Genomic DNA, 43,281 nt, shown 5'->3' on the forward strand with positions numbered 1-43,281 from the left:
GCCCTGAGAGGGTTTGGCCCGTCCCGGCTGTAAGCGCTCGGTTCGAAGCGGCGCAGCCGCGAGTGTCGAGCGCTGACAGCAGGGACCAAGGGGGCCAAACCCCGCGCCGCCGCAGGCGGCGCAAAATATTACTGCGGCGGATCGCAGACCTTCCAGCCGGTTTCGGTTTCCTGTAGGTCGAAGGTGCGGGTGGTTTCCTCGGGGTCGGCGTCGGTTCGGACGCTGACCTGGGCGAGGGCCGTGCGGTCGGTGATCTGGATCGCGTCGACGCCGGAGACTTCCGGGATACTGCCGTCGTTCACCGCCTGCCGGTGCACGCCGGCGAACTGTTCCTCGGACAGGCTCTGGTAGTAGTCGTGCAGGGCACCGCAGGTGGCTTCCCGGAGTGCGGGCAGGTCGCCGCTTTCCAGCGCGCCCGTGTAATTGCCGATGGCCGTGCGGATCCGGCCCTGCGGCGAATCGTCCTCGCCGCCGGCGCCCACCAGGATCGCGATCAACGCGATCACCAGCGCCACCGCCACCCCGCCGGCGATGAGCCATTTCTTGTTGTCCTTGGCCGGTGTCGCGGGGGCGGGGGCCGGTTCGACCCGTTGCGGTTGGGCTATCTGCTGCGGCGCGGAGTACCCGGGCGCGGGCGCGACCCGGTGTTCGGCGACGGTCGGTTTGAGGTCGGCCGGGGAGGGTGCGCCGCCCGGCCGCTGCGGACCGCCCGGCGGGCGCCCCGGCCCCCCCCCCCCCGCCCCCCCCGGGCACGGGCCAAACCCTCTCAGGGCCTCGTAAGACTCGGCACCGCCGTGGTCGCGTTCGGGTTTCGGGGTAACGCGAACCACCGAGGGCCTCGTGAGACTCGGCGCCGCCGTGGTCGCGTTCGGGTTTCGGCGTAACGCGAACTACCGAGGGCCTCGTGAGACTCGGCGCCGCCGTGGTCGCGTTGGGTTCCGGGGGTTATGTGGGCCATTCGGGGTCTCGTGAGACTCGGCGCTGCCGTGGTCGCGTTCGGTTTCGGGGTTGGCGAACATGGGTCTTTCACTTTTCCCGGTTGCGCGTGAGGATAGGAGTACCCCCAGCACTCGAGGATGTTCGTGATGAAAACCCGTTCCACCCTGGCTCGTTTGGTCGTTGCCGGTTGCGCGCTGACCGTGCTCGCTGCCGCGCCGGCCGCCGCCGATACCCAGACCTCGCCGAATACGAGTCAGGATTCGCATCCGCTGCCCGCCGATCGCGCGCAACCGGAGGCCGACGAAGACGAGCACCCCTACTACATCAGCTGCGCTCATGCGCGGCGCGAAACCGATACCCCGCTGTTCGGGGGACAGCCGGGGTATTCGTGGCAGCTCGACGAAGACCGTGATGGCCTGGCCTGCGAAGTGGGCGAGGGCTGAGGCGGTTACGGAGTAGGTCGCGCAGTGCCGGTGCCGCGGTGGATAGTTCACCGTACTCAGCGGTAATGCGGGCTTTACAGTAGACATATGGCGCGAAATTGGCCGATGGTCGAGCGGGCGAACGAGTTCGACACGATTCGCGCGACGCTCACCGGCCCCGATCATGTCGGCGCTGTTCTCATCGGTGAGCCCGGTGTCGGGAAGACCACGCTGGCCCGGCGGGCCGCGACCGCGGGCGGCGGGACCATCCGGTGGGTCGCGGGTACCGAATCGGCGCGCAGTATTCCGCTGGGCGTTTTCGCGCATATGGTCGGCGTGTACACCGCGCACGATCCGGTGACGTTCATGGCCGCGGCCCGGGAGGCGCTACTGGCCGACGGGCCCGCCATCATCGGGGTCGACGACGCGCATCTGCTCGATCAGCTCTCCGCGACCCTGCTGTTGCAGCTGGCGATCGACAAGGCGGCCCGGATCGTCGCCACCGTCCGCGACGGGGTCCCGGTGCCCGACGCGGTGACGACGCTGTGGAAAGACGGGCATCTGCTGCGGATCCATCTGCCGCCGTTCACCCAGCAGCAGAGTGTGGACCTGGTGGAATCGGTGCTCGGCGGGCAGTTGGAGGGGTTCACCGCCAACTTGATGTGGGAATCCTCCGGCGGTAACGCGCTTTTCCTGCGGCATCTGGTCGAGGGTGCGCTGGAGGTGGGGTCGCTGCGGCAGGTGAACGGGGTGTGGCAGCTGCGGGGGCGGGCGGCGGTCACCTCGGAATTGGCGGCACTGCTGGAGGATCGGGTCGAGCAGCTCCCCGAATCGGTGTTGCGGGTGCTGGAACTGCTCACTTTCTGTGAACCCGTCCATCTGGAGGTGATGGCCGAACTCGCCGGGGAGGAGGCGGTGGAGGCGGCCGAGAACGGCGGTGTGATCCGGGTGGTGGAGGCTGGGCCGGATCTCGTTGTCCGGTACAACCATCCGCTGTTCGGTGAGGTCATTCGCCGCCGCCTCGGTATCGCGAGTTCGCGCCGGTTACGCGGGCGGCTGTATTCCGCGCTCAAACAACGACGGATCAATTCGGCCGCCGACCGGATCCGGCTTGCCGAACTGGCCCTGGACAGCGATAAATCCGCCGATCTGGAACTGTTCGAATCCGCCGCCGAGGACGCGATCGGGCTGGCGAATCTGCCGCTGGGGGAGCGGTTCGCGCGGGCGGCGGTGGAACGCCGCGGCGGGGTGGAGTCGGCGGATCTGCTGGCCCGTGCCCTGCTGTGGCAGGGGCACCGGATCGAGGCGGAACGAACACTGGCCAGTTTCGACCCCGACGAACTCAACGAGGTGCAGCTGGCCCGCTGGGGGAGCACGCGGGTCTCGAATCTGCTGTGGGCCTCCGGTGACGCCGACCGCGCCGACGAGGTACTCGCGCTGGTCCGCGCGCGGATCGCACATCCGAAGATCGGCCTGATCACCACCGGGCTCGCCGCGGCCTGTGCGGTGAGCGAGAACCGCCTCGGTGACGCGCTGCGGGAAGCCGAACAGGTGATGCGGGTCGCGGACGCACCGCCGTGGGCGGTGTGGTGGGCGGCGTTCGGCGGTGGGCTCGCGGCGGCGCTACGGGGTCGCGCGGCGGATGCCCGGCATTACGCCGACCGGGGTCGCGCGGTGGAACCGCATATCGACGGCCTCAACCGGTTCATGTCTACGCATGCCGAGGTGCTGGCGCTGGTACTCACCGGCGATCTGGACGCGGCCGCGCATCGCGCCACCGAGTACTTCGGGTATTCCGCGCCGGGGCAGTACCTCGCGTGGGGGATGTCGAAGATTCTGCAGGGCACCGTGGATGTGGCACGGGGCCGGTTCCCGGCCGGTATCGACAATTTGGAGCAGGCACTGGCCGCGCTCACCGCCGAGGGCGCCGCCGCCTGGATGTTCCCGGCCCGGATCCGGCTGGCCGAGGCGTATGCGGCGCTGGGCCGGCCGGTCGAGGCCGCGGAATCGATCGCCGAAGCCGATGCGCGGGGCGGGCGGCACAGCGCGGTCTACGAACCGCAGCTGGAAATCGCCCGGGCGTGCCTGGCGGCGGCGGAGGGCGCGGTGAGCATCGCGGTGGAACGGGCGATCCGCGCCGCCGATGCCGCCGCGCGCGCGGAGCAGCACGCCGTGGAGGCGCTGGCCCTGCATACCGCGGCCCGGTTCGGCGCGGGGTCGGTGGTCCAGCGGCTGGCGGATCTGGCGCACCGGGTGGACGGCCCGCTGGTGCGCGCGCAGGCCCGGCACGCGGTGGCGCTGGCCGGGCAGGACGGGGCCGGGCTGGACGCGGCGGCGGCGGATTTCGAGGCTCTGGGTGCGCAGTTGTCGGCCGCCGACGCCGCGGCGCAGGCCGCGACCGCGCACGACCGGGCCGGGGATCGCCGCCGGCTGCTGGAATCGGCGGCGCACGCCAACCGGCTGGCGGCGGCCTGCGGGGGCGCCGCGACTCCGGCCCTGCGGGATGCGGCCCAGCCGCTACCGTTGACCAGCCGGGAACGTGAGATCGCGAATCTGGTGGCGGCCGGTCTGAGCAACCGGCAGATCGCCGACCGGCTCACCGTCTCGGTGCGGACCGTGGAGGGCCACCTGTACCGAGCCTGTACGAAACTGGACGTCACCGACCGGGAATCGCTGGCCGCGCTGCTGCGGGGTGATTCGGCGGGCTGAATCGCCGGGTGCCCCGCGATGGCGCTCCTGTGTCATCGTGCGGCCGGCGAACGCTGCGGCGGTGGTCGGGGCCGATTCCGATCCGCACCGGCATCGGTTACGCTGGCCGCTCGTCGGACAGCCGGTAGGTGGAGGTGCGCATGGCTACGAGGTACGCGGTCCGGTGTGCGGCCATGTTGTCGTTGTGCGCGGCGACGGCGCTGGTCTACGGTTGCGCCCAGGACACCGGCGGTCACGCCACCACGACGACCTCGGCGGCCGCGCCGGTCACCGCCGAATCCCCGCAGCAGCGCAACTTGCGCATCCGCGACGAACTCGTGCGAATGGGCTGCGACACCAACTCCTGTATCCAGACCTATTTCGCCTGCGCGGACGGCCTGCTCTCGGGCGAGCCGTGCGATTTCTATCAGCAGCATCCACTGAACTAGCGTTCAAGCAGTCCAGTTGCCCAACTGGACCCCTTGCCCGGCGGGAAGGTGCAAACCCCTGCGCGAAAGCTGGCAAGTGTCGGTCTCCGACCGGTCCGGCTTCGGCGGGAGGTTATCGAGGCGCTCGCACAGTTTCGGTCGGTACCGGCCGCAACGTAGGTGGCGAGGCTGCGGGCGCTGGAATGTTTCGGGGCTGCAAACCCACGCGCGGAACGCCGGTGGCGCCCCTCAGCTCGTGTGGGTGCGGAGCCGGTCCGGTTCCCCGTGCGACCATGCGGCGTCCAGATCGCGGTAACCGCGTTCGAGGTCGTAGCGGCTGAGGGAATCGTCGGTGATCGAGCCTAGGGGCCGGTACCGTTCGAGCAGTTCGGGTAGGCGTGATTCGGTGACGAGGTACTGGTAGGCGAGGAAGCTGAATGTGCCCACTCCCACGAGCGCAGCAAGAAGTGTCATGGTTCCAGAATGGCGCTACTGGACTTGCCGATAAAGAGCCAATCAGTCGATACTGGCCTTTATGTCGACGAGAGTGCTCGGCGCCGCGGGCCTGGCCCGTGATCTGGGGCAGTGGCGCGGCCCGGACCAGGCACCTGCCGAGGGCGGTGCCCGCCGTTCCGGCCGCCCCGCCTACCTGGCGCTGGCGGAGGGGATCCGGCTGCTCATCCACGACGGCCGCGCGCCGCTCGGAATCGCGCTGCCCAGCGAACGCGATCTGGCCGCCACCCTGGGCGTCAGCCGCACCACCGTGACCTCCACCTACGCGCTGCTGCGCGAACACGGCTACCTCATCACCCGGCAGGGGTCGCGTTCCACGGTCGCGCTGCCGCCGGCCGTCGCGCACGACGGCGGCCGTGCCGCCCGCGGGATCCTGGCCACCATGTCCGTCGGTGCCCAGCCCGCCGTGGACCTGACCTACGCCGCGATGACCGCCCCGCCGGAGATGCAAGAGGCCTATGCCGTTGCGCTCCAAGGTATTCCGTCGTATCTGAGCACCCACGGGATGGATCCGGTCGGAATCCTGCCGCTGCGCGAGGCGCTCGCCCGCCGCTACACCGAACGCGGCCTGCCGACCGGTGCGGATCAGATCCTGGTGACCCTCGGCGCCCAGCACGGCCTGCGCCTGCTGCTGAATGTGCTGGCCCCCGCGGCGGCCCGGGTGCTCATCGACCATCCCACCTACCCCAACGCGATCGAGGCGATCCGCGATGTCGGGGCCCGCCCGGTGCCCGTCCCGTTGCGGCTGGAGGATCCGGCCGCCGCCTGGGATCTGGACGGTCTGCGCAGCGCGGCCCGCCAGACCGCCGCGACCCTGGCGTATCTGGTACCCGACCACAACAATCCGACCGGTTTCCTGATGGACGAGGCGGCCCGCGCCGACTTGGCGTCGATCGCCCGCGAGACCCGGATGACGCTGATCATCGACGAATCCATGGCGGATCTGTCGCTCACCGATACCGCCCCGGTCGCGCCGGTCGCCGCGTTCGCGAAGGGTTCCGAGGTGATCACCATCGGCTCGGCGTCCAAATCTTTCTGGGGCGGTCTGCGTGTCGGCTGGATCCGGACCTCCGAATCGCTGATCACCCGGCTGCTGGCCACCCGCGCCACCGTCGATCTGGGCACGCCGGTGATGGATCAGCTGGCGGCGGTCCACCTGCTCGAACAGGCCGAACCCATTCTGGCGCGCCGCCGCAAACTGCTGCGCGATCAGCGGGAGGCGCTGCTGACAGCGCTGGCCGAGGAGCTTCCGGACTGGTATGTGCTGCCCGGAGTGGGCGGTATGTCGGTCTGGGCGCAGCTGCCCGATCCGGTCTCGACGGCGCTGGCGGCCACGGCACCCAATCATGGCGTACTGCTCGCCGCCGGGCCGCGTTTCGGCGTGCAGGGTGCGTTCGAGCGTTTCCTGCGCCTGCCCTACACGAATCCCGAACCCGAGCTCCGCCGGGCGGTTACCGCGATCGCCGCGGCCTACGACGGTCTCGGTCCGCGCGCCGGCGAATCGTTACAGCCGCTGACCTGCTACTGAGCCCTGCCCAGTACCTCCCCGCGTCGGAGTCGGCAACGGCCGGAGCGGGCTCGCAGCGGCCGGCCACAAACCGCGTGCGCGTGATGTCGGCTGCCCGGCTACCCGCGTGGGTGCCGGCTGCCTGGCCGCGTGCGTGTGGTGCCGGGTGCCCGGCGACGTGCGTGTGGTGGTGGCTGTGCGGCCGCGCGCGCCGGGGGCTGCCGCCGGGCGGGTGCGTGTGATGTCGGCTGCCCGGCCGCGTGCGCCGGGTGGTTCAGGACATCCCCGCGACCGCTACCGCCGCGCGGGCGATGGCGAGTTCCTCGTTGGTCGGCACCACCAGCACCTGCACCCGCGACCCTTCCGCGGAGATCCGCCGGGCACCACGGTCTTTCGCGGTATTGAGCCCGGAGTCCACGGCGATCCCGAAATCCTCGAGCCCGGCCAGCGCGTCGGCACGGACGTCGGGGTTGTTCTCACCCACTCCCGCCGTGAAGGTGATCGCATCGACTCCGCCCAATTCGACCAGGTAGGCGCCGAGATAATGCCGCAGCCGGTGTACGTAGACATCGTAGGCGTTGCGTGCGGCGGTATCTCCGGCGTCGATACGGCGGCGGAGTTCCCGGAAATCGTTGACGCCGGCCATCCCACGCAGCCCGGAACCCCGGTTGAGCAACCGGTCGATACCGTCGACGTCCAGATGTGCCGTCCGCATGAGGTGCAGGATGATCCCGGGGTCGAGATTGCCGCTGCGGGTGCCCATGACCAGGCCTTCCAGCGGGGTCAGGCCCATACTGGTATCCACCGGCCGCCCGCCCCGCAGCGCGGCGACGGAGGCGCCGTTGCCCAGGTGAAAGATGATCTGATTCAGCGAGTCCGCGGGCCGGCCGAGGAATTCGGTGACGCGGCCGGAGACGTATTCGTGTGAGGTCCCGTGGAAGCCGTAGCGGCGGATACCGTGCGTTTCGGCGACCTGACTGTCGATCGCATAGGTTTTCGCGGCCGGCGGTAGCCCGTGGAAGAACGCGGTATCGAACACCGCGACCTGCGGAACCTCCGGCAGCAGGGTGCGCACCGCCTCGATCCCGCGAATATTGGGCGGGTTGTGCAGCGGGGCGAGGGTGGAGAGTTCGGTGATGGTGCGCAGCACCTGATCGTCGATCAGGGTGGGCCGGTAGAAGACCTCGCCGCCGTGGACAACCCGGTGGCCGACGGCGGTGATACCCGCCTGGGCGAGGTCATGGCCGGTCTCGGCGAATTTGTCGAAGGCCAGGCGTAATCCGGCCGTGTGATCGGGGATCTTCCGCTTGTCGGTGACGGTCTGCTCGCCCGCGGTGTGTTCTATCGCGCCGCCGTCGTCCTCACCGATCCGCTCCACCAGACCGGAGGCGATGATGGTGCCCGATTCCGGTTCCAGCAGTTGATATTTGATCGAGGAGGACCCGGAGTTGACCACCAGTACGCGTATCGGTTGCACCGCCATCTCCTGTTCGCCGGGACGCGTCACTGCTGCTGTGCCTGAATGGCGGTGATGGCCACGGTGTTCACGATATCGGTGACCAGTGCGCCCCGGGACAGGTCGTTCACCGGTTTGCGCAGGCCTTGCAGTACGGGCCCGATCGCGACCGCGCCCGCGCTGCGCTGCACCGCCTTGTAGGTGTTGTTGCCGGTATTGAGGTCGGGGAAGATGAACACCGTCGCCCGGCCGGCGACTTCCGAATTCGGCAGTTTGGCGTCGGCGACCGTGGGCTCGATAGCGGCGTCGTATTGGATGGGACCCTCTACCAGCAGTTCCGGGGCGCGTTCCCGGACCAGGCCGGTCGCCACCCGTACCTTGTCCACATCCGCGCCGCTGCCGGATTCGCCGGTGGAGTAGGACAGCATCGCCACCCGGGGTTCGATACCGAACCGAGCGGCGGTCGCCGCCGAGGAGACGGCGATATCGGCCAGCTGTTCGGAACTCGGATCGGGGACGACCGCGCAGTCGCCGTAGGCGAGCACCCGGTCGGCCAGGCACATCAGGAACACACTCGAGACCGTGGAAACACCCGGCACCGTCTTGATGATCTCGAACGACGGCCGGATCGTGTGCGCGGTGGTGTGCGCGGCACCGGAGACCATCCCGTCGGCGAGGCCGCGATGCACCATCATGGTCCCGAAATACGAGATATCGGTGACGGTCTCCCGGGCCCGCTCGACCGTCATACCTTTGTGTTTGCGCAGTTCGGCGTATTCGCGGGCGAAATCGTCGAGATGCTCGGAGGTCCGCGGATCGAGCACCTGGGCGTCGGCGATATCGACCCCGAGCTCGGCGGCGCGGGCCCGGATCGCGGTCTCGTCGCCCAGGATGATCAGCTCGGCGACCTTGCGCTGCAGCACCCGTCCGGCCGCGCGCAGCACCCGGTCGTCGTCGCCCTCGGGCAGCACAATCGTCTTGCGGTCGGCGCGGGCGCGTTCGATCAGCTGGTATTCGAACATCTGCGGGGTCACCACGCTGGTGAGCGGAACCTCCAGCCGGCGCAGGAACTCCGCGGCGTCCACATGGGTTTCCATCAATGCGAGTGCGGTATCGACCTTGCGCGGGTTGTCGGCCGACATCCGGCCGCGGGTGCGATGCGCGACACCGGCGGTGTCATAGGTGCCCAGACCGGTGGTCAGGATGGGTAATCGCGGTTTCAGCCCCGTGATCAGGCGGGCGATCGCCGGATGCGGCAGCAGGCCCCCGTTCATCACGATCCCGGCCAGCGACGGGAAGCTCTCCGCCTCGTGCGCGTTCACCACGCTGAGCAGCACATCGGAACGATCACCGGGGGCGATCACCACGGCGCCGTCGAACAGGCGCTCGAGAATATGTTCGGCGGTCATCCCGCCCACCATCACGCCGAGCGCTTCGCGGTGCAGGAGTTCCGGGTCGCCACTGTAGATCTCGCCGTCCAGCGCGCCGCACAACTCCGCCATGGTCGGGGCGATCAGCAGCGGAACCTCGGGAAGGCTCCAGCAGGGTACGCCGAATCCGGTGAGCCGTTCCCGCACCTGGTCGAGCTGCTCGGGGGCGCACCGGTTGGCGATGATCGCGCTGAGTTGCGCGTGTTCACCGGACAACTCGGCCGTGCACAGCTCCACCAGCTGCTCGACCTCGTCCGGCGACCGCTGCGCACCCCGCACCACCAACAGCACCGGCGCGCCCAGGTTCACCGCGATGCGCGCGTTGAACCGGAGTTCGCTGGGACTGGCCACATCCGTGTAGTCGCTGCCCACGATCACCACGGCGTCACAGGCCGCCGCCACCTCGTGGTACCGCATCACGATCTCGGAGATGGCGGCGTCGGGGTCGGCATGCACCTGCTCGTAGCTCACGCCCACCGCCTGCTGGTATTCGATATCGGCGGTGCTGTGCTCGAGCAGGAGTTCGAGAATGTAATCGGGTTCGGTCGCCGACCGGGTGATCGGCCGGAACACCCCGACGCGCGCGGTGCTCGCGCACAACATCTGCAGCACACCGAGCGCTACGGTCGATTTCCCGGTATCACCCTCCGGCGACGCGATGTACACACTGGACGCAGCAACCTCGGCCATGAGGAGAGCCTAACGGTGCCGGCGGCTACCCGGCGGGAGTAGGCCGCGGGCCCGCCGGGTACCGGGCCGGCCGCGGCAGTACAGGCAACCGGCCTCGGTCACCGAAAACCACTGGGCGCCGCCCCGATCGTGATGCCAGGATGCGGCATGCGCTCCGATGTCACGCTGCGGCGGCTCGACGAGGGTCTGCTTCGAGACTTGCTGGATGTGGCCGTCGTCGATGCGGACCCCGAGGAGGTGATGCCCCCGGTGGCCGGGCCGCCCGGGTGGACCGGCGTGCGCCGGACAGCGTTTCTGCGGTTCCACCGGTCGAGGTCGCTGTCGGCCGAGCCGGTGGAGAACACCTACGCGATCGTTGTCGGGGACGCTGTGGTGGGGGCCGCGCGGCTGGGTCCTCTGGAAGACCCGGCACATGCGGTCGAAGCGGGAGTGTGGATCGGACGTTCACACCGCGGTGGCGGCGTCGGCAGTGCGGTGCTGCGCCACCTACTGGCGCTCGCCCGCGCGGACGGATTCGCTTCCGTGTTCGTGAGTACGACCGCCGACAACACTGCCGTCCACCGAATGCTCGGGGCCATGCGGGTCGACCTCGTCCGCGAAGGCGACTCTGTCACGGCATGGATCGACCTCCTGGCCGACGACCCGCGCTGACGCGGGCGTCTCCATCTGGCGGCCGTCGTGGACAGCCGCGGCCGGACGACGAGCTACGCGTTCATCGGCCGGCCGCGAAGGCCGTTCGTGTGCTACGCCAATTTGCGCAGGCGCGGTGCCAGGTCGCGCTGGAAGAGGTCGAGGAAACGCCGCTGATCGTGGCCGGGGGCGTGGAACACCAGGTGGTTCAGCCCCGCGTCCACATACGGTTTGACCAGCTCGACCGCCTCGTCCGGGTCGCTGGCGACGATCCAGCGTTTGGCGATCTGCTCGATCGGCAGCGCGTCGGCCGCCTCCTCCATCTCGATCGGGTCGGTGATGCTGTGCTTCTGCTCGGCCGTGAGCGACAGCGGCGCCCAGAATCGCGTGTTCTCCAGCGCCAGCTCGGGGTCGGTGTCGTAGGAGATCTTGATCTCGATCATCCGGTCGATGGTGCTCACCTCGCGGTCCACCTTCGCCGCGCCCTCGGCCACCGCCGGCATCAGTTTCTCGGTGTAGAGGTCCATCCCCTTGCCGGAGGTGCAGATGAAACCGTCACCCGCGCGGCCCGCATACCGGGCCACCACCGGGCCACCGGCGGCGATGTACACCGGGATGCCGCCCTCGGGGACGTCGTAGATCGAGGCGCCCACCGTCTTGTAGTAGGTGCCGTCGAAATCCGTGCGCGCACCCGTCCACAGCGCCCGCATGAGATCCACCGATTCGCGCAACCGGGCGAACCGCTCCTTGAATTCCGGCCATTCCCCGGCGTACCCGGTGGCGATCTCGTTCAGCGCCTCACCGGTGCCGACACCCAGCATCACCCGCCCCGGATACAGGCAGCCCATCGTCGCGAAGGCCTGCGCGATCACCGCCGGGTTGTAGCGGAAGGTCGGGGTGAGCACCGAGGTGCCGAGCATGATCCGCTCGGTCCGCTCACCCGCGGCCGCCATCCAGGCCAGGGAGAACGGCGCGTGGCCGCCCTTGTGCCGCCACGGCTGGAAATGATCGCTGACCGTCGCGCTGTCGAGGCCGTGTTCCTCGGCCAGCACCGCCAGCTCCACCAGCTCGCGGGGTCCGAATTGTTCCGCCGACGCCTTGTACCCGAGCTTGAGCTCACCCATATGCGCCACTCCTGTCGCGTTGTGGCCGGACCGTCTCCAGCCCCGTTTCGACCATAACCACCGCCACCGGCGGCTGCTTCCGGTGGTCCGGATCACCGGAGCCGCGCCGCGGTTTCCGGGCGCGGCATACCCACCCCGGGCGGGGCGAAGCGCAGAATTGTCGGGTGAGCCCCGATGATCCGATCCTGTCCTACCTCACCGATATGGACGGCGTACTGGTCCATGAGGACCATCTGGTGCCCGGCGCCGACGAGTTCCTCGCCGAACTGCGCGCCGAGCAGATCCCGTTCCTCGTCCTGACCAACAACTCCATCCGCACCCCGCGCGATCTCCAGGCGAGATTGCGCCAGACCGGTCTCGATATCCCGGAAAACGCTATCTGGACCTCCGCGCTGGCCACGGCCCACTTCCTGAACGAGCAGCGCCCCGGCGGTACGGCCTACGTGGTCGGCGAATCGGGTCTCACCACCGCGCTGCACGAAATCGGCTACGTCCTCACCGACGTGGATCCCGACTACGTGGTGCTCGGCGAAACCCGCACCTACTCGTTCGAGGCGATCACCACCGCGATCCGTCTGGTCGAACGCGGCGCCCGCTTCATCGCCACCAACCCCGACCCCACCGGCCCGTCCCGCGACGGGGTGCTGCCCGCCACCGGTTCGGTGGCGGCGCTGATCACCCGCGCCACCGGCCGCGACCCCTATTACATCGGTAAACCGAACCCACTGATGATGCGGTCGGCGCTGCGCCGGATCGACGCGCATTCGCAGACCAGTGTGATGATCGGCGACCGGATGGATACCGATGTGATCTCCGGGATGGAAGCCGGGATGCGCACGATCCTGGTGACCTCGGGTATCTCCACCCGGCATTCGGTGGAGAACTACCCGTACCGGCCCACCATGATGTTGAACTCGGTCGCCGAACTCGTGGGGCGGGTGCGGACGCCGTTCACCGAACCCACCGCCCAACCTGGGTGAAGCCGGTACCCAACCAGTGCATGCGGGCCATCGCGCGAGGGTGGGGAGCTGGGCTCGGCGCCACCCGGCTGGGTACCCCAGGGACGGGGTAGGCCGAGATCAGCGGCTGGTGGTCAGCGTAAGGCGTGGTCGAGGTCGCCGAGCAGGTCTTCGATGTCTTCCAGACCTACCGAGATCCGCACAACCCCGTCCGACAGCCCGATACTTGCCCGGCCTTCCGGGCCCATCGCGCGGTGGGTGGTGGTGGCGGGGTGGGTGATCAAGGTCTTGGCGTCGCCGAGGTTGTTGGAGATATCGATGATGCGCAGGCCGTTGAGGACCTCGAAGGCCCGTTTCTTGGCGGCGTCCGCCGCGGCTTTCAATTCGAAGGTCACCACCGTGCCGCCGCCGCTCATCTGTTCGGTGGCCAGCTGGTACTGCGGGTGGGATTCCAGGAAGGGGTAGCGCACCCAGCTCACCGCGGGATGTTCGTCGAGGTATTTCGCGATCCGCAGGGCCGAATCCGCCGACTGCCGGACCCGCAGCGGCATGGTTTCCAGGCCCTTGAGCAGCGTCCACGCGTTGAACGGGCTCAGCGCCGGGCCGGTGTGCCGCATCAGCGTCTTGACCGGGCCCTCGATGTACTCCTCGGAGCCGAGGATCGCGCCGCCCAGCACCCGGCCCTGGCCGTCGATGTGTTTGGTGCCCGAGTACACGATCACGTCCGCGCCGAGTTCGAAACCGCGCTGTAGCAGCGGGGTGGCGAAAACGTTGTCCAGCACCACTTTCGCGCCCGCGGCGTGCGCGAGTTCGCAGACTTTGCGCACGTCGACCAGGGTCTGCATCGGGTTGGCGGGGGTTTCGAAGAACACCGCGGCGGTGGGTTCGGACAGCGCCGCCTCCCACTGCTCGAGGTCTTCACCGTCGACGAAAACCGTCTCCACACCCCAGCGCGGCAGGATTTCGTTGCACACCACGAAACACGATCCGAACAGGCTGCGCGCCGCGACCAGCCGGTCGCCGGCTTTCAGCAGGGCGCCGAGCGCCACGAAAACCGCCGACATACCGCTGGCGGTCGCGAAACAGGCCTCGGCGCCGTCGAGCAGGCGCATCCGTTCCTGGAACATCGACACGGTCGGGTTGCCGTAGCGCGAATACACGAAATGCGGGACCTCGCCGGTGAACGCTGCCTCGGCCGCTTCGGCGCTGGCGTAGACGAACCCCGAGTTCAGGTACAGCGCCTCGGAGGTCTCCTCGAAGCCCGACCGGCTCAGGCCGCCGCGCACGCCCAGCGTGGCCGGGCCGACCCCGTCGGGCAGCGCGCGTTCGAACGCGCCGCCGCTGATCACGACTGCCGCCAGGGCAGTCCGTGGGCGCGCCAGCCGGCGCCGCCGCGATGCCCGAACTCGTCGAGCGGCCCCTCGAAACCTTCGGCGATGTTGTAGGAGGGCGCGATCCCGGCCGCGGTCGCGGCGTCGGCGGCATGTGCCGACCGCTGACCCGACCGGCACAGGAACAGCACCGGGGCGCCGGCGGGGCGATCGCCCAGCGCGGTGCGCAACTGGTCCAGGAACTCGGTGTTGCGCGCACCGGTCGAATCGACCCATTCGACCAGCAGTGTCGGTTTGGCGACCGAGCTGGTGTCGGGAACGCCGACGAACTTCCATTCGGCCTCGGTGCGCACGTCCACCAGGACGGCGTCGGGATTGTCGGCCAGCAGTTCCCACGCCTGCTGTGGACCGATATCACCTGCGTAACTCAACTGAACCTCCTGCGAATCCGCACTTGCCGCATCCGTTCGATGCGTGCCAGGTCGTCACCCGGAGCACCCCACCGCGGAGGAGGGTTGCCGACCAGCGAGCCGGGGCTTGGCGCTGGCACTCATGACCTAAGGGATGAGATTGCCCGGCCCGCCCCGGCCCTGTCAAACCCCAGTTGACGCCCGGCGGAAATCATTCGACCGGCCGATTGCACACCTTCCACTCACCGTCGGTGTGGAACAGCCACCAGGTCGAGGTCTCCTCGGTGTCCTCGACCCGGCTGGTCACTTCGATGGTCGCGGTTTCGCCGTTGACCTGCACCGGGCCGAATTTCGTGATTTCGATGTCTTTTCCGGTCTCGCCGGGTTGCAGGCGTGGGGCCAGCGGGGAGCGGGCGGGAACGAATCCCGGGCAGACCGCTTCCCGGGGCGGTTCGGGGCCGTAGCGGCTGCTCACTTGGGCGAAGTCGCGGACCGCACCCGCGATCCGGTCGGATTCTGTGACATTTTTCTCAACGGGTGCCAGCAGGCCGGTGAGCAGGATGCCCCCGAGGAGGAGGGCCGCGATCACCGCGGCCACGGTGAACGGCGTGATCGTGCGCCGTGCCGGGGTGTCGTCCGGGTCGGGGGCCGCCGGGTCGTCAGCGGGTCCGGAATCGCTCATACCCATGATCATCCCTGGTCCCCGCGGCGGCGGTGTGCCCACACCCCGATAGAATCGCAGGAGACCGCGGGTGGACGGCACCGTAGTCGCCGCGGGGACGTGGGAAGACGTAGCGCGAACCGGTTGCCGAAACGGCGCGATGACGGCGCATACAAGCCACGCGTCAACTTAGCCTAAGCTAAGTACAACGCCAGTGATTCTTTCGACCGATAAGGGTGCGCGTAACAGATGACCGAGCAGAAGGAAGCGAATCGCCCGCTTCGGATCGCGATCGTGGGAGCTGGTCCGGCGGGTATCTACGCCGCTGATGCGTTGATGAAATCGGACGCCGAGGTCTCGATCGACCTGTTCGAGCGGATGCCGGCCCCCTTCGGGCTCATCCGCTACGGCGTCGCGCCCGACCACCCGCGCATCAAGGGAATCATCACGGCCCTGCACAAGGTGCTGGACAAGGAGCAGGTCCGGCTGCTGGGCAACATCGACTACGGCACCGATATCACCCTGGCGGATCTGCGGCGTTTCTACGACGCGGTGATCTTCTCCACCGGCGCCAACGCCGACCGTGCGCTGCCGATCCCGGGTATCGACCTGGACGGCTCCTACGGTGCCGCCGATTTCGTGTCCTGGTACGACGGGCATCCGGATGTGCCGCGCACCTGGCCGCTGGACGCGGAGAAGGTCGCGGTGCTCGGTGTCGGCAACGTCGCCCTCGACGTGGCGCGGGTACTGGCCAAAACCGGTGACGAACTGCTGCCCACCGAAATCCCGCCGAACGTCTACGCCGGCCTGAAGGAGAACAAGGCCGTCGAGGTGCACGTCTTCGGCCGCCGCGGCCCGGCGCAGGCCAAGTTCACCCCGCTGGAGCTGCGCGAACTCGATCATTCGCCGACGATCGAGGTGATCGTCGATCCCGAGGACATCGACTACGACGAAGGTTCGGAGGCCGCGCGGCGGCATTCCAAGCAGGTCGATATGGTCGCCAACACCCTCGAACAGTGGGCCATCCGGGATCAGGGCAACCGCCCGCACAAGCTGTTCCTGCACTTCTTCGAATCGCCCGCGGAAATTCTGGGCGAGGACGGGAAGGTCGTGGGGTTGCGCACCGAACGCACCCAGCTCGATGGCACCGGCAATGTGAAGGGCACCGGGAACTTCCGGGACTGGGAGGTGCAGGCGGTCTACCGGGCGGTCGGCTACCTGTCGCAGAACATCTCCGAACTGCCGTTCGACGACCAGGCCGGGGTGATCCCGAACGAGGCCGGTCGAGTGCTGGTCGACGAGGACGCCGACGGTGCCGCGCGCTATATGCCGGGGACGTATGTGACCGGCTGGATCAAGCGTGGCCCGGTGGGGCTGATCGGCCACACCAAGGGCGATGCGAACGAAACGGTCGCTTGCCTGCTCGACGACAGCAAGCATTTCGGTGCCGCGGAGAACCCGGAGCCGGCAGCGGTGACCGAGTTCCTGGAGAGCCGCGGTATCCCGTTCACCACGTGGGCCGGCTGGTACCGCCTCGACGCGCATGAGCGTTCGCTGGGCGAACCGGAGGGCCGCGAGCGGGTGAAGGTCGTGGAGCGCGAGGATATGCTGCGCGCCAGCGAACCGCACAAGGTGTAGGTCCGAGCCCGCTCCGGGGTTCCCGGAGCGGGCGCCACCACGACATATCAGGCATTCTGTATTCGTGTTCGATGCCCATGTGCACATCATCGATCCGCGGTTTCCGCTGATCGAGAACGAGGGCTACCTACCGGAGCCGTATACCATCGCCGATTACCGGCGCCGGATGGCCCGGTTCGACGTCTCCGGCGGTGCGGTGGTGAGCGCGTCCTTCCAGGGGAACGACCAGAGTTACCTGCGGGCCGCGCTGGCCGAACTCGGCCCGGGCTGGGTCGGGGTCACCCGTCTCGATCTGGACGCCACCGACGAGGAGATTCTGGACCTGCACGAGGCCGGGGTGCGGGCGGTGCGGTTCAACCTGAAACGCGCGGCCGCCGATATCACCGGAATGACGCGCCAGGCACTGCGCGCCCACGAACTGGTGGGCTGGCATGTGGAAATCTATGTCGACGGCCAGATGCTGGCCTCGCTGCAACCGGTGATCCTTAAGCTGCCGAAGGTCTCGATCGACCACCTGGGAATGTCCGAGGAAGGTCTTTCCTACCTGCTCGACCTGGTCGATCGCGGCGCCCGGGTGAAGGCGACCGGCTTCGGGCGGGTCGAGATGGACGTTGCCACCGCGCTACGCCGGATCCACGCGGTCAGCCCCGAAGCACTGATGTTCGGTAGCGATCTTCCCGGCACCCGCGCCGGTCGCCCGTTCCGGGAATCCGATGTGGAGCTGATCAGCGATGTGGTCGGCACCGATATGCACGCCGTCCTCGAAGACAACGCCCGCGCGTTCTACGGTCTGCCGCCCATCGACCGCACCCCCGAAGATCCCACCCCCACACTGCCTCTGTTCATTCCACCCCAGCGCGATATCGACCGCCCCGCCACCGACGGCACCACCCGCCCGCTTCCCATACTCGGTCCCCGGCCGCGGTGGACACCGGGTTCGGGCTGACAGCCGCCGTGCGCGCCAAGTCCCCTGGGCACCGTGTCGGCATCCTCTCAACGGGCCACATCCGAGGTTCGGGGCCCGTCTCGTTCTGGAGCTACAGAGCGGAGGAGCGGCGGAGTGAAGAACGAGACCGAGGGGCCCCGAACCACGCGCTGCCGGAGGCGGCGCCTAAATTACAGCGCCTATTACCCAGACTCCGGTGGCGAGCAGGGCGCCGAGCAACTCCACCAGTATGGAGAGCCCTACCCCCTTGATCGCGTGCTTACTCGACACCCAGGCCTGCCGATTGTCGGGTAGCCGCGCCATCTCCGAGAGGTACACCCCCGCAACGAAACCCACGAACAGCCCGACCACCGGAATCACGAAGAATCCGACGATCCCCGCGAGCCCACCGAGTAGCAGGGTCCGGTTGGGGATCCCCGCCTCCTTCAAATTCCGGCCGGGCCAGGTGTATTTCACGACCCCGGAGATCACCAGCAGCAGCGTGCTGATCCCCAGCACCACCCACGCCGTCGCCCCGCCGGTGAGGAATGCCCACACCGCGATCGCCGCGAAGATCAGGATCACCCCCGGGAGAATCGGCACCACGATGCCGACCAAGCCGACCACGATCACCAGGCCGACGATGATTTCGCCCCATACGCTCACGAAACCACGGTAGCCCGGATCCGGCCGGTACGCCGGACCGCCGGCGGCGGACACCGGTGGCCGATAAGGTCGTACGGGCCCGGAATCGATCGGACTCGGAAAACAGGTAACCGGGAGGAGGTCGAGGTAATGCAGCTCACGACACTGCGCAGGTATCCGGTGAAATCCATGCTCGGCGAGGACGTACCGGAACTGGTGGTCGACGAGAGCGGTGCCGCCGGGGACCGGGCGATGGCGGTGATCGATACGGCCACCGGCCGGGTCGCCACCGCCAAACAGCCACGGTTGTGGCGTCGGCTGCTGGAATGCTCGGCTACCGGAGACCCGGGACGGATACACATCACGTTGCCGGACGGGCGCACCGCCGAGGCCGCTTCGCCCGACGCCGACCGGCTACTGAACGAGCTCCTCGAACGGGATGTCCACTTGGCCGGTATGCGTCCCGACGGCGCGGAAATGGAACGCCCCGACCCCGAGGATGTGCTCACCCACGGGGTCGATACCGCCCTGGACTACGCGACCCTGCCCGTCGGCGCCGGCACCCCCGGCGGTTCGTTCGTCGACTTCGCGCCGCTTCACCTGATCACCACCGCCACACTGGACCATCTCGATATCGAGGCCCTGAGATACCGGCCGAACCTGATCGTCTCCACGCCCCCGGGATTTGCGCCGTACGCGGAAAACGACTGGGTCGGAAAGGAATTGACCATAGGTTCGGTGCGGTTGTCACCGATCACCCCCACTCCTCGCTGTGCCGTGCCGACCCTGGCGCACGGGGACCTGCCACGGGCGCCGCAGGCGGTCCGCCGCCCGATGGCCGAGAACCGGGTCGATGTCGATATCCCGGGGCTCGGCGCGCTGCCGTGTGTCGGGTTGTACCTGTCGGTGGTGCGGGGCGGCACCCTCCGCGCCGGAGACAACTTGGTGATCGGCTAGACCGGTTCGCCGGGTACCGGCCGGGCGGCGGTGATTTCGCCGCGCCGGTGCCGAACTGCCTTGTCGGCGGTGCGTGCACCGGCTGCGCACGGGGAACCTATTCCGGCCCGGCGATGCCGAGCACGCGTGCGGTGAGGTCCAGCACGCCGGCGCGGTGGCGCTGGGTACCGACGAAATCGGTGAGGTCCGGGCGCATGCTCGAGAATAGGGCGAGGGTCAGGAATTCCGCGTCGGCATCGGGGTCGAGCTGGGCGATGAGTTCGGTGAGCTGATTGCGCCAGGGCGCCCAGGTATCGGAATTGCACCCATCTGGCATTGCGCGGGTAAGGGGTTGTAGTTCGACGGTGGTGAGGTCGAAAACCGCGGCGATATAGGTGAGTATTCGCTCGGCGACCGGCACGGTCGTATCCGTCGCCTGTGCGTGCGCGGTAGCCCAGGCTCGGGCGGTTTTGTCGTCGAACAGCGCACGGATCAGCCCTTCGCGGTCGGTGAACCGCCGGAACAGCGTGCCCTTGCCGACGCCGGCGGCCGCTGCGATCTCGTCCATGGAGACGTTACCGAGTTTGTCGTCGCAGATCAGGCGTCCGGCCACGGCGAGGATCGCGGCGCGGTTGCGTTCGGCGTCGGCGCGCATCCGGAGCCTCCTGTTGACAAAAGCGGACTGATGGTCCGTATGATAGCGAACGTTAAACGGACCGATAGTCCGGAACGAGAGGTGGAGTTGTGCGTGCCGTTCGCTATCACGAATACGGACCCCCGGAAGTACTGAAGATCGAAGACGTCGACGACCCGATTCCGGGGGCGGGCGAACTGCTTGTCCGGACAGTGGCCACCGGCGTCAACTACTTCGAAGTCCAGGTGCGAGCCGGGGTCCACCCCGATCCGCTCGGGCGTCCGCTGCCCCATACGCCGGGAATCGAGGTGGCCGGCGAGGTGATCGCGGCCGGGCCGGATGTCGCGCCGAGCCGGATCGGTGAGCGCATCGTCGCGACCGTGGGCGCCGGAAGCTACGCCGAACTGGTGGTCGTACCCGCCGCAGACGCCCGGCCGCTGGACGAACGCCTCGACGAGCATCAGGCGCTGGCCCTGCTCGGCCAGGGCGCGACGGCCATGGGCCTCGCCGAAACCGCCGGACTCGGCCCCTCCGATACCGTGCTGGTCGAGGCCGCCGGCGGTGGTATCGGCACCCTGCTGGTGCAGCTGGCCAAACGCGCGGGCGCCCGGGTGATCGCCGGGGCGAGCGGGGATGCCAAACGTGCCTTGGCCGCCGAACTGGGCGCCGACACAACTGTGGACTACTCGCGACCCGGCTGGACCGAAGAAGCCGGCCCGGTATCGGTCGTCTTCGAAACCGTCGGCGGACAGACCGCCCGTGAGGCCTACGGCCTGCTCACCGAGCCCGGCGCGCGGATGGTGGTGTTCGGGACCGCGAGCGGTGCGCCGGTCGAGATCGGCTCGGATCTGCTGCTCCGGGTCGGTGCCGCGCTGATTCCGTTCAGCCTGGGTTACCGGCCGCAGCGGTGGCCCGAATACATCGAGCGCGCCGTCGAATTGACGGTGCGTGGTGAACTCTCGCCGGTGGTGGGAACCGTTCTCCCGCTGGCCGAAGCGGCCGCGGCACATCGCGCATTCGAGGAGCGCACCGCGCTGGGGAAAACCATCCTCGTCGTCTGACCGCGGAACGGCGCACCTGGCCGCCGGCGGTTGAGTTGCGCGCCGGGGCGCTCGGCGGTCCGAACCGGCCGAACGCCCCGGTGAACTCAGTACCGGATATGCCGCCACGCGCAGGTACTGATCACGCACATCGTCGCGAAACCGATCCAGAAGGGCCCGGCCGGACCGAACCAGTGCGCGAGGAACCCGCCGAGCAGGGTTCCGGCGGCGACGCCGGTGACGTCGAGCAGGTTGTGCACGCTGACTATCCGGCCCTGTAATCGCTCCGGAACCTCCCGCTGCCGCACCGTGGCGACCACCACACCCCAGATCGCCGCGTGCACACTGAAAGCGGCGAGCGTCGCCCCGGCAACCCAGGCGTTGGTGGTGAGCGCGAGGACGAGGTGGGTAGCCGTCTCCGCGATCAGGCCCGCCCGCAACAGCAGGGTGAGGCCGAGGCGGCGCTCGAGTCGCGCCGCGAGGGCCGAGCCGGCCAGCGCCCCGGCGGCGTGGGCGGTGAGCAGCAGACCGAACCCGACCTCGGCCAGCCCGAGACGGTCCCGCGCGTAGAGCACGAAGGTCGCGAACGCGGCGCAGAACGGGATCTGCATGACTCCCATGGTCAGGATCAGGGCGCGCAGTCTCCGGTGGCGCCACAACCATTCGACGCCTTCCCGGATATCGCGCCACAGTCCGGTGGACTCCGCCGGCGGGGGCGGCGAATGGGGTCGCATGGTGGCCGCGATCATTGCCGCCAGTACGAACGTCGCCGCGTTGGCGCCGAAAGGTACCGCCGCCGAGAGCGCGAACAGCCAGCCGCCCACCGGTTTGGCGAGCCACATATTGATCACCGAGAACGTGAATCCCAGCCGGGCATTGGCCGCGGGCAGCAGGTCGGCCGGGACGACAGCGGGTAGCCGTCCCGCGACCGCCGTATCGGCGAGCGTTTCGCCGATACCCATCAGGAAAAGAGTGCAGTAGAGCAGCACCAGCGACACGGTGCCGGTGGCGATGGCGATCGCCAGACCACCCACCAGTACCGCCCGCAGCACATCGACGACCACGATCAGGCGCCGCCGGTCGAGCCGGTCGGAAACCGCACCGCTCAGCAGCGCGAACAACAGCCAGGGCAACTGCTGAGCCAGGCCGGCGGCGGCGATCGCGACCGGATCCGAAGTCAGCGAGGCGACGAGCAGCGGGCCGGCGACGGCAGCGAAACCGTCGCCGAGATTCGAGACCGCACTGGCGGTCCACAGTTTGTGAAAATCCGCGCCGAGACGCGCGGATACGGAGGCACGCAAGGGGAAAGCTCCTTGTGAAGGGCCGGAAGTAGGGTCCGTGAGCCGCTTCGGAGCGTGGTGTCAGTACCGACCTACGCCGAAGCGAGGACCTGGGCCATACACATGGAGAACCTCCCTGCTTTTCGGCAAAGAGTAGATCCGGCCGATTGTGCTCGGCTACTTGTTTTCGCCCAGGGCACCGGTGGTCAGGTCGGCGAGATGTCCGGGTCGACCCGGCGAAGCGCCGATGCCAGCCATTCTGTGCGCCGATGTTCTTCGGGCATCTCGGCCAACCCTGCCTCGGCCTCGCGCACAGCTTCGGCCGGGTGACCGAGTCGAGCCAGCACACCCGCGCGCTGTACGGCTGCGAACCCCGGACTCCACCAGTACATGGAATCCGGTGGGTCGGCATTCGGAGAGTCAGGTAGCAAGGCGCGAGTGGCTTTCCGTTCCTCGTTCATTTCGGCCAACATCTCGGCACGGCGCATTCGCCCGTAAGCGTCGATGACAGGGTGAGCGCCGCGCACGGACAGCGCGGCATCGTACAGATTGAGAACTGCGCCGAAATTGCCTGTGCTGGTGGTTACGTAGCCGAGAAATCCGAGGCTGTGCGCGAGTCTGTCCGGGTCACCTGCCGCCCGCGCAATTTTCACAGCAGTGCCCAATGTGCGCCGTGCCGTGGCATCTGCTCCGACTGCATGCTCGAGCCAGCCTCGGTATTGGACGATTTCACTCGCGAGTGCGGTAGGGCTGTGCGACACCATATCCGCGAGCCCTCGCACGGTAGGCAGCACGGTGAGCGCCCCGGTCGCGTCCTCGACTCGTCTCAGAGAGCCCAGGACTCCGGAAACCTCTTGTAGTGCGGCGGCATTCACCGTAGCTGGAGCTTTGGCCACGCTGGTGATGCGTCCGAGATCTGCGCCCAGTACGCGTTCATATGCGGCGACCACGCCGGGGGGCACCGCTCGTTTGCCCGACTCTATGAGGCTGAGGTAGCTGGCGCTGTAGTGCGTCCGGCGGCCGAGTTCGCGCAGCGATATGCCGGACGATTGCCGCGCTGCTCGCAGGATCGCGCCTGCTCCTGGCTCCATCTCCCCTCCATGGCCGCAAACACCTGTCAACACTCGCTGTCTGTCCAGGGTATGCCGCATACCCATAGCGTCAATCCCAGCGCCGCCGGTACTCGTCTCATACGATTTCGCCGAGCCGTCCGGCGGTCTATGAACCAACCCAACGACCGTGAGGTGTCTCGATGGGCCTGAATCTGCCGCCGCTCCCCATCCGTTTGTCGGTGAACCGTACAAAGGTTGCAGCGCAGGGTAATTCACACATCAGCAGACAGAACGACTGTGCACTACTGGAGCGGATCGCCGCCGCACTCCGCGCCTTACCCAGCACCGGCGCCCCAGCCCAAGGCTGCACCGGCTTGCCGACCGAGTGCTGTCTGCATGGGAAACAGGCCGACAAGAGTGCTGGGCAGCCGGGCAGAGCGCCGTCATGAACCGTTCGGTCGCGTTCGGCTGGATCAACGTCGATATCAGCCGAGCGCCGGAAACTGATCGTGCACAGATACGCTGCCTCGCCCGGCATCTCGGGTACCGCCTCGTTTGGCCTCGTGAACTGTCGGTGCTTCCGGTGGCCGATCAGGTGCGTAACGCCGGCGCCGATTTGGTGATTCTGCCGGCGCCCGACCATCTGAGCCCGGTCGAGCTCAACGCAGTGATGGACGTGGCCGACGTGGAGACAGTATTCCCACGGCTCAGCTTCGCGCGCTGGGCGTTCCGGCAGTCGGCTCCATGAGCCCCCTTGTGGTCGCAGGATTCACGGTTGCGATCGGATTACCGTTACTCGTCATCGTGGCAGCGATCTGGTGGCCGCGGTGAGCGGTCGGTGTCGCTCGGTTCTGCCTCAGGTGAGTACTTCGGCGGCTCTGTCGAAAGCCTCGATCAGCCAGGCCGGCTCGCCGTTGCGCCGGGCCTGTAGTGCTTCCCGCACTGCTCCGGCCTGGGTCCAGCGGCGGGCTCGGTCGCGGTCGATTTCCGCAGCTTCACAGTAGATGTCGAGGTAGCGGAGCAGCGTGGGTCCGGGATGGGTGGTTGTGAGCAGAGGGCCGAAGCGTGGGCTGAGAAGTACGTACACCGCGTCGTAGGCCGGGTCGCCGACGTGGACTTTCGGGTCGATGGCGAGCCACGATTCGCGGTCGGCAGCCAGGATATTCGTGTCGTGCAGATCGCCGTGGAGCAGTGTCTCGACGGGTGCGGCGCCGAGTTCGCGCAGTGTCGCCGTTGCCGCGGCCACGACGGTTTTCGGCAGCGGATCCGCGAGTTCGGCCATGGCACTGGTTATTTCCTGTTCCCACGCGCCGGCACTGTCGGATAGCCGGGGAAGCCCGGCAGGGGCGGGCACCGCCAGTCGGTGGGCGAGCCGGCCTTGGATGGTGAGCGCCTCCTCCGGATCGGCGATACCGGCGAGTGTCCGGCTCCGCGCCTGCTCCAGCAGCATCGCGAAACTGCTGTCGGCATGCTCGTACAGCCGGACTGCGCCCGCACCGTTCCAGGCGGCCAATGCGGCCGGCTCGTGCGGGCTTCCGTAATCGGGGAACGACACCTTGATTACCGCCGGTGGATGATCGCGGCACCGTACCGGCAGCGCAATGCCGACCCGGCCGTGCCGCGCCGGGCCTGCCGGGTCGCAGTGCCAGCGTTGTAGTAGTTCGTCGACCAGGGCGGGCAGCGAAGCGAGCCAGGCCCGGCCCCGTTCGCCGGCGCCGAGTCCGTGGGCGAACGCGGCGGGTATTTCGAACACAGTGGACTTCCCTCCGGTACGAGCGCGGTGCCGATATTCCCGCGAGTGCGGGTTCAGGCCGGGGTGGTGAGTTTGTCGATATCGGCCAGTACGCGTTCGTGCCAGTCGATTTCGCCCTGGATGCGTATGCGGGCGTGTTCGACGATCAGGTCGTCGGCGGTGTTCTGGTCGGGCCAGCTGCGGTCGAGTTGGTGTTCGATCCGGGAACCGCGGGCGCGCAGGGCCGCGATCCGGTCTTCGAGGTAGCCGCGCAGCAGTTCGCGATCGAGGTCGGTGCTGACGGCCAGCGCCAGATCGACCGGGTCCGGGCGGAGGTCGACCTCGGTGAACGCCTCGTCGCGCAAGGCGCGTAACTCCCGGTGGCCCTCGTCGGTGATCTCGTAGATCGTGCGCGCCGGCAGGGCGCCCTGCTGTTCGGTGCGCAGTGGGCGGATGAGGCCCTCGTCGGCCATGCGGTGCAGGGCGCCGTAGAGCGAGCCGGGCTTGACCCGCGACCAGAGGTCGGCGCGATCCAGGCGCGCGTCGCGGCGCAGTTGATGGCCGTGCATCGGGCCTCGGCGGGAAAGTGCGGCGAGGACGAACAACCGGGTTTCGTTCACCGCTCCAGTCTGTCACGACTACTCGTATTTGAGTACTCTCCTTCGGCATGACTATCCGACCGATTCTGATCGCCGGCGATCCACGCCTGGTCACGCCCGCAACACCGGTGGCCGTGTTCGACGACGAACTGGCCGCCTTCGTCGAGGATCTCTTCGAAACCCTCGCGGCGGCGAACGGCGCCGGCCTGGCCGCGAACCAAGTGGGCGATCCGCGCGCGGTTTTCGTCTACGACCTCGTCGACGACGGCACGCGACACCGCGGCCATGTGGTGAACCCGGTGCTCGAGACGTCCGGGATTCCCGAAACCATGCCCGACCCGGACGACCTGGAAGGCTGCCTCTCGGTACCCGGTGAGTGGTTTCCGACGGGGCGCGCGTACCGCGCCCGGGTGACCGGTGCCGACCGACGCGGTGAGCAGGTCACCGTCGCCGGTACGGGGTATCTGGCCCGCTGCCTACAGCATGAAACCGATCACCTGGCCGGGCGGCTCTACCTGGACCGATTACTCGGCCGGAACCGCCGCGCGGCCCGCCGGATGATCAAGGCGCGGCAGTGGACCGAGCCGGGGCGCAGCTGGCTTCCGGGCACCGATCCCGGGATGGACGAATTCTGACTCGCGGAGATGCCCGGCGATCACCCATCGCTACCGACGTCGCCGGGTGGCCGATTCGTCGATGTGTGCGGGATGGCTGCGATGGATCGAATCAGTCGTGGGTTCCCGGTCGGAGGACGCGGTCGAGGAGATGGTCGACGAGGGTGAGCGCGGAGTCCGCGGTGTAGTGGCCCTGGATCATGCCCTGGGTGATTCCGCCGGCTGCTACCAGGATGAGTTCGGCGTCCAGTTCGGGGGCGGCGCGGGACTGTTCGATTCGTGCGAGTTGATGGGCCAGCAGGGTGACCAGGGCGCGGGGTGCCGCCAGGGTTTCTTCGGTGGTGATGCCCCGGCCGGTGATCGCGGCGGCGGCGAAGGCGCCGAGGACTATGGCTTCTTCCCGGCGCCGGTCGTCGAGTGGGAGTAGTTCGGTGAGTACGGCTTTCACGGCTGCGCGGGGTTCGGCCTGCTCGCCGAGTTCGGACCAGCGCGCAGCGAAGCGGGTGCCGGCATCGTCCATGACCGAGCGGTGGGTGGCGAGCAGGAATTCCTGTTTGGTCCCGAAGTAGTACTGCACCAGCCGCACCGAGAAGCCGGCTTCGGCGGCCACGGTCTGGAAGGTCACGGCTTCGAGGCCGCCGGCCACGATGACGCGGCGCGTCGCGTCGGTGATCTGCCTGTGTCGCACTTCGTGGTCGACCAATCGTGGCACGGGCCCGCCTCTCCTCTCGAACATCCGGATTTTGATGGTATAGGCATACCCTTTAGATGATATGCTCGTATCATCAAAACGGGGAAAGGGTCATCATGCCGAAGCTCGGACGTTTCACCAGCGCGGAAGCGCAGGCCGCCTATCTGCGTCACTACGACGCCGTGGCCGCTCAGTGGCCGGTGCCGGCGGTCGACTCCGATATAGAGACATCGTTCGGGATCACCCGGGTGCGTAGGTCCGGGGGCGGGGACGGTGCGCCGATCGTGCTCTTGCCCGGGCTCTCCGGAAACGGTCTGCTGTGGCGGCCGTTCGTGGCGGACTTCGCGCGCGACCGCGCCGTCTACACGCCCGATGTCATCGGTTGGCCGGGTCGCTCGGTGCAGGCCGCGCCGGTTCGCGACGGTGCGGATATCGCGGCATGGATGGCCGAGGTGTTCGACGGCCTGGGGCTGGATCGGGTCCATCTGGCCGGTGGATCGATGGGCTCGTGGCTGGCTGCGCAGGTCGGTGTCCATCGGCCGGAGCGGTTGGCGAGCCTGACCATGTTCGAACCCAGTGCGGCGACATTCACCAAACCGCCGTTGCGGGTGCTGCTCAAGTTTTTCGGTATGGGTATGCGGCCGAGTCCGGAGGGGATGCGGAAGTTCAATCGATGGCTTACTCCGGGGGTCGAGCACACCGGTGACGAGTGGGAAATGATGGTGGCGGGGATGAAGTTCCGGTCGGCCATGCCGTGGGATCGCCCGCTCACCGACGAGCAGCTCGGCGCGATCACCGCGCCGATGCTGGTGCTCTACGGCGCGGAGACCGTGATCAACGATCCCGAGGCCGGTGCGCGCCGGGTGGGTGCGCATATGCCCTCGGCCGAGGTCGAGATCTTTCTCGGGGTCGGTCACGAACTTCTGTGGGGTAGTCCGGATCGCGTCGTTCCGCGGTTCCTGGAATTCGTGCGCAAGCACGACTCGGTCCGGGCGTGAGTTGATCGCGCCGGGCGCGCGAGGTGGCTTTCAGGCTCAGCGTGGCGAGGCCCTGGTGATGCTTGGGGCGAAACGGATGCAGCGTGCCTTCTGACAGCGTGTCGGATAACTCATGTGGGTATCGGACACCGCCCTTCTCGGGCGTCCTCGGTTCATACCCCGACCGGGGAATGAGCCGTGGTTTCCGCGTCTTCCGGGCCGGTTGCACCGGCACCCGCAGGGTGCCGGTCAGCGCCTTCCCGTCGGCGGACATTGGTAACCCGGCCCCCTGCTCTGAGGTCCGGGGATCCTGAAACGTCTCCATGGCGTACTTCGGCCCAGGCGGCGAGGTTGACCGCAGCATTCAGGTCCCGATCGGCCCGGTATCCACACCCGCAGGTGAACACCCGATCCGCCAACGTGAGACCCGCGTTCACCGCACCGCACGCCGAACACCGCTTGCTCGACGGGAACCATCGGTCAGCGGTGACAACGGTACCGCTGCGCCACTGCTGCTTGTAGTGCAACAGCCGCGCGAAGTCGGCCCACCCGGCATCACTGATCGCCCGAGCAAGCCGCCGGTTGCGCAGCATCCCCGCCACATGCAGGTCTTCGATCACGAGCCGGTCGTGGGTTTTGACCAGCGTGTTGGTGGCCTGATGCAGAAAATGGCGGCGAATGCCGGCAATCCGGTGGTGGTGACGCGCCAATCGCGCGGCGGCCTCTGTCCGGTTACGTGATCCCTTCTGTTTCCGCGACAGCGCTTTCGCCAGCCGCCGCTGCCGGGCTTGACCGGCAGCCAGAGGTTTGGGTGCCCGGTCGATCCGGACGGTTTCAGCACCGTCGGCGGTGGCAGCGACCAGGAACGTCGACAAACCTCGGTCGATCCCGACCCAGCCACCCGCACCGCATCCACGCGGCCGGTGCTGGTGGGCGGGGTGCAGATCGGCCGCCTCGACCGCGATACTGATCCACCAGCGGCCCGCCCGCAGCGAGACCGTGGCGTACAGAACCTTGGCCCGCTTGCCGGCGAGCATGCGGCGTAGGCGGCGTGTGTCGTCACGGACCCGCAGTGTCCCGAGACCGGGCAGGGTCACGGACCGCGGGATGCCGTGGTCACCGACCCGGACCGACGGGCGCCCGCCCTTGGAGTGTCTGTTGCGGAGCCGGAATGCGGGGGTGCTGGTGTGTTTCTTCTTGAACTTCGGGAACCCGGCCCGGCGGCCTCGCCGTGTGCCGACGCGGGAGTCCGACCACGCGGTCAGCGCGCGGCCGCAGTCGACCGCGGCTTCTTCGAACACCTGCTGACACACCTGATCCCGCCAGGCCAATCCGGTGACCTGCACCTCGGTGACCCCGCCGGCGCCGACGACGAAGACGCGACCGGCGGCTTCGGTTTTCTTCCAGGCGTTGAATGCGTTGATCAGGTCGTATCGGGTCCACGGCACCGGATGGCCGGGGTCTGTGCCGCGCTGGGTGAGCGCAGTTTTCACCAGGTGCAGGCACTGATTGAACGCGAACCGGGCCGCACCCGCATGGCGGGTGAGCAGGGAGTGCTGCTCGACCGTGGGGTCGAGGCAGTACCGAAACGCGGTGTGTCTGCTCATCATCGGGCAGTGTGGCACAGGCCACCGACACAAACACCGCCCCGCCGACCGTGGGCTGGGACAGCATCAATTCGACACAACCCAAGGACCGCAAGTTCCCGGATGCGCTGTGAGTCTGAGGTCATCTACAACCGCATCGCGATGCTGCGCGCCGAGCGCGGCATCTCGCGGCGGCAGCTGGCCGAGGCGCTGGGCGTTCACTACCAGATCGTGGGCTACCTGGAACGCGGCGAATACAGCCCCAGCCTGCATCTGGCATTGCGGATCGCCGCGTACTTCGAGGTGGCGGTGGAGGTCGTGTTCTCCACCGAACCGTTCCCCCGGCTCGGGTCGGCCACGGAAACGGCCTGAACCGCCGGTGCGGCCGAATCCGGCTACGGGACCGAATCGGAGAGGCGATTCGCCGCCGCCTCGATGCTCGCGCGGAGTCCGAGGATATCCGCTTTCTGCGCCTGGAGCTGGGCGATCCCGGCATCCAACCGGCTTGTCCGCTCATCGAGTTGCGCCAACGCGGCGGCGCGGTCGGCGGCGGAGGCGCCGGCCGGGTCGAGACACGCGACCTCCAGTATCGCGGACGCTTCGGACAGCGAGAGGCCGGACGCGAGCAGGCAGCGTATGTGCTCCACGATCGGCACATCCTCGGGGCGGTAGGTCCGATACCCGTTGGAGTCGCGTTCGGGCGCGAGAATGCCCGCGCTCTCGTAGTGCCGGAGCATTCGCGGGCTCGCTCCGGTGGCCCGGCTCAGATCACGTATGCGCATGCGGCAGCGTTCTCCTTGACATTGACGTTAGTGTCAAACTTTAGTTTGGTCCGCATGACGAATGAACAGAGCCGGCCCGAGGTGATGCTCGTGGTCGCGCACCCGGACCACGACTCGGCTACCTGGGCGATTGCGCGAGCCGTCGAGCAGGGCATCCGATCCGGTGGAGACGCCGTCGCCAGGATCCATGATCTGGCGGCCTCCGGTTTCGACCCGGTGTACGGGAAGGCGGATCTGGCACACCACCGCGGGCTTTCCGGGCTGCCGGCCGATATCCGGCACGAGCAGCAATTACTCGAGTCGGCCGCGGTCACCGTGGTCCTCTTCCCCGTCTACTGGTGGTCCATGCCCGCACTCGTAAAAGGCTGGTTCGACCGCGTTTTCGGGGCGTACGACGATGTTGCCCACGGTAGCCCGAGTGCGGTGCGGGAACTGCATCTCGTCGCCGGTGCCGGTCTCGGGGAAGGGACGTTCCTCCGGCACGGGTACAAGGCCGCGCTGACGACTCAGACAATGCACGGCATCGCCGACTATTCCCGAATCGGTAATGCGTCCATCGAATTCCTCTACGACACCGAATCCAAGGATCCGGCGGTCCACGAGCAACTGATCGCGCGGGGATACGAGATAGGCGTCGCGATGGCGCGGCGCGCGCAGACGGTATACGAGCGGGTGGCGGTCTGAGCGGTCCGGCAGAGGTCAGTAGAGGAAGTCCGCGAGGATTCCGGCAACCTCCGCGGGGGCCGTGGAGGGCGCGAAATGTGTTTGTCCGGGTATGGTTTCCATGGTGGCTCGCGGCAGCACCGCGGCCAGCCGCTCGACCGTTTCCGGCATCGGTTCCCAGGTGTCCGCGCCGCGTATGAGCAGCGTCGGCACGGTGATCGATGCCCAGCGGTCCAGATAGATGGTGTCGCCGACCATCGACTCGAGGTCCCGGCTCCAGCCGTAGGAGTCGTCCGGGGTGTCCTCGGCGTCGTCGACGGCGGCTGACTGCGCGAGCAGCGGCGCCGGCACCCGGGCCACTTTCTCGGCCAGCAACCGCTGCGCCTGCGCGCGGTCCCCGTTGGCGGTGAGCTTCTCGAATCGGGAAAGCACGGGCGCGAGTTCGGCACCCGCGGCGTACAGCGGCGGCTCCCACAGGGCCAGTGAGCGGACCGGGAGCCCGGACGCCGCCGCGTGCAGGGCCACCGTCGCGCCGTAGGACATGCCCACCAGATGAGCGGGCCGGCCGATCATGCCGATGATCGCGCCGAGATCGCGCACCTCGTCGGCGAAATGTTTCGGCGAGTGCCCAGGACCGCTCGGCGCATACCCGCGCCGGGCCGGCAGCCACAGGTCGAAGCGGTCCGGGAGATGCTCGGCCACCGGTTGCCAGGAGTGCAGCCCGCCGCCGGAACCGTGAATCATGATCACCGGCGACCCGTCCCCGGCCCGGTGATAGCAGATCACGGTCCCGTCGAACGATTCGAATGTCGCGGGCGGCAGGTTCGTGAACAACGGCATGCGCCTACTCTCGCAAAGTCCGCCGCACCCCTCCAGCGCATTCGCGTCTCGATTCCCGCGCCGGCCGGGGCCGTGCGCACTCGTCGCTTCCGCCGTGGACGAACGGGTCAGAACAGGGTCGGTTCACCGAAACCCGCGGTGCGTTCGATGGCGAGAAGGCGCTGTTTGGTTTCGATACCGCCGGGTGCGGAGAAACCGTGCAGGGCGTGGTCGGCGGCCAGGACTCGATGGCAGGGGACGAGGAGTGGGATCGGGTTGCGGCCGAGGGCCTGGCCGACTGCTTGGGCGGCGCCCGGGGCACCGGCGCGGCCGGCGACCTCGCCATAGCTGAGGGTATGGCCCGGGTCGATGGCGCGGGTGATGCGGTAGACCGACCGGTGGAATTCCGGGAGGCCGGTGAGGTCGAGGGGGATCCAGCGGAGATCGTCGAGGTCGCCGTCGAGATGGGCACGGATCCGGGTGATCGCGGCGGCGCGCGGACCGGTGGCCGGATCCGGGAGCCGGTGCGCGTCGCCGCCCGTGACCTTCGCCGGGGTGGTGTCCGGATCGCTGCCGGGCAGGCGGAACCCGACCACCGCCTCGCCGCGCCAGGTGATGGCGCAGCGGCCGATGGCGGTATCGAAATCCATCGTGTCCAGTGGGGCGGGGCCGGGCATAGCGACAGTGTGCCCGCATCCACCGACAACTGCCGGAACAGGTTGGTTCACGCCGAGGCCGTGACGTGACGCTCCTGTTGTCATACTGTCAATATGTCCCGCGGGCGGCCGCGGGCGGACACTGGATCGACGACGAACCGAGGTAAGGCGTGAGCACACCATCCACCGCCAAGCAGGGCCCGCTCGCGGGCATTCGCGTGATCGAATTGGCCGGAATCGGGCCGGGGCCGCATGCCGCATTGCTGCTCGCCGATCTCGGCGCCGATGTCGTGCGGATTCAGCGGGCCGGCCAGCTGCCGGGCGGGGCCGATCGCCCGACGCTCCGTGGCCGCACCGTCGTGGAGGCCGACCTGAAGGATCCGGCGGATATCGAGAAGGTGCTCGGCCTGGTGGAGAAGGCCGATGTGCTGCTCGAAGGGTTCCGGCCGGGCGTCACCGAGCGGATGGGGCTGGGGCCGGACGTCGCTCTGGAACGTAACCCGCGGCTGGTCTACGGCCGGATGACGGGCTGGGGCCAGTTCGGGCCGCTGGCCGACCGCGCCGGTCACGACATCAACTACATCAGTCTCACCGGCGTCCTGCACGCCATCGGCCGCAAGGGCGAACGTCCGGTACCGCCGCTGAACATGGTCGGCGATTTCGGTGGCGGTTCGATGTTCCTGGTCTTCGGCGTGCTCGCCGCGCTGGTGGAACGCCACACCTCCGGTAAGGGCCAGGTGATCGACGCCGCGATGATCGACGGCACGCTGGCGCTGTCGCAAATGATCTGGGCCTTCCGCGGGATGGGTGCCTGGAGTTCGGAGCGCGGCACCAACCTGCTCGACACCGGTATGTCGTTCTACGACACCTATGAGACCGCCGACGGCAAATACATGGCGGTCGGCGCGATCGAACCGCAGTTCTACGCGCAGCTGCTGGCCGGCCTGGAAATCGACCCGGAGGGCCTGCCGTTCCAGATGGACCCCGCCGGCCAGGACGAGCTGAAGAAGCTGTTCACCGATAAATTCCGCAGCAAGACCCGTGACGAATGGACCGATATCTTCGCCGGCACCGACGCCTGCGTCACCCCGGTCCTCACCTTCGAGGAAGCCACCGAGAACGAGCACATCGCCGCCCGTAACTCGCTGATCGAGCTGGAGAACGTCACCCAGCACGCCCCCGCCCCGCGTTTCTCCCGCACCCCCAGCGGCACCCCGACCCCGCCGCCGGCCGCGGCGACCTCGATCGATTCCGTCTGGACCGACTGAACGGGGAGGAAGCCGGCCCGGGCGTGGCGCTCGGGCCGGCGGCCACCTGTCCTGCTGTCGACGTGTCCGCGCTCGCCCCCAGGCTGATATCCTGTTTCTGGAACGTATATCAAGGGGTGGTTGTGGATATGTCCAGAACAGTGATCGACGTGGATGACGAGGCGCTCGCCGAAGCGGCCCGGCATCTGGGTACGACAACGAAAAAAGACACGGTCAACGCTGCTCTCCGCGAGATCGGTGATCGCCGCCGCCGGGCGGCCGCTATCGCCCGTATGCGTCGGATGGTTGCCGAAGGCGAGATCGATTTCGAAGCGGCCGACGAAGCCCCCCGCGGCGGCCGGGTGGCGTGACAGAACTGTTCTTGGCCGATACCAGCGCGCTGGTCCGGTTCTTTCGCCGGCAGAGTGATCCGGATTGGGATGACAGTGTTGCCGCGGGTCTGGTGGGGATCTGCGAGCCGGTCCGCCAGGAGTACCTGCGTGCTGCCGGAGCACGTAGCGCGTACTACGAAGCCGACAGCTTGCTACGCGAGACCTTTCCCTATTACGTAGTGCGAGACGGTGTATGGGATGAGACCGCGGACCTGCAGCATCGGCTCGCGGAGAAATCGTGGCATCAATCGGCGAGTCCGGTCCACCTGCTGGTCGCGGTGACGGCGACACATCACGAATTGACCGTCCTGCACGACGATGCCGATTTCGAAACCATAGCGCGCCTGACGGGCCAACCTGTGCGGCGTATCGGCTGATCGCGGCGGTAGTGGCGCTCGGCGCGAATGTTCGAAGTGACGAACTGCCGTCGAGGTGCGTACGGAACTTCGTACGTACCTCGACGGCAAAACTATTTCGGGGGCCGGATCACCCGGCGGCGAGGCGCCGGAATTCCAGGACCGTGGCGATCGCGTAGCCGGCCCCACCGGCCACCGCGAGGACCCAGAAGTGGCCGGCCGCGGCGAAGCAGAGGGCTACCGCCGCGACCAGTGCGAGCCAGGCGCCGAGGCTGTAGTGCAGGACATTGCGGCGGGCGGCGCCTTCACCGAGATAGATCAGGCCGACGATCAGGCTGGAACCGGCGGGCCAGAGAACGGATTGCAGGTCGGGCAGATCGAGGGTGGACGTCAGACCGGTGATGGCGACGGCGAGGGCGGCGAAGCCCACCACCCAGGACAGGCCGAGGAGTTTGCCGCTGAGGGCTTCGGATTCGGGCGCCGTGCGCTGCGCCCGCAGGGCGGCGCGGGTGGCGCATACCGTACCGATCAGGAGGCCGAGACCGAGCAGGGTTATCGGCAGCCACTCGGGCAGGGCGACGAGGGGATCGGCGCCGGTGGAGATTGCCGCGGCTCCGTGGCCGGCGATATAGGCGAGCCCGAAGCCGATGTAGGCAGCGCGGTTGTCGACCTCCCCGGTGTGGTCGACGGTTGCGGCGGTGATCGGTGTGGGCAGGGTGGCGGTGGTCATAATGTGTACTCCAGGTTCGTGATGCCGGTGCTGTGGACGTGAGCCGAGGGTGCGGCGGTGCTGCTGCCCGGGCCGCGGCGGGCGCGGGTGGGCAGCGTTCGCCGGGTCTCCGGGAGGCGGTGGAATCGGCGTGGTTCAGGCGGGGCGGGCGTCGGGGACCAGGACCACCTTGCCTGCGACGGTCCGCGATTCGGCGAGAGCCAGCGCCGAACCCGCCTGCGACAGTGGGAATTCCGCGGCGATCTGCGGTGTGAGGACCCCATCGGCGAGCAGCCGCAGAACCTGAGTGAGATCTTCGCGCAGCCGGCTGCGGAAGGTATCGAGGCGGCGCCGGCCGGCCCAGAAGTTGTAGAAGTGCGCACTCTTACCGTTGGGCAGGTAGTTCCAGAGCGTCAGCCGGGCGAAGAGTTTCAGCACCGGCAGTTGTGAATTGCCTTCGACATCCTTGGTGGCCGCGGTGCCGTAGGAGACCAGGGTGCCGCCCTTGCGCAGCAACCGCCACGAGTCGACCACCCCGCCGCCACCGACATGGTCGAATACCGCGTCCACGCCGTCGGGCGCGATATCGGTGATCCGCCGATACATCTGGGGGTCGCGGTAGTCGACGGGGATCGCGCCGAGTTCCCGGACCAGCGCGTGGTGGCGCGGGGCGGCCGTGCCGATCACCGTGACCCCGTGATGCCGGGCCAGTTGCACGAGCGTGGACCCGACCCCGCCGTTGGCGCCCAGCACCACGATCGTGCCGCCGGTTCGCACGCGGGCGGTCCGGTGCAGCATCTGCCAGGCCGTAATGCCGTTGACCAGCACTGTTTCCGCGGCGGAAGCGTTCACCCCGGCCGGTACCGGCACCAGATCCGCGGCGTCCAGCAGCAGGGAACTGGCCCAGCCGCCGACCTTCGTGACGGCCGCGAACCGGCGTCCGATCAGGGCGGGATCCACGCCCGGGCCGGTGGCGGTGACGGTGCCTACGACGTCGTAGCCGGGGACGAAGGGGAACGGTGGCTGGTCGAAGTATTTGCCGCGGCGCATCTGCTGTTCGGCGAACGAGACGCCGGTCGCGGCGAGCTCCAGGACCACCTGCCCCGCGGCGGGCGCCGGGAGTTCGCGGGTGGTGACTCGCAGGCCCTCCGGTTCGACCTTGCCCGGCAGCACGATCTCGGTGGCGGTAGTGGTGCGGGTGTTGACGCTCATGGTGTGATCCGATCCGCTGAAGTTGCGATAACAACCGTAAGGTTACGCACGTTAGTTGAAATTTCGCAAGAGCTAACGCGTGTAAGTTTTGTTCTGTAAGGTGACGGCATGCGAGAAGATAGAACAGCGACGCGTACCCGTACTCGCAACCCCCGCGGAGAGGGCGCACGGTTACGCGATGAGATCGTGGCGGCGGCGGTCGAACTGCTCGACGAAACCGGCGAGGAATCCGCCATCACCCTGCGCTCCGTCGCCCGCCGGGCCGGTATCGCCGCACCTTCGATCTACCGCCACTTCCCGGACCAGCCGGCCATCATGCTGGCGGTTGTGCGCAATGCGTTCGACGAATTGGATGCGCTGTTGCGCACGGCGCTGAACAGCACCGATGCGCCCCGGGAACGTCTACTGGCCCTCTGTGACTGTTACCTCGATTTCGCCCGCGCCCGGCCCGGCCGCTACCGGGCGATGTTCGCCGGCGTGTGGATCCCCGATCTCACCGCGGGCTCGGTGACCGAACACGATATGGCCACACTCGGTCAGGAGAGTCTGCGGCTGTTCATCGAGGCGTTCGAGGGATGTGTCACCGCAGGTCTGTCGCGAAGTACCGACGTCGCGGCGGATACCGTCGCGTTGTGGCTGGGCCTACACGGCCTCGCCCACCAGCGCATGGTTTCCCCCTCGTTCCCCTGGCCACCGGATATCGCCGGCCGCCTCATCGCGACGCTCGCGCACTTCACCGAAGGGTGACCCGGACACCCCCGCGACCGCCACAGCGGGTTCATTTCGCCGTCGCGGCTCTGCAGACCGGTTCAGAACCAGGTGGTGGGGCGGATGTAGTTGGCCAGGTCCACCAGGGCGTAGCGGTGGCGGCGGCCGGGGGCCAGCCGGGCCAGCGTGCGCAGGCGCTTCTCGGTGCCGTCGCGTAGCGCGTTCTCGGTAAAAGCGACGCCCATGAGCGGGGGGTTCGGTGCGGCCGGGGTCTTACCGGCCTGCAGCCAGGCCAGCGCGCTACCGAGGACGATGACCTGAAGTTGCACCGCGCGGCGTTCGTCCGGCGGGAAGGTTTCCACCCGGACGGCGGCCTCCCGGAGAGTGTCCTCGGCGAGTTCGGCCACGGGTGCGCTGGTGAGCAGGAGCAAAACGGCGGTCATCCGGGCGGTGGTGTAGTAGCGCGAGGACGCGGGAACTTCGTCCAGGGCGGTGACGGCTTCGGTGTAGCGGCCGGTCGCCGACAACAGCCGGGCCAGGCCGAAGGCGGCGCTCACCAGGCCGTGATCGGTGCGCCAGGTGATGGCGTAGAAGTTCTCGGCGTAGGCACGCCACGCCTTGGTCTCGTCCGGATGCCAATGCTGGAGAACGAGTTCGGCGGTACCGGCGAGGGCGAGTTTGGGAGCCAGCTCGCCCGGGAGTACCCGCAATACGGCGTCGAAGGCGGAATAGGCTTTCTCGTAGTCGTTCTCGCGCAACCCGGCCAGCCCGGTGTACCAGTCGATCCGCCAATCCCGGCGGCCCGCGGTGGGGATCGCGTCGAGCAGTTCACCCGCGTCGCCGACGCGGTCCAGGTCCAGCAGGATACGGGCTTCGGCCAGCCGCAGTTCCAGCTCCAGGTTCTCCGGCGCGGCTGCCGGATCCCGCGCCAGCTCCTCGCGCGCCTCGTGCAGGGCGGCCAGGGCCTGATCGGGTTCGGCCTGCAGGATCTCCGACAGCCGGCGTGCGGCCGGATCGGCCGGGACCGGTAGCGGGATCGGGAGTGCGGCCGCGATATCGGCGGCGGAGAGCGCGGTGTCGTGGTCGGCTCCGTCGGCGTAGGCGTCGGTCCGGCCGATCAGCTGCTCGGTGCCGAAGGCGGTGCGCTGTTTACCGAAAACCACCGAGCGGTGCGGATGTTCGGTTCTGGTGTCCAGCGCGAGAATTTCGCGCACGACACCGGCCAGCTGGTCGGCCATCGCGCCGGCGGAGGCGAACCGGCGGTCCGGTTCGTGGTCCGTGGCGCACAGCAACAGGCGGTGGAACGATTCGTATTCGGCCAGGACGGGTTCGTCCTCGGGCGTCGGCAGGCCGTCCCGGTAGGCGCCGTGTTCGGTGGGGATCGAGAGGGTGAGAACGGCGAGCGTCCGGCCGACCGTATAGATGTCGGAGGCGACCGTCGGTCCGGTACGGGCGATCTCGGGAGCTTGGAAACCCCTGGTGCCGTACAGGTTCCCGTAGGCATCGATGGGCGCGACGGCACCGAGGTCGAGCAGTTTGACCTGATCCTCGGTGACCATGATGTTGTCGGGTTTCAGGTCGTTGTAGGTGAGGCCCGTCGCGTGCAGATAGTCGAGGGCGGGCAGCACCTCGAGCACATAGGCGATCGCCTGCGCCACGGGGATCCGCTGGGGATGCCGGTCGTCGAGCATCCTGCGCAACGACCGGCCACCCACGTACTCCATGACGATGAACCCGATCGGCTCACCGGCCGCCGTCTCGTGTTCGACGAAATTGTGGATCTTCACGATTGCCGGATGCGCGACCTCGGCGAGGAACTCGCGTTCGGCCACCGCCACGGCCTGGGCTTCGATATCGTCGGCGTGCAGCAGGCCTTTGAGCACCACCCAGCGGTCGCTGACATTGCGGTCGATGGCCAGATAGATCCAGCCCAGGCCGCCGTGCGCGAGGCAGCCCTGGATCTCGTACTGGCCGGCGACCATATCGCCGGGTCGCAGGCTGGGGCGGAAATCGAAGTTCGCCCCGCACTTCGCGCAGGTGCCGCGGGTACGGCCGGGACCACTCGCATCCGACCGGCCGACCGGTTGCCCGCACCGCCAGCAGAACCGTTTCCCCTCCGCCACCACCGGATCGGCCAGGACCGCTCGCGCCGGATCGGCGGGTTCGATGGGCGGCACCTCGACCAGCCCGGCGACCAGCGTGCGCACGCTGGGCCGGGAACGCGCGGTCCGGGTGCTGCGCCCGGTGCGGATCTGGGACCCGCTGCCCCGGCCCGCCGCGAGGCTGGTGCCCGCCCGCGGACCACTCGGCTCTGCCGCCGCGGTACCCGCCACCGCCGCGGTACCGGTAATTGCGGAAGTGCCGGCGATTGCGGAGGTCCCGGTGGTAGCGGTGGTGCCGGAAGTGGCGGTGGTGCCGCCGGCGCCGCCGGGCTCCGGGGCGTCTTCGCCGCCGGGCCGGCTGCCGGACTCGCTGGCGTCCACCGCGATCAGTCCCGATAGGCCGGTGCCGGGGGCGGCGGGGTGGGGCCGAGGGCCGAGAGCCACTGGCCGTAGAGGCGGCTCCAGGTGCCGTCGGCGCGGATCCGGTCGAGGGTGCCGTTGACGAACCGCACCAGATCCTCGTCACCCTTCGGAATCCCGATACCGTACGGCTCCTCGCTGATACTCGGGCCCACCAGATCGGTATGCGGGTCCTGCGCCTTGAGTCCGGCCAGGATCGAATCGTCGGTGCTCACCGCGTCCACCTGCCGCTGTTGCAGGACCACCAGGCAATCCGCCCAGGTGGGGACGGTGAGGATGGATGCCTCGGGCTGGATCCGCCGGATATGTTCCAGCGAGGTCGTACGGCGGATCGTGCACACCCGTTTACCGGCGAGATCTTTCAGGCTCTCGATTCCGGAACCCTTGATCGCCAGCACCCGCTGATGCGCCTTCAAGTACACCGTGGAGAAGGCCACCCGCTCCAAGCGTGCGCAGGTGACGGTCATGGTCTTCACGACCATATCGACCCGGCGGTCGATCAGCGCGGCCTCCCGTTCCTCCGAACCGAGGCTGCGATATTCGATGCGATCCGGATCCCCGAACAAGTCGCGGGCGACCTCGCGGGCGATATCGGCGTCGAATCCGACGATGACACCGCTGTTGGGGTCGCGGAAGCTGAACAGGTTGCTGCCGGTGTCCAAGCCGACCACCAGCCGGCCGCGGGCGCGAATGCGGTTCAGGGCGGGGCCGGTCGCGGCCGGCCCCGCCGGGCGCAGGCTGGCGGTGGGGTCGCCGCAGTCCGGGTCGTCCGGTACCGGAACCGAACTGTCGGCGGGTATCGCGGTCGCCTGGGCGGGCAGCGGCGGTTCGGCGTAGTCGCCGTGTGGGGTATCGCTGCGCGGGCTGGGCCCGGTGGCGCAGCCGGCCAGGAGCAACGCCGTGCAGGCGATCAGCCCGCGCACGGGCCAGGATCGGGTGCCGCGTGGCGGCGGGCCGGCTCGCCGTATCCGGTACCGCGGCACCGCCGGTCGGCGCGGAATGCGCACAGGTCTCATCGGTACTCCCGCAGTCTCGGCCAGATTCCGAATGCGATATACGCCGCGGCCGCGATACCGAGGATAACCGCGCCGGGCGCCAGATAGTCGAGTACCCGGGCACTGCGGAAAATATTGCTGCGCAGCGTGTCCCGGGTCTCGGTGATGCCCGCGGCCAGCGCCTTGTCCAGCGCTTCCACATGCAGCGTGGCATTTTCGGCGCCCGGACCGGTGGCGATGTTGGCGGCGCGGGCGAATTCGCCGCGGTTGAGGGTGTCGTTCATCCGCTGGTGCGCGGCCAGCCAGTGCAGCAGGGCGGCGCGGGCGTCGGTGGTCGCGCGGTCGGTATGCCCGGCGAGTAGCTCGTTGAGCCGGGTGATGTTCGCGTCGAAGGTGTGGTCGTAATCGCCGGTGGTGTCGCGGCGCACCAATTTCAGCGTTTCCGCCGAGCGGGCCTGCTGCGCCAGGATCCGGCTCTCGGTGAGCCGGGCGGCCGGTTCCGTACCTTCGGAACGGCCGCTGGACATCGCGGCCGCCGAGACCGATCCGGCCACGACGGTCCACAGCAGCAGGATCAGCACCGCCCCCGATGCCAGCAGCAGCCCGGGATTGAACGTGCGGTGCCACCGCCGGGCCAGCAGCCGCTGCGCCCAGACCAGCGTCCCCAGCGCCACCACCAGCAGCATGATCGCCGGCCACGGCGGCCGGACGTGACGGTCCTGGGCGCTGTCCACGGCCTCGGCCCGCCGGACGTACAGTTGCTCGGCTATCGGCAGCAGATCGCTCTGCATCTGGTGCGACGCCTCACTCAGATACGCGGCGCCCACGGGATGGCCTTCGCGGTTGTTCGCCCGAGCCGTCTCCACCAGGCCCGAATACACCGGTAATCCGGAACCGATACCCATCCGCTGCTGATCGTCCTCGGTGCCGTTGCCGGAGAGGGTCACCAGTTCGGCGCCCGCCTCACCCAGGGCCTGGCTGTAGCGGTCGCGGACTTGTTGCGGTTCCAGGCCGCCGGAGATGAATGCCGTGGCGGCGGCCGCGTCCGCCACGGACAGCGAGGTGTAGAGACGATGCGCGGCATTGGCGTCGGGTTCGGTACCGGCCAGCAGGATGTCGAGATCGCGCTGGCGGTCGTGCACGGTCGCCGCGGTGAGCGCCCCCGAGCCGAGGCAGAGTACGGCCAGCAGCAGCCCTATTCCGATCAGGCGGCCCGGCGAGGATTGTGCGAACAGTCGTAGACGCGCGGGATCCAGCCATTTCCACGCCGTTTCGACCCGGGTGCGCGCAAGGCCGGTCCACCCGGTCGTGGGCGCCGGTTCCGGCTGGGCCGGTTCGGGTTCGGAGACCACCCGATCCACCGCCGACCGCGTCATGTCCACCCTCCAACTCTGGGCGCCGTGTGCGCTGTATCGCTGCGCGGTCCGTGGGGGATCCCGCTCACACCGCGCTCCTGAGCGTATTCGGTATTCTGCACGCCCGCGCCCCGACGGCCACAACACCCATCTCCGCGAGCGGAAGGCCGACCTTGCCGCGACCGGCACGAAGCTCCTCGCGACCGGCGCGATGACCGCATCGCGGCTTGCGTGACGACCGCATCGCGGCTGGCACGATGACGGCATCGCGGCTGGCGCGACAAACGCACCGCGACCGGTACGACGCCCCTCACGAGTGGTGCGACCCGCCGCTCTCGGGTGGTCCGAGGCGCCCGCTCTCATGTGGGGTGACGCGCCTGCCGCGTATGGCGCGACGACCCCGTCGCGAGTAGCGCGACCTCCCGCGCTGTGAGCAGTACCGGCCACCGCAGCGACCGGGTACGGCAGGATGGAGGGGAACGGTCGACGAGGGCGGTGCGAGATGCGCGGTGATGGAGACGGGTGGGCGGTGAGCCCCGGTGGGGTACGGCACTGGGGGAAATTCGGCGCGGCCGGGCTGTTGCTGCGCGCGCCGCTCGGCACCGGCGGTGCGGCCGTATTGCTGCAGCATCGGGCGCTGTGGAGTCATGAGGGCGGTACCTGGGCGCTGCCCGGCGGTGCCCGCGACAGTGACGAATCCGCGGTGCACACCGCCGTCCGCGAGGCCGACGAGGAGGCCGGGATCAAGGCCGCCGATTTCCAGGTGCGCGCCGAACGGGTCACCGCCGTCGCCCCCAGCGGCTGGACCTACACCACCGTGATCGCCGACGCCGGCAAACCCCTGCCCGTTCGCCCCAACATGGAGAGTGTCGAACTGGCCTGGGTTCCCGAGGACGAGGTGGATCAACGGCCGTTGCATGCTGGGTTCGCCCTCGCCTGGCCGGGGCTGCGCGCGACGTTCGCCCGGATGGACACCAGCGAATGCGGGCAGGCGGATGCCGCCGAACTGGCCGCGACCCTGCCGCGCACCGTTGATCTGGGCGCGGAATTCGTCTGGCTGCACGCCGATCCGGCGGTCCCGGGGGAGCGCGCAGTTCTGCTGGACCCCCCGTACCCACCCGAGCAGGCCGATGCCGGGGAATCGGCGGGGGGGGGGGGGGGGGGGGGGGCCCGCGCGGGGGGCGGCGGCCCCCCCCGCGCCGGCCCGGGGGCGGGGGGGCCGGCGCGGCGGCCGGCCCCCCCCCCGCCCGCCCCCCCGCCGATTCCCCGGCATCGGCCTGCTCGGGTGGGTACGGGGGGTCCAGCAGAACTGCGCGCTCCCCCGGGAC

Annotated in this window: 44 protein-coding genes and 1 riboswitch; of the genes, 20 read left to right on the top strand and 24 right to left on the bottom strand. The window is 68.5% G+C overall.

The genetic code is table 11. The features are described from left to right. Positions 1-128: 128 nt before the first annotated feature. Positions 129-830 (bottom strand): Rv0361 family membrane protein, encoded by a 702-nt coding sequence (locus tag QH276_RS04450; RefSeq protein ID WP_280406632.1) that lies wholly within the window; start codon positions 828-830, stop codon positions 129-131. 255 nt (positions 831-1,085) lie between these two features. Between QH276_RS04450 and QH276_RS04455 the strand changes: the two genes are divergently transcribed. The 3 genes from QH276_RS04455 to QH276_RS04465 all read left to right on the top strand — a co-directional run bounded on the left by QH276_RS04455 (position 1,086) and on the right by QH276_RS04465 (position 4,498). Next, positions 1,086-1,382, top strand: coding sequence for an excalibur calcium-binding domain-containing protein (locus QH276_RS04455; RefSeq protein WP_280400366.1), 297 nt, complete (start codon positions 1,086-1,088; stop codon positions 1,380-1,382). Positions 1,383-1,469: 87 nt separating this feature from the next. Further along, the gene (locus QH276_RS04460) at positions 1,470-4,070 is read left to right on the top strand and encodes a LuxR C-terminal-related transcriptional regulator (RefSeq protein WP_280400367.1); all 2,601 of its coding nucleotides are present in this window, start codon (positions 1,470-1,472) and stop codon (positions 4,068-4,070) included. A 140-nt stretch (positions 4,071-4,210) separates the two neighbouring features. Beyond that, positions 4,211-4,498 carry a hypothetical protein gene (locus tag QH276_RS04465; protein WP_280400368.1) on the top strand — a complete coding sequence of 96 codons (288 nt, stop codon included), beginning with the start codon at positions 4,211-4,213 and terminating at the stop codon, positions 4,496-4,498. A 228-nt stretch (positions 4,499-4,726) separates the two neighbouring features. Here QH276_RS04465 and QH276_RS04470 read toward each other — a convergent pair whose 3' ends face one another. Beyond that, positions 4,727-4,951 (bottom strand): hypothetical protein, encoded by a 225-nt coding sequence (locus QH276_RS04470; protein ID WP_280400369.1) that lies wholly within the window; start codon positions 4,949-4,951, stop codon positions 4,727-4,729. A gap of 61 nt (positions 4,952-5,012) precedes the next feature. Between QH276_RS04470 and QH276_RS04475 the strand changes: the two genes are divergently transcribed. Next, a complete protein-coding gene (locus QH276_RS04475) occupies positions 5,013-6,518 on the top strand; it encodes a PLP-dependent aminotransferase family protein (protein ID WP_280400370.1) in 1,506 nt (501 codons plus the stop codon). Between the two features lie 253 nt (positions 6,519-6,771). Here the strand turns inward: QH276_RS04475 and QH276_RS04480 are convergent, their stop codons facing one another. Together QH276_RS04480 and pta are read right to left on the bottom strand one after the other, a co-directional pair. Continuing rightward, positions 6,772-7,965, bottom strand: coding sequence for an acetate kinase (locus QH276_RS04480; protein ID WP_432278678.1), 1,194 nt, complete (start codon positions 7,963-7,965; stop codon positions 6,772-6,774). Between the two features lie 35 nt (positions 7,966-8,000). After that, positions 8,001-10,073 (bottom strand): phosphate acetyltransferase, encoded by a 2,073-nt coding sequence (pta, locus tag QH276_RS04485; RefSeq protein ID WP_280400372.1) that lies wholly within the window; start codon positions 10,071-10,073, stop codon positions 8,001-8,003. A 147-nt stretch (positions 10,074-10,220) separates the two neighbouring features. On the opposite strand from pta, the gene QH276_RS04490 reads away from it, so the two are divergent. Next, positions 10,221-10,724 carry a GNAT family N-acetyltransferase gene (locus QH276_RS04490; RefSeq protein ID WP_280400373.1) on the top strand — a complete coding sequence of 168 codons (504 nt, stop codon included), beginning with the start codon at positions 10,221-10,223 and terminating at the stop codon, positions 10,722-10,724. Positions 10,725-10,816: 92 nt separating this feature from the next. On the opposite strand, the gene fgd is transcribed toward QH276_RS04490, so the two are convergent. Continuing rightward, entirely contained in the window at positions 10,817-11,827 is a 1,011-nt protein-coding gene (gene fgd / locus QH276_RS04495; RefSeq protein WP_280400374.1) for a glucose-6-phosphate dehydrogenase (coenzyme-F420), read from the bottom strand. A gap of 203 nt (positions 11,828-12,030) precedes the next feature. Between fgd and QH276_RS04500 the strand changes: the two genes are divergently transcribed. Next, complete coding sequence (locus QH276_RS04500) at positions 12,031-12,807, top strand: HAD-IIA family hydrolase (protein ID WP_280400379.1); 777 nt, start codon at positions 12,031-12,033, stop codon at positions 12,805-12,807. A gap of 113 nt (positions 12,808-12,920) precedes the next feature. Here QH276_RS04500 and QH276_RS04505 read toward each other — a convergent pair whose 3' ends face one another. The 3 genes from QH276_RS04505 to QH276_RS04515 form a co-directional block, all read right to left on the bottom strand. Beyond that, the gene (locus tag QH276_RS04505; protein WP_280400375.1) at positions 12,921-14,135 is read right to left on the bottom strand and encodes an O-succinylhomoserine sulfhydrylase; all 1,215 of its coding nucleotides are present in this window, start codon (positions 14,133-14,135) and stop codon (positions 12,921-12,923) included. Further along, entirely contained in the window at positions 14,132-14,548 is a 417-nt protein-coding gene (locus QH276_RS04510) for a rhodanese-like domain-containing protein (protein ID WP_280400376.1), read from the bottom strand. The genes QH276_RS04505 and QH276_RS04510 overlap by 4 nt, the downstream gene beginning before the upstream one ends. A 14-nt stretch (positions 14,549-14,562) precedes the next feature. After that, positions 14,563-14,675, bottom strand: a riboswitch (SAM riboswitch). A 63-nt stretch (positions 14,676-14,738) separates the two neighbouring features. Continuing rightward, positions 14,739-15,209 carry an Rv0361 family membrane protein gene (locus QH276_RS04515; RefSeq protein ID WP_280400377.1) on the bottom strand — a complete coding sequence of 157 codons (471 nt, stop codon included), beginning with the start codon at positions 15,207-15,209 and terminating at the stop codon, positions 14,739-14,741. Positions 15,210-15,437: 228 nt separating this feature from the next. Between QH276_RS04515 and QH276_RS04520 the strand changes: the two genes are divergently transcribed. Both QH276_RS04520 and QH276_RS04525 read left to right on the top strand, forming a co-directional pair. Next, positions 15,438-16,826 (top strand): FAD-dependent oxidoreductase, encoded by a 1,389-nt coding sequence (locus tag QH276_RS04520; protein WP_280400378.1) that lies wholly within the window; start codon positions 15,438-15,440, stop codon positions 16,824-16,826. Positions 16,827-16,890: 64 nt separating this feature from the next. Continuing rightward, on the top strand, positions 16,891-17,772 hold the full coding sequence (locus QH276_RS04525; RefSeq protein WP_280400192.1) for an amidohydrolase family protein: 882 nt from the start codon (positions 16,891-16,893) through the stop codon (positions 17,770-17,772). 165 nt (positions 17,773-17,937) lie between these two features. Here the strand turns inward: QH276_RS04525 and QH276_RS04530 are convergent, their stop codons facing one another. After that, positions 17,938-18,417, bottom strand: coding sequence for a DUF456 domain-containing protein (locus QH276_RS04530; protein ID WP_280400191.1), 480 nt, complete (start codon positions 18,415-18,417; stop codon positions 17,938-17,940). 129 nt (positions 18,418-18,546) lie between these two features. Between QH276_RS04530 and QH276_RS04535 the strand changes: the two genes are divergently transcribed. Next, complete coding sequence (locus tag QH276_RS04535; protein WP_280400190.1) at positions 18,547-19,353, top strand: MOSC domain-containing protein; 807 nt, start codon at positions 18,547-18,549, stop codon at positions 19,351-19,353. A 97-nt stretch (positions 19,354-19,450) separates the two neighbouring features. Here QH276_RS04535 and QH276_RS04540 read toward each other — a convergent pair whose 3' ends face one another. Further along, positions 19,451-19,987 carry a TetR/AcrR family transcriptional regulator gene (locus tag QH276_RS04540; protein WP_280400189.1) on the bottom strand — a complete coding sequence of 179 codons (537 nt, stop codon included), beginning with the start codon at positions 19,985-19,987 and terminating at the stop codon, positions 19,451-19,453. Between the two features lie 89 nt (positions 19,988-20,076). Between QH276_RS04540 and QH276_RS04545 the strand changes: the two genes are divergently transcribed. Beyond that, positions 20,077-21,027 (top strand): quinone oxidoreductase family protein, encoded by a 951-nt coding sequence (locus QH276_RS04545; RefSeq protein WP_280400188.1) that lies wholly within the window; start codon positions 20,077-20,079, stop codon positions 21,025-21,027. Positions 21,028-21,113: 86 nt separating this feature from the next. Here the strand turns inward: QH276_RS04545 and QH276_RS04550 are convergent, their stop codons facing one another. Then, positions 21,114-22,307, bottom strand: coding sequence for an MFS transporter (locus tag QH276_RS04550; RefSeq protein WP_280400187.1), 1,194 nt, complete (start codon positions 22,305-22,307; stop codon positions 21,114-21,116). Positions 22,308-22,492: 185 nt separating this feature from the next. Next, the gene (locus QH276_RS04555) at positions 22,493-23,377 is read right to left on the bottom strand and encodes a helix-turn-helix domain-containing protein (protein ID WP_280406633.1); all 885 of its coding nucleotides are present in this window, start codon (positions 23,375-23,377) and stop codon (positions 22,493-22,495) included. 406 nt (positions 23,378-23,783) lie between these two features. Here QH276_RS04555 and QH276_RS04560 point away from each other — a divergent pair, with 406 nt between their 5' ends. Then, entirely contained in the window at positions 23,784-24,086 is a 303-nt protein-coding gene (locus tag QH276_RS04560) for a hypothetical protein (protein ID WP_280400185.1), read from the top strand. Between the two features lie 108 nt (positions 24,087-24,194). On the opposite strand, the gene QH276_RS04565 is transcribed toward QH276_RS04560, so the two are convergent. Both QH276_RS04565 and QH276_RS04570 read right to left on the bottom strand, forming a co-directional pair. After that, entirely contained in the window at positions 24,195-25,091 is an 897-nt protein-coding gene (locus QH276_RS04565) for an aminoglycoside phosphotransferase family protein (RefSeq protein WP_280400184.1), read from the bottom strand. A 53-nt stretch (positions 25,092-25,144) separates the two neighbouring features. Then, complete coding sequence (locus QH276_RS04570; RefSeq protein ID WP_280400183.1) at positions 25,145-25,690, bottom strand: PadR family transcriptional regulator; 546 nt, start codon at positions 25,688-25,690, stop codon at positions 25,145-25,147. Between the two features lie 47 nt (positions 25,691-25,737). Between QH276_RS04570 and QH276_RS04575 the strand changes: the two genes are divergently transcribed. Further along, entirely contained in the window at positions 25,738-26,304 is a 567-nt protein-coding gene (locus tag QH276_RS04575) for a peptide deformylase (RefSeq protein WP_280400182.1), read from the top strand. Between the two features lie 91 nt (positions 26,305-26,395). Here QH276_RS04575 and QH276_RS04580 read toward each other — a convergent pair whose 3' ends face one another. Beyond that, positions 26,396-26,995, bottom strand: a complete 600-nt coding sequence (locus QH276_RS04580; RefSeq protein ID WP_280400181.1) for a TetR/AcrR family transcriptional regulator — start codon at positions 26,993-26,995, stop codon at positions 26,396-26,398. 95 nt (positions 26,996-27,090) lie between these two features. On the opposite strand from QH276_RS04580, the gene QH276_RS04585 reads away from it, so the two are divergent. Further along, entirely contained in the window at positions 27,091-27,972 is an 882-nt protein-coding gene (locus QH276_RS04585) for an alpha/beta fold hydrolase (protein WP_280400180.1), read from the top strand. A 152-nt stretch (positions 27,973-28,124) separates the two neighbouring features. Here QH276_RS04585 and QH276_RS04590 read toward each other — a convergent pair whose 3' ends face one another. After that, positions 28,125-29,558, bottom strand: a complete 1,434-nt coding sequence (locus tag QH276_RS04590) for an RNA-guided endonuclease InsQ/TnpB family protein (RefSeq protein WP_280400179.1) — start codon at positions 29,556-29,558, stop codon at positions 28,125-28,127. Positions 29,559-29,660: 102 nt separating this feature from the next. Between QH276_RS04590 and QH276_RS04595 the strand changes: the two genes are divergently transcribed. Beyond that, positions 29,661-29,909 (top strand): helix-turn-helix transcriptional regulator, encoded by a 249-nt coding sequence (locus QH276_RS04595; protein ID WP_280400178.1) that lies wholly within the window; start codon positions 29,661-29,663, stop codon positions 29,907-29,909. Positions 29,910-29,932: 23 nt separating this feature from the next. On the opposite strand, the gene QH276_RS04600 is transcribed toward QH276_RS04595, so the two are convergent. Further along, positions 29,933-30,319: a MerR family transcriptional regulator gene (locus QH276_RS04600; protein ID WP_280400177.1), complete on the bottom strand. Its 387-nt coding sequence runs from the start codon at positions 30,317-30,319 to the stop codon at positions 29,933-29,935. A 54-nt stretch (positions 30,320-30,373) separates the two neighbouring features. Here QH276_RS04600 and QH276_RS04605 point away from each other — a divergent pair, with 54 nt between their 5' ends. Further along, entirely contained in the window at positions 30,374-31,003 is a 630-nt protein-coding gene (locus QH276_RS04605; protein ID WP_280400176.1) for an NAD(P)H-dependent oxidoreductase, read from the top strand. Between the two features lie 15 nt (positions 31,004-31,018). On the opposite strand, the gene QH276_RS04610 is transcribed toward QH276_RS04605, so the two are convergent. Both QH276_RS04610 and QH276_RS04615 read right to left on the bottom strand, forming a co-directional pair. Then, the gene (locus QH276_RS04610; RefSeq protein WP_280400175.1) at positions 31,019-31,822 is read right to left on the bottom strand and encodes an alpha/beta fold hydrolase; all 804 of its coding nucleotides are present in this window, start codon (positions 31,820-31,822) and stop codon (positions 31,019-31,021) included. Positions 31,823-31,929: 107 nt separating this feature from the next. Beyond that, positions 31,930-32,478: a methylated-DNA--[protein]-cysteine S-methyltransferase gene (locus tag QH276_RS04615; RefSeq protein ID WP_280400174.1), complete on the bottom strand. Its 549-nt coding sequence runs from the start codon at positions 32,476-32,478 to the stop codon at positions 31,930-31,932. Positions 32,479-32,627: 149 nt separating this feature from the next. On the opposite strand from QH276_RS04615, the gene QH276_RS04620 reads away from it, so the two are divergent. The 3 genes from QH276_RS04620 to QH276_RS04630 all read left to right on the top strand — a co-directional run bounded on the left by QH276_RS04620 (position 32,628) and on the right by QH276_RS04630 (position 34,473). Further along, on the top strand, positions 32,628-33,725 hold the full coding sequence (locus tag QH276_RS04620; RefSeq protein WP_280400173.1) for a CaiB/BaiF CoA transferase family protein: 1,098 nt from the start codon (positions 32,628-32,630) through the stop codon (positions 33,723-33,725). Between the two features lie 128 nt (positions 33,726-33,853). Beyond that, positions 33,854-34,075, top strand: a complete 222-nt coding sequence (locus QH276_RS04625; protein ID WP_280400172.1) for a type II toxin-antitoxin system VapB family antitoxin — start codon at positions 33,854-33,856, stop codon at positions 34,073-34,075. Continuing rightward, complete coding sequence (locus tag QH276_RS04630; protein ID WP_280400171.1) at positions 34,072-34,473, top strand: PIN domain nuclease; 402 nt, start codon at positions 34,072-34,074, stop codon at positions 34,471-34,473. The genes QH276_RS04625 and QH276_RS04630 overlap by 4 nt, the downstream gene beginning before the upstream one ends. Before the next feature lie 109 nt (positions 34,474-34,582). Here QH276_RS04630 and QH276_RS04635 read toward each other — a convergent pair whose 3' ends face one another. Further along, the gene (locus QH276_RS04635; RefSeq protein WP_280400170.1) at positions 34,583-35,182 is read right to left on the bottom strand and encodes an ABC transporter permease; all 600 of its coding nucleotides are present in this window, start codon (positions 35,180-35,182) and stop codon (positions 34,583-34,585) included. Positions 35,183-35,317: 135 nt separating this feature from the next. Continuing rightward, complete coding sequence (locus QH276_RS04640; protein WP_280400169.1) at positions 35,318-36,373, bottom strand: medium chain dehydrogenase/reductase family protein; 1,056 nt, start codon at positions 36,371-36,373, stop codon at positions 35,318-35,320. A 108-nt stretch (positions 36,374-36,481) separates the two neighbouring features. Here QH276_RS04640 and QH276_RS04645 point away from each other — a divergent pair, with 108 nt between their 5' ends. Continuing rightward, positions 36,482-37,120, top strand: a complete 639-nt coding sequence (locus QH276_RS04645) for a TetR/AcrR family transcriptional regulator (RefSeq protein WP_280400168.1) — start codon at positions 36,482-36,484, stop codon at positions 37,118-37,120. Positions 37,121-37,182: 62 nt separating this feature from the next. Here QH276_RS04645 and QH276_RS04650 read toward each other — a convergent pair whose 3' ends face one another. The 3 genes from QH276_RS04650 to QH276_RS04660 are packed head-to-tail and all read right to left on the bottom strand — an operon-like array spanning position 37,183 to position 41,974. Then, positions 37,183-39,564 carry a serine/threonine-protein kinase gene (locus tag QH276_RS04650; RefSeq protein ID WP_280406634.1) on the bottom strand — a complete coding sequence of 794 codons (2,382 nt, stop codon included), beginning with the start codon at positions 39,562-39,564 and terminating at the stop codon, positions 37,183-37,185. 5 nt (positions 39,565-39,569) lie between these two features. Continuing rightward, positions 39,570-40,619, bottom strand: coding sequence for a glutamate ABC transporter substrate-binding protein (locus QH276_RS04655; protein ID WP_280400166.1), 1,050 nt, complete (start codon positions 40,617-40,619; stop codon positions 39,570-39,572). Next, positions 40,616-41,974, bottom strand: a complete 1,359-nt coding sequence (locus tag QH276_RS04660) for a hypothetical protein (RefSeq protein ID WP_280400165.1) — start codon at positions 41,972-41,974, stop codon at positions 40,616-40,618. Before QH276_RS04660 ends, QH276_RS04655 begins: the two co-directional genes overlap by 4 nt. A gap of 481 nt (positions 41,975-42,455) precedes the next feature. Here QH276_RS04660 and QH276_RS04665 point away from each other — a divergent pair. Beyond that, the coding region (locus QH276_RS04665; RefSeq protein WP_280406635.1) for an NUDIX hydrolase at positions 42,456-43,281 on the top strand (826 nt) is incomplete at its 3' end.

Origin of the sequence: Nocardia carnea (assembly GCF_029869215.1) — a bacterium.
GTDB classification, from domain to species: domain Bacteria; phylum Actinomycetota; class Actinomycetes; order Mycobacteriales; family Mycobacteriaceae; genus Nocardia; species Nocardia carnea_B.

Coding starts and splice junctions, on each gene's coding strand:
- QH276_RS04455 (WP_280400366.1), top strand. CDS start 1,086: ATGAAAACCCGTTCCACCCTGGCTCGTTTGGTCGTTGCCGGTTGCGCG.
- QH276_RS04460 (WP_280400367.1), top strand. CDS start 1,470: ATGGCGCGAAATTGGCCGATGGTCGAGCGGGCGAACGAGTTCGACACG.
- QH276_RS04465 (WP_280400368.1), top strand. CDS start 4,211: ATGGCTACGAGGTACGCGGTCCGGTGTGCGGCCATGTTGTCGTTGTGC.
- QH276_RS04470 (WP_280400369.1), bottom strand. CDS start 4,951: ATGACACTTCTTGCTGCGCTCGTGGGAGTGGGCACATTCAGCTTCCTC.
- QH276_RS04475 (WP_280400370.1), top strand. CDS start 5,013: ATGTCGACGAGAGTGCTCGGCGCCGCGGGCCTGGCCCGTGATCTGGGG.
- pta (WP_280400372.1), bottom strand. CDS start 10,073: ATGGCCGAGGTTGCTGCGTCCAGTGTGTACATCGCGTCGCCGGAGGGT.
- QH276_RS04490 (WP_280400373.1), top strand. CDS start 10,221: ATGCGCTCCGATGTCACGCTGCGGCGGCTCGACGAGGGTCTGCTTCGA.
- fgd (WP_280400374.1), bottom strand. CDS start 11,827: ATGGGTGAGCTCAAGCTCGGGTACAAGGCGTCGGCGGAACAATTCGGA.
- QH276_RS04500 (WP_280400379.1), top strand. CDS start 12,031: ATGGACGGCGTACTGGTCCATGAGGACCATCTGGTGCCCGGCGCCGAC.
- QH276_RS04515 (WP_280400377.1), bottom strand. CDS start 15,209: ATGAGCGATTCCGGACCCGCTGACGACCCGGCGGCCCCCGACCCGGAC.
- QH276_RS04520 (WP_280400378.1), top strand. CDS start 15,438: ATGACCGAGCAGAAGGAAGCGAATCGCCCGCTTCGGATCGCGATCGTG.
- QH276_RS04535 (WP_280400190.1), top strand. CDS start 18,547: ATGCAGCTCACGACACTGCGCAGGTATCCGGTGAAATCCATGCTCGGC.
- QH276_RS04540 (WP_280400189.1), bottom strand. CDS start 19,987: ATGCGCGCCGACGCCGAACGCAACCGCGCCGCGATCCTCGCCGTGGCC.
- QH276_RS04555 (WP_280406633.1), bottom strand. CDS start 23,377: ATGGAGCCAGGAGCAGGCGCGATCCTGCGAGCAGCGCGGCAATCGTCC.
- QH276_RS04560 (WP_280400185.1), top strand. CDS start 23,784: ATGAACCGTTCGGTCGCGTTCGGCTGGATCAACGTCGATATCAGCCGA.
- QH276_RS04575 (WP_280400182.1), top strand. CDS start 25,738: ATGACTATCCGACCGATTCTGATCGCCGGCGATCCACGCCTGGTCACG.
- QH276_RS04585 (WP_280400180.1), top strand. CDS start 27,091: ATGCCGAAGCTCGGACGTTTCACCAGCGCGGAAGCGCAGGCCGCCTAT.
- QH276_RS04590 (WP_280400179.1), bottom strand. CDS start 29,558: ATGAGCAGACACACCGCGTTTCGGTACTGCCTCGACCCCACGGTCGAG.
- QH276_RS04595 (WP_280400178.1), top strand. CDS start 29,661: ATGCGCTGTGAGTCTGAGGTCATCTACAACCGCATCGCGATGCTGCGC.
- QH276_RS04600 (WP_280400177.1), bottom strand. CDS start 30,319: ATGCGCATACGTGATCTGAGCCGGGCCACCGGAGCGAGCCCGCGAATG.
- QH276_RS04605 (WP_280400176.1), top strand. CDS start 30,374: ATGACGAATGAACAGAGCCGGCCCGAGGTGATGCTCGTGGTCGCGCAC.
- QH276_RS04610 (WP_280400175.1), bottom strand. CDS start 31,822: ATGCCGTTGTTCACGAACCTGCCGCCCGCGACATTCGAATCGTTCGAC.
- QH276_RS04615 (WP_280400174.1), bottom strand. CDS start 32,478: ATGCCCGGCCCCGCCCCACTGGACACGATGGATTTCGATACCGCCATC.
- QH276_RS04625 (WP_280400172.1), top strand. CDS start 33,854: ATGTCCAGAACAGTGATCGACGTGGATGACGAGGCGCTCGCCGAAGCG.
- QH276_RS04635 (WP_280400170.1), bottom strand. CDS start 35,182: ATGACCACCGCCACCCTGCCCACACCGATCACCGCCGCAACCGTCGAC.
- QH276_RS04640 (WP_280400169.1), bottom strand. CDS start 36,373: ATGAGCGTCAACACCCGCACCACTACCGCCACCGAGATCGTGCTGCCG.
- QH276_RS04645 (WP_280400168.1), top strand. CDS start 36,482: ATGCGAGAAGATAGAACAGCGACGCGTACCCGTACTCGCAACCCCCGC.
- QH276_RS04655 (WP_280400166.1), bottom strand. CDS start 40,619: ATGAGACCTGTGCGCATTCCGCGCCGACCGGCGGTGCCGCGGTACCGG.
- QH276_RS04660 (WP_280400165.1), bottom strand. CDS start 41,974: ATGACGCGGTCGGCGGTGGATCGGGTGGTCTCCGAACCCGAACCGGCC.